The organism is Thalassiella azotivora, assembly GCF_054781695.1.
Window position 1 is genome coordinate 228384 of sequence record NZ_BAAGTX010000001.1, and the last position, 57671, is coordinate 286054.

59 protein-coding genes (2 of these 59 cut by a window edge) are annotated in these 57671 nt (G+C 75.2%); 29 read left to right on the forward strand and 30 right to left on the reverse strand.

What is annotated here, in order from left to right; genetic code table 11:
• On the reverse strand, positions 1-117 hold the 5' portion of the coding sequence (gene glgA / locus ACYVQV_RS01025) for a glycogen synthase (protein ID WP_461021392.1). 1104 nt of this gene lie to the left of the window's left edge; only the first 117 of its 1221 coding nucleotides appear in the window; it begins with the start codon at positions 115-117; its stop codon lies beyond the left edge, outside the window.
• A gap of 90 nt (positions 118-207) precedes the next feature.
• Here glgA and glgC point away from each other — a divergent pair, with 90 nt between their 5' ends.
• The 3 genes from glgC to serB all read left to right on the forward strand — a co-directional run bounded on the left by glgC (position 208) and on the right by serB (position 3618).
• On the forward strand, positions 208-1554 hold the full coding sequence (gene glgC / locus ACYVQV_RS01030) for a glucose-1-phosphate adenylyltransferase (protein WP_461021393.1): 1347 nt from the start codon (positions 208-210) through the stop codon (positions 1552-1554).
• A complete protein-coding gene (locus ACYVQV_RS01035) occupies positions 1551-2345 on the forward strand; it encodes an LLM class F420-dependent oxidoreductase (RefSeq protein WP_461021394.1) in 795 nt (264 codons plus the stop codon). The genes glgC and ACYVQV_RS01035 overlap by 4 nt, the downstream gene beginning before the upstream one ends.
• A gap of 82 nt (positions 2346-2427) precedes the next feature.
• Positions 2428-3618: a phosphoserine phosphatase SerB gene (gene serB / locus ACYVQV_RS01040; RefSeq protein WP_461021395.1), complete on the forward strand. Its 1191-nt coding sequence runs from the start codon at positions 2428-2430 to the stop codon at positions 3616-3618.
• Positions 3619-3648: 30 nt separating this feature from the next.
• Here the strand turns inward: serB and ACYVQV_RS01045 are convergent, their stop codons facing one another.
• The 3 genes from ACYVQV_RS01045 to fabG are packed head-to-tail and all read right to left on the reverse strand — an operon-like array spanning position 3649 to position 5618.
• Complete coding sequence (locus ACYVQV_RS01045; protein ID WP_461021396.1) at positions 3649-4143, reverse strand: SixA phosphatase family protein; 495 nt, start codon at positions 4141-4143, stop codon at positions 3649-3651.
• A 1-nt stretch (position 4144) separates the two neighbouring features.
• Entirely contained in the window at positions 4145-4906 is a 762-nt protein-coding gene (gene fabI / locus ACYVQV_RS01050) for an enoyl-ACP reductase FabI (RefSeq protein ID WP_461021397.1), read from the reverse strand.
• 1 nt (position 4907) lies between these two features.
• Positions 4908-5618 carry a 3-oxoacyl-ACP reductase FabG gene (fabG, locus tag ACYVQV_RS01055; protein ID WP_461021398.1) on the reverse strand — a complete coding sequence of 237 codons (711 nt, stop codon included), beginning with the start codon at positions 5616-5618 and terminating at the stop codon, positions 4908-4910.
• A 158-nt stretch (positions 5619-5776) separates the two neighbouring features.
• On the opposite strand from fabG, the gene ACYVQV_RS01060 reads away from it, so the two are divergent.
• From ACYVQV_RS01060 to ACYVQV_RS01090, 7 genes are all read left to right on the forward strand, one after another.
• The gene (locus ACYVQV_RS01060) at positions 5777-6748 is read left to right on the forward strand and encodes a quinone oxidoreductase family protein (protein WP_461021399.1); all 972 of its coding nucleotides are present in this window, start codon (positions 5777-5779) and stop codon (positions 6746-6748) included.
• Between the two features lie 118 nt (positions 6749-6866).
• Complete coding sequence (locus tag ACYVQV_RS01065; protein ID WP_461021400.1) at positions 6867-8387, forward strand: TldD/PmbA family protein; 1521 nt, start codon at positions 6867-6869, stop codon at positions 8385-8387.
• Positions 8384-9814 carry a metallopeptidase TldD-related protein gene (locus tag ACYVQV_RS01070; RefSeq protein WP_461021401.1) on the forward strand — a complete coding sequence of 477 codons (1431 nt, stop codon included), beginning with the start codon at positions 8384-8386 and terminating at the stop codon, positions 9812-9814. Before ACYVQV_RS01065 ends, ACYVQV_RS01070 begins: the two co-directional genes overlap by 4 nt.
• Before the next feature lie 76 nt (positions 9815-9890).
• Positions 9891-10277, forward strand: coding sequence for a DUF3099 domain-containing protein (locus tag ACYVQV_RS01075; protein WP_461021402.1), 387 nt, complete (start codon positions 9891-9893; stop codon positions 10275-10277).
• A gap of 223 nt (positions 10278-10500) precedes the next feature.
• The gene (locus ACYVQV_RS01080; protein ID WP_461021403.1) at positions 10501-10728 is read left to right on the forward strand and encodes a hypothetical protein; all 228 of its coding nucleotides are present in this window, start codon (positions 10501-10503) and stop codon (positions 10726-10728) included.
• 55 nt (positions 10729-10783) lie between these two features.
• Positions 10784-11698, forward strand: a complete 915-nt coding sequence (locus ACYVQV_RS01085; RefSeq protein WP_461021404.1) for an SURF1 family cytochrome oxidase biogenesis protein — start codon at positions 10784-10786, stop codon at positions 11696-11698.
• Between the two features lie 10 nt (positions 11699-11708).
• Positions 11709-12329: an L-threonylcarbamoyladenylate synthase gene (locus ACYVQV_RS01090; protein WP_461021405.1), complete on the forward strand. Its 621-nt coding sequence runs from the start codon at positions 11709-11711 to the stop codon at positions 12327-12329.
• Between the two features lie 33 nt (positions 12330-12362).
• Here ACYVQV_RS01090 and ACYVQV_RS01095 read toward each other — a convergent pair whose 3' ends face one another.
• From ACYVQV_RS01095 to ACYVQV_RS01110, 4 genes are all read right to left on the reverse strand, one after another.
• A complete protein-coding gene (locus tag ACYVQV_RS01095) occupies positions 12363-14291 on the reverse strand; it encodes an ABC transporter ATP-binding protein (RefSeq protein ID WP_461021406.1) in 1929 nt (642 codons plus the stop codon).
• A gap of 92 nt (positions 14292-14383) precedes the next feature.
• Positions 14384-15196, reverse strand: coding sequence for an enoyl-CoA hydratase/isomerase family protein (locus ACYVQV_RS01100; protein WP_461021502.1), 813 nt, complete (start codon positions 15194-15196; stop codon positions 14384-14386).
• A 23-nt stretch (positions 15197-15219) separates the two neighbouring features.
• Positions 15220-15432: a helix-turn-helix domain-containing protein gene (locus ACYVQV_RS01105; RefSeq protein WP_461021407.1), complete on the reverse strand. Its 213-nt coding sequence runs from the start codon at positions 15430-15432 to the stop codon at positions 15220-15222.
• A gap of 131 nt (positions 15433-15563) precedes the next feature.
• Positions 15564-17162, reverse strand: coding sequence for an ABC-F family ATP-binding cassette domain-containing protein (locus tag ACYVQV_RS01110; RefSeq protein ID WP_461021408.1), 1599 nt, complete (start codon positions 17160-17162; stop codon positions 15564-15566).
• 200 nt (positions 17163-17362) lie between these two features.
• Between ACYVQV_RS01110 and ypfJ the strand changes: the two genes are divergently transcribed.
• From ypfJ to ACYVQV_RS01140, 6 genes are all read left to right on the forward strand, one after another.
• The gene (ypfJ, locus tag ACYVQV_RS01115; RefSeq protein ID WP_461021409.1) at positions 17363-18253 is read left to right on the forward strand and encodes a KPN_02809 family neutral zinc metallopeptidase; all 891 of its coding nucleotides are present in this window, start codon (positions 17363-17365) and stop codon (positions 18251-18253) included.
• Positions 18254-18373: 120 nt separating this feature from the next.
• Positions 18374-19012 (forward strand): biotin transporter BioY, encoded by a 639-nt coding sequence (locus tag ACYVQV_RS01120; protein ID WP_461021410.1) that lies wholly within the window; start codon positions 18374-18376, stop codon positions 19010-19012.
• A gap of 14 nt (positions 19013-19026) precedes the next feature.
• Positions 19027-20202 carry an AMP-binding protein gene (locus ACYVQV_RS01125; RefSeq protein WP_461021411.1) on the forward strand — a complete coding sequence of 392 codons (1176 nt, stop codon included), beginning with the start codon at positions 19027-19029 and terminating at the stop codon, positions 20200-20202.
• A gap of 12 nt (positions 20203-20214) precedes the next feature.
• Positions 20215-21408, forward strand: a complete 1194-nt coding sequence (locus ACYVQV_RS01130; RefSeq protein WP_461021412.1) for a thiolase family protein — start codon at positions 20215-20217, stop codon at positions 21406-21408.
• Between the two features lie 68 nt (positions 21409-21476).
• Complete coding sequence (locus ACYVQV_RS01135; RefSeq protein WP_461021503.1) at positions 21477-22151, forward strand: energy-coupling factor ABC transporter ATP-binding protein; 675 nt, start codon at positions 21477-21479, stop codon at positions 22149-22151.
• A 43-nt stretch (positions 22152-22194) separates the two neighbouring features.
• Positions 22195-22794 (forward strand): CbiQ family ECF transporter T component, encoded by a 600-nt coding sequence (locus ACYVQV_RS01140; RefSeq protein ID WP_461021413.1) that lies wholly within the window; start codon positions 22195-22197, stop codon positions 22792-22794.
• Positions 22795-22831: 37 nt separating this feature from the next.
• Here the strand turns inward: ACYVQV_RS01140 and ACYVQV_RS01145 are convergent, their stop codons facing one another.
• From ACYVQV_RS01145 to ACYVQV_RS01190, 10 genes are all read right to left on the reverse strand, one after another.
• Positions 22832-23215 carry a DUF5655 domain-containing protein gene (locus tag ACYVQV_RS01145; protein WP_461021414.1) on the reverse strand — a complete coding sequence of 128 codons (384 nt, stop codon included), beginning with the start codon at positions 23213-23215 and terminating at the stop codon, positions 22832-22834.
• Positions 23216-23296: 81 nt separating this feature from the next.
• A complete protein-coding gene (locus ACYVQV_RS01150) occupies positions 23297-23983 on the reverse strand; it encodes an acVLRF1 family peptidyl-tRNA hydrolase (RefSeq protein WP_461021415.1) in 687 nt (228 codons plus the stop codon).
• A gap of 24 nt (positions 23984-24007) precedes the next feature.
• Positions 24008-24418, reverse strand: coding sequence for a metal-sulfur cluster assembly factor (locus tag ACYVQV_RS01155; protein WP_461021416.1), 411 nt, complete (start codon positions 24416-24418; stop codon positions 24008-24010).
• Positions 24415-24900 carry a Fe-S cluster assembly sulfur transfer protein SufU gene (sufU, locus tag ACYVQV_RS01160; protein WP_461021417.1) on the reverse strand — a complete coding sequence of 162 codons (486 nt, stop codon included), beginning with the start codon at positions 24898-24900 and terminating at the stop codon, positions 24415-24417. The genes ACYVQV_RS01155 and sufU overlap by 4 nt, the downstream gene beginning before the upstream one ends.
• Entirely contained in the window at positions 24897-26150 is a 1254-nt protein-coding gene (locus ACYVQV_RS01165; RefSeq protein WP_461021418.1) for a cysteine desulfurase, read from the reverse strand. The genes sufU and ACYVQV_RS01165 overlap by 4 nt, the downstream gene beginning before the upstream one ends.
• Before the next feature lie 29 nt (positions 26151-26179).
• Positions 26180-26956: a Fe-S cluster assembly ATPase SufC gene (gene sufC / locus ACYVQV_RS01170; RefSeq protein ID WP_461021419.1), complete on the reverse strand. Its 777-nt coding sequence runs from the start codon at positions 26954-26956 to the stop codon at positions 26180-26182.
• 1 nt (position 26957) lies between these two features.
• Positions 26958-27332 carry a non-heme iron oxygenase ferredoxin subunit gene (locus tag ACYVQV_RS01175; protein ID WP_461021420.1) on the reverse strand — a complete coding sequence of 125 codons (375 nt, stop codon included), beginning with the start codon at positions 27330-27332 and terminating at the stop codon, positions 26958-26960.
• Complete coding sequence (gene sufD, locus ACYVQV_RS01180) at positions 27329-28657, reverse strand: Fe-S cluster assembly protein SufD (protein WP_461021421.1); 1329 nt, start codon at positions 28655-28657, stop codon at positions 27329-27331. The genes ACYVQV_RS01175 and sufD overlap by 4 nt, the downstream gene beginning before the upstream one ends.
• A gap of 35 nt (positions 28658-28692) precedes the next feature.
• Positions 28693-30114: a Fe-S cluster assembly protein SufB gene (gene sufB / locus ACYVQV_RS01185; protein WP_461021422.1), complete on the reverse strand. Its 1422-nt coding sequence runs from the start codon at positions 30112-30114 to the stop codon at positions 28693-28695.
• Positions 30111-31058, reverse strand: a complete 948-nt coding sequence (locus tag ACYVQV_RS01190) for a helix-turn-helix transcriptional regulator (RefSeq protein ID WP_461021423.1) — start codon at positions 31056-31058, stop codon at positions 30111-30113. Before ACYVQV_RS01190 ends, sufB begins: the two co-directional genes overlap by 4 nt.
• Positions 31059-31193: 135 nt before the next feature.
• Here ACYVQV_RS01190 and ACYVQV_RS01195 point away from each other — a divergent pair, with 135 nt between their 5' ends.
• From ACYVQV_RS01195 to ACYVQV_RS01225, 7 genes are all read left to right on the forward strand, one after another.
• Entirely contained in the window at positions 31194-32132 is a 939-nt protein-coding gene (locus tag ACYVQV_RS01195; protein ID WP_461021424.1) for an ABC transporter ATP-binding protein, read from the forward strand.
• Positions 32129-32914 (forward strand): ABC transporter permease, encoded by a 786-nt coding sequence (locus tag ACYVQV_RS01200; protein WP_461021425.1) that lies wholly within the window; start codon positions 32129-32131, stop codon positions 32912-32914. The genes ACYVQV_RS01195 and ACYVQV_RS01200 overlap by 4 nt, the downstream gene beginning before the upstream one ends.
• Before the next feature lie 117 nt (positions 32915-33031).
• Complete coding sequence (locus tag ACYVQV_RS01205) at positions 33032-33844, forward strand: DUF4397 domain-containing protein (RefSeq protein WP_461021426.1); 813 nt, start codon at positions 33032-33034, stop codon at positions 33842-33844.
• Positions 33845-33891: 47 nt separating this feature from the next.
• Positions 33892-34605: a class F sortase gene (locus ACYVQV_RS01210; RefSeq protein ID WP_461021427.1), complete on the forward strand. Its 714-nt coding sequence runs from the start codon at positions 33892-33894 to the stop codon at positions 34603-34605.
• A gap of 101 nt (positions 34606-34706) precedes the next feature.
• The gene (locus ACYVQV_RS01215) at positions 34707-35318 is read left to right on the forward strand and encodes an RNA polymerase sigma factor (RefSeq protein ID WP_461021428.1); all 612 of its coding nucleotides are present in this window, start codon (positions 34707-34709) and stop codon (positions 35316-35318) included.
• On the forward strand, positions 35305-36162 hold the full coding sequence (locus ACYVQV_RS01220; RefSeq protein WP_461021429.1) for an anti-sigma factor: 858 nt from the start codon (positions 35305-35307) through the stop codon (positions 36160-36162). Before ACYVQV_RS01215 ends, ACYVQV_RS01220 begins: the two co-directional genes overlap by 14 nt.
• Positions 36163-36299: 137 nt before the next feature.
• Positions 36300-37211, forward strand: coding sequence for a COX15/CtaA family protein (locus ACYVQV_RS01225; protein ID WP_461021504.1), 912 nt, complete (start codon positions 36300-36302; stop codon positions 37209-37211).
• A 7-nt stretch (positions 37212-37218) separates the two neighbouring features.
• On the opposite strand, the gene ACYVQV_RS01230 is transcribed toward ACYVQV_RS01225, so the two are convergent.
• The gene (locus tag ACYVQV_RS01230; RefSeq protein ID WP_461021430.1) at positions 37219-38178 is read right to left on the reverse strand and encodes a heme o synthase; all 960 of its coding nucleotides are present in this window, start codon (positions 38176-38178) and stop codon (positions 37219-37221) included.
• Between the two features lie 284 nt (positions 38179-38462).
• Between ACYVQV_RS01230 and tkt the strand changes: the two genes are divergently transcribed.
• The 6 genes from tkt to pgl all read left to right on the forward strand — a co-directional run bounded on the left by tkt (position 38463) and on the right by pgl (position 46928).
• Positions 38463-40631 (forward strand): transketolase, encoded by a 2169-nt coding sequence (gene tkt, locus ACYVQV_RS01235; RefSeq protein ID WP_461021431.1) that lies wholly within the window; start codon positions 38463-38465, stop codon positions 40629-40631.
• Positions 40632-40713: 82 nt separating this feature from the next.
• Entirely contained in the window at positions 40714-41874 is a 1161-nt protein-coding gene (gene tal / locus ACYVQV_RS01240) for a transaldolase (RefSeq protein ID WP_461021432.1), read from the forward strand.
• Between the two features lie 53 nt (positions 41875-41927).
• A complete protein-coding gene (locus ACYVQV_RS01245; protein ID WP_461021505.1) occupies positions 41928-43538 on the forward strand; it encodes a glucose-6-phosphate isomerase in 1611 nt (536 codons plus the stop codon).
• The gene (gene zwf / locus ACYVQV_RS01250) at positions 43535-45076 is read left to right on the forward strand and encodes a glucose-6-phosphate dehydrogenase (RefSeq protein WP_461021433.1); all 1542 of its coding nucleotides are present in this window, start codon (positions 43535-43537) and stop codon (positions 45074-45076) included. Before ACYVQV_RS01245 ends, zwf begins: the two co-directional genes overlap by 4 nt.
• Positions 45073-46146: a glucose-6-phosphate dehydrogenase assembly protein OpcA gene (gene opcA, locus ACYVQV_RS01255; protein ID WP_461021434.1), complete on the forward strand. Its 1074-nt coding sequence runs from the start codon at positions 45073-45075 to the stop codon at positions 46144-46146. The genes zwf and opcA overlap by 4 nt, the downstream gene beginning before the upstream one ends.
• The gene (pgl, locus tag ACYVQV_RS01260; RefSeq protein WP_461021435.1) at positions 46143-46928 is read left to right on the forward strand and encodes a 6-phosphogluconolactonase; all 786 of its coding nucleotides are present in this window, start codon (positions 46143-46145) and stop codon (positions 46926-46928) included. Before opcA ends, pgl begins: the two co-directional genes overlap by 4 nt.
• Before the next feature lie 73 nt (positions 46929-47001).
• Here the strand turns inward: pgl and ACYVQV_RS01265 are convergent, their stop codons facing one another.
• From ACYVQV_RS01265 to uvrA, 11 genes are all read right to left on the reverse strand, one after another.
• Positions 47002-47352 carry an RNA polymerase-binding protein RbpA gene (locus ACYVQV_RS01265; protein ID WP_461021436.1) on the reverse strand — a complete coding sequence of 117 codons (351 nt, stop codon included), beginning with the start codon at positions 47350-47352 and terminating at the stop codon, positions 47002-47004.
• A 96-nt stretch (positions 47353-47448) separates the two neighbouring features.
• Entirely contained in the window at positions 47449-47700 is a 252-nt protein-coding gene (gene secG, locus ACYVQV_RS01270; RefSeq protein ID WP_461021437.1) for a preprotein translocase subunit SecG, read from the reverse strand.
• A 124-nt stretch (positions 47701-47824) separates the two neighbouring features.
• Entirely contained in the window at positions 47825-48628 is an 804-nt protein-coding gene (gene tpiA / locus ACYVQV_RS01275) for a triose-phosphate isomerase (protein ID WP_461021438.1), read from the reverse strand.
• A gap of 3 nt (positions 48629-48631) precedes the next feature.
• A complete protein-coding gene (locus ACYVQV_RS01280) occupies positions 48632-49822 on the reverse strand; it encodes a phosphoglycerate kinase (RefSeq protein WP_461021439.1) in 1191 nt (396 codons plus the stop codon).
• Between the two features lie 76 nt (positions 49823-49898).
• Positions 49899-50900, reverse strand: a complete 1002-nt coding sequence (gene gap / locus ACYVQV_RS01285) for a type I glyceraldehyde-3-phosphate dehydrogenase (RefSeq protein ID WP_461021440.1) — start codon at positions 50898-50900, stop codon at positions 49899-49901.
• A 199-nt stretch (positions 50901-51099) separates the two neighbouring features.
• Positions 51100-52080, reverse strand: a complete 981-nt coding sequence (gene whiA, locus ACYVQV_RS01290) for a DNA-binding protein WhiA (RefSeq protein ID WP_461021441.1) — start codon at positions 52078-52080, stop codon at positions 51100-51102.
• Positions 52081-52152: 72 nt separating this feature from the next.
• Positions 52153-53097 (reverse strand): gluconeogenesis factor YvcK family protein, encoded by a 945-nt coding sequence (locus ACYVQV_RS01295; RefSeq protein WP_461021442.1) that lies wholly within the window; start codon positions 53095-53097, stop codon positions 52153-52155.
• The gene (gene rapZ, locus ACYVQV_RS01300; RefSeq protein WP_461021443.1) at positions 53094-53993 is read right to left on the reverse strand and encodes an RNase adapter RapZ; all 900 of its coding nucleotides are present in this window, start codon (positions 53991-53993) and stop codon (positions 53094-53096) included. Before rapZ ends, ACYVQV_RS01295 begins: the two co-directional genes overlap by 4 nt.
• A 103-nt stretch (positions 53994-54096) precedes the next feature.
• Entirely contained in the window at positions 54097-56148 is a 2052-nt protein-coding gene (uvrC, locus tag ACYVQV_RS01305; protein WP_461021444.1) for an excinuclease ABC subunit UvrC, read from the reverse strand.
• 49 nt (positions 56149-56197) lie between these two features.
• On the reverse strand, positions 56198-56629 hold the full coding sequence (locus tag ACYVQV_RS01310) for a QcrA and Rieske domain-containing protein (protein ID WP_461021445.1): 432 nt from the start codon (positions 56627-56629) through the stop codon (positions 56198-56200).
• 67 nt (positions 56630-56696) lie between these two features.
• On the reverse strand, positions 56697-57671 hold the final stretch of the coding sequence (uvrA, locus tag ACYVQV_RS01315) for an excinuclease ABC subunit UvrA (protein ID WP_461021446.1). The gene runs 2001 nt beyond the window's last position; 975 of the gene's 2976 nt are visible here — the last part of the coding sequence; its start codon lies beyond the right edge, outside the window; its stop codon occupies positions 56697-56699.

Genomic DNA, 57671 nt, shown 5'->3' on the forward strand with positions numbered 1-57671 from the left:
GCAGCGCACGTGCACGTCGAGGCGGCGGCGCAGGACGGCGGCCAGCTCCGCGACGTGGACCCCCGCCCCGCCGTACACCTCGGGCGGGTACTCCCTGGTCAGCAGCTCCACGCGCACGGCACCACGCTAGGGCAACCCGCCGGTGACGTGCGCGTCCTGCGGGCCGCGTCCCGTGCGGGGTGCGGCCGGCGCCCCTACGCTGGCGCCATGGCGACCCCCAAGGTCCTGGCCATCGTCCTCGCCGGCGGCGAGGGCAAGCGGCTGATGCCGCTGACCGCGGACCGGGCCAAGCCCGCGGTCCCGTTCGGCGGGACGTACCGGCTCATCGACTACGCGCTGTCGAACCTGGTCAACTCCCGGTTCCTGAAGATCGTCGTCCTGACGCAGTACAAGTCCCACAGCCTGGACCGGCACGTGACGATGACGTGGCGGATGTCGACGATGCTCGGCAACTACGTCACCCCCGTGCCGGCGCAGCAGCGGGTGGGCAAGCGGTGGTACCTGGGCAGCGCCGACGCGATCTTCCAGTCGCTGAACCTCGTCTCGGACGAGCGGCCCGACGTCATCGTCGTCGTCGGCGCCGACCACGTGTACCGGATGGACTTCTCCCAGATGGTCGACCAGCACGTGGCCTCGGGCGCCCCGTGCACGGTCGCGGCGATCCGCCAGCCCATCGAGCTGTCCGACCAGTTCGGCGTGATCGACGTCGACCCGCAGCGCGCCCCGCGGATCCGGGCGTTCCTGGAGAAGCCGACGGACGCGCAGGGCCTGCCCGACGCGCCGGACCAGGTGCTGGCGTCGATGGGCAACTACGTCTTCGACGCGGACGCGCTGATCGAGGCGGTGACGACGGACGCGGCGGACGAGTCCTCGGCGCACGACATGGGCGGTGACATCGTCCCGTGGTTCGTCGCGCGCGACGGCGCGAACGTCTACGACTTCAAGGACAACGAGGTCCCCGGGTGCACCCCGCGGGACCGCGACTACTGGCGCGACGTGGGGACCCTGGACTCCTACTACGACGCCCAGATGGACCTGATCTCGGTGCACCCGGTGTTCAACCTCTACAACGACGCCTGGCCGATCCTGACCCACCTGCCCCCGCTGCCGCCGGCCAAGTTCGTCCACGGCTGGCACGGCCGGATCGGGCACGCGGTGAACTCCGTGGTCTCCCCTGGTGTCGTGGTGTCCGGTGCGACCGTGGAGAACTCGGTGCTGTCCCCCAACGTGCGGGTGCACTCGTGGTCGTCGGTCAGCGACAGCGTCCTGATGGACGGCGTCGACGTCGGCCGGCACGCGGTCGTGCGCCGCGCGATCGTCGACAAGAACGTCGTGATCCCCGAGGGCGCCCGGATCGGGATGGACCCCGAGGAGGACCGCGCCCGCGGGTTCGTGGTGACCGACTCGGGGATCACCGTGGTCGGCAAGGGGCAGAAGGTGCCCGTGCCCCCGAGGCCGCAGGCCTCCGGACGCCGGACCGCCGCCACCGACGCCCCGACGGCCGCCCCGACGGCGGCCGCGACACCGACCGCCACAGCGCCGGAGCAGTCGTGAGCGACCCTGGTGACCCCCGACCGGTGCGGGTGGGCCTGCAGGTGCAGCCCCAGCACGCCGAGTACGCCGAGATCCGCCGCGCGGTCGCCCGGGCCGAGGAGCTCGGCGTCGACCTCGTCCTCAACTGGGACCACTTCTTCCCGCTGAACGGCGAGCCCGACGGCCTGCACTTCGAGTGCTGGACGATGCTCGGGGCCTGGGCCGAGGCCACCAGCCGGGTCGAGATCGGCGCGCTCGTGACCTGCAACAGCTACCGCAACCCGGACCTGCTCGCGGACATGGCGCGCACCGTCGACCACGTCAGCGGCGGCCGTCTGGTCCTGGGCATCGGCGCCGGCTGGTTCGAGCGCGACTACGAGGAGTACGGCTACGACTTCGGCACCGCGGGGTCGCGGCTGAGCGACCTGCGCGACGCCCTGCCGCGGATCCGCGGCCGGTGGGAGCGGCTCAACCCGCCGCCCACCCGCCGGATCCCGGTGCTGGTCGGCGGCGGCGGCGAGCAGCGCACGCTGCGGTACACGGCCCGGCACGCGGACATCTGGCACGGGTTCGGCGGGCCGGACACCATCGCCCGCAAGCACGAGGTGCTGGACGGCTGGTGCCGTCAGGAGGGTCGCGACCCGCACGAGATCGAGCGGTCCTGCGGCGTCTCCGGTGACCCCGCAGCGGTCGGTGACCGGCTGCACGCCCTGGGCACCCGGCTGTTCACCGTCAGCGCCAGCGGGCCGCGCTACGACCTCGGTGAGCTCGAGGACTGGCTCGCCTGGCGCGACGAGCGCAACGCGTCCTGACCCACGGGCGGTCCGCCCCTCCCGCCCGTCCAGCGAGCGGACGGCGCCGAGGCGTGCGCGGGGCGCTCGTTAGCCTCCGGGCGTGAGCACCGACGCCGAACCCACCCTGCTGGTCACGGTCACGGGCCGGGACCGGCCCGGGGTGACGGCCCAGCTGTTCGACGCGCTGTCGGGCGCGGACGTGGAGGTCGTGGACGTCGAGCAGGTCGTCGTCCGCGAGCACCTCACCCTGGCGATCCTGGTCACCTCCGGACCGGACGAGGAGCGGCTCGTCAGGCAGGTGACGCGGGAGGCGGAGGCGCTCGACCTGCAGGTGGAGAGCCGGGCCGGTCGCGGGGACAACCGGCCGCGACCGCGCGGGCGGCTCGCCGTGACGGTGATGGGCCGGCCGCTGCGGCCGGTGGCGGTGGCCGCGATCACCCGGGCGGTCGCCGAGCACGGGGCGAACATCGACCGGGTCCGGCGGCTGTCCCGTCAGCCCGTCACCTCGCTGGAGCTCGACGTCTCCGGCGGGGACGCGCAGGCGCTGCGGCGGGCCCTCGTCGCCGAGGCCGGTCGCCGGGGGGTGGACGTCGCCGTCTCCCCCGCCGGCCTGGCCCGCCGGGGTCGCCGCCTGGTGGTGATGGACGTCGACTCGACCCTCATCACCTCGGAGGTGATCGAGCTGCTCGCCGAGCACGCCGGCCGCGGCGCCGAGGTCGCCGCCGTCACCGAGGCGGCGATGCGCGGCGAGCTCGACTTCGCCGAGAGCCTGCACCAGCGCGTAGCCGCCCTGGCCGGGCTGGACGTGCGGGTGCTGGACGACGTCCGCCACGCGGTGCGGCTGACCCCGGGCGCCCGGACGCTGTGCCGGACCCTGCGCCGCCTCGGCTTCACCCTCGGGCTGGTCTCCGGGGGGTTCGCCGAGATCGTCGAGCCGCTGGCCCGCGACGTCGACGCCCAGTACGTGCGGGCGAACCGGCTCGAGGTGGCCGACGGCCGGCTCACCGGCCGCGTGCTCGGGCCCGTGGTGGACCGCGCCGGCAAGGCCGCGGCCCTGCGCGAGCTGGCCGCCGCCGAGGGGCTGCCGCTGGCCCGCACCGTGGCCATCGGGGACGGTGCCAACGACGTCGACATGCTCGCCGCGGCCGGGCTCGGGGTCGCGTTCAACGCCAAGCCCGTCGTCCGCGAGCTCGCCGACGCCTCGGTCACCACGCCCTACCTCGACACGGTCCTGTACCTGCTCGGCATCAGCCGCGAGGAGGTCGAGGAGGCCGACGCCGCGGAGGCCTGAGACACGGGTCGCCCGACGCGCCGCGGCCGGTCAGTCGCCCGGGACGTGCAGCGTCTCCAGCGTCGCGTCGCCGCCGGCCAGGTCCGTCCACGCACCCACCTGCGGCCGGACGACGGCCACGGTCGCCGTGGGGAACGGCACGTGCCGACCCGTCAGCGCGGCCACGAGGGCCGACGTGGTCGGCTCGTGCCCGACGACGAGCACCGTCCCGGCGTCATCGGGGGTCCGGGTCACCACGTCGAGCACGCGGTGCGGTCCGGCGCCGTACAGCTCGGCCAGCGCCTGCACCGGTGGCGGGGCAGCCGCCGCGGACGCGTCCGCGGCCAGGCCCGCCAGCACCAGCTCGGTCGTCCGCCGGGTGCGACGGGAGTCCGAGCACAGCACGACGTCCGGCCGGTGCCCGGCCGACGCCAGCCACCGGCCGGCCGCCTCGGCGTCGCGGCGGCCCCGGGAGGTCAGGTCCCGGGCGTGGTCGTCCTCTCCCGGCGCGGCCTTGGCGTGCCGCATCAGCAGCAGGGTCAGCACCTCACGACCCCATCGCGTGGAAGCCCCCGTCGACGTGCACGATCTCCCCGCTGGTCGCGGGGAACCAGTCCGACAGCAGCGCCACGCACGCCCGCGCCGCGGGCTCGGCGTCCCGCACGTCCCACCCGAGCGGTGCGCGCTGCTGCCACATCTCCTCGAACTGCTCGAACTTCGGGATCGACTTCGCCGCCGTGGTCCGGATCGGACCCGCGGCGACGAGGTTGACCCGGATCCCCTGCGGGCCGAGGTCGCGGGCCAGGTACCTGGAGGTCGACTCGAACGCGGCCTTGGCCACACCCATCCAGTCGTAGAGCGGCCAGGCGTACCGGGCGTCGAACGTCAGCCCCACCACCGCGCCGCCCGCGGTCATCAGCGGCTGGGCCGCCGCCGCGAGCGCCTTGAGCGAGTAGGAGGACGTGTGCACCGCGGTGGCGACGTCGTCCCAGGGCGCGGTCATGAACTCGAACGCTCCGGGCGGGGCGAACCCGATCGAGTGCAGGACGCCGTCGAGCCCGTCGACGTGCTCGCGCACCCGGCCGGCGAGCGCCTCGAGGTCCTCGCCGCTGGTGACGTCGAGCTCGACCACGGGGGCGGGCTCGGGGAGCCGCTTGGCGATGGTCCGGGTGATGCGCAGGGCCCGGCCGAAGCCGGTCAGGACCACGGTGGCCCCCTCCTGCTGCGCGAGGCGCGCCACGTGGAAGGCGATCGAGGTGTCGGTCAGGACACCGGTGACCAGCAGCCGCTTGCCGTCGAGAAGACCCATCTCAGTGCCCCATCCCCAGGCCGCCGTCCACCGGCAGCACCGCTCCGCTGACGTACCCCGCACGCTCCGACGCCAGGAACAGCACGGCGTCGGCGACCTCGCCGACGACGCCGAAGCGACCCGACGGGATGGCCTCCTTGTAGGCGGCCTGCCGTTCCTCGGGCAGCTCCGCGGTCATGTCCGTCTCGATGAAGCCGGGCGCCACGACGTTCGCGGTGATCCCGCGCCCCCCGAGCTCGCGGGTCACCGAGCGTGCGATGCCCACCAGCCCGGCCTTGCTCGCCGCGTAGTTGACCTGCCCCGGCGAGCCGTAGAGGCCGACGACGCTCGAGATGAGCACGATCCGGCCCCGGCGCAGGCGGATCATGCCCTTGCTGGCCCGGCGGACGCAGCGGAACGCGCCGGTGAGGTTGGTGTCGACGACGGAGGTGAAGTCCTCGTCGCTCATCCGCAGCAGCAGCGTGTCCTTCGTGACGCCGGCGTTGGCGACGAGCACCTCGACCGGGCCGTGCGCCTGCTCGACCTCGGTGAACGCCGCGTCGACCGACGCGGTGTCGGTGACGTCGCACCGCACCGCCAGCGCGCCGTCCGGGGCGTCGCCGCTGCGGGAGGTGACGGCGACCCTGTCCCCCGCGGCGAGGAAGGCCTCGGCGATGGCGCGGCCGATGCCGCGGTTGCCTCCGGTGACCAGGACGCTGCGCGGTTCGCTCATGCGCGGGACGCTACCGCGTCGTGCCCTGCGTCAGGCGGCGCCGAGGTGACCCGCGGGTAGGACCCCGGGTCGCAGCCCGGCCCGGGGCCGGACCATGACGTGCGCCACACCGCTCGCCCATCCCCCGCCGGGTGGCCGAGCACCTAGCCTCGCTGCCCATGCGCGCCATCCAGATCACCGAGTTCGGCGGCCCCGAGGTCCTGCGGGTCGCCGACGTGCCCGAGCCCGTGCCCACCGGCCGGCAGGTCCTCGTCGACGTCGACGCGGCGGGCCTGAACTACGCCGACACCCACCAGAGCGAGAACTCCTACCTCGCACCGCAGCAGCTGCCGCTGGTCCCCGGGGCCGAGGTGGTCGGGCGCCGCCGCGACGACGGCCGGCGGGTGGTCGCGCTGCTGGCCGGTGGCGGCGGCTACGCCGAGGTGGCCGCGGCGCACCCCGCGGCGACCTTCGAGGTGCCCGACGAGGTCGACGACGCCGCCGCCCTGGCCCTGGTGCTGCAGGGCACCACCGCCTGGCACCTGCTGCGCACCTCGACCCACCTGGCACCCGGCGAGAGCGTCGTCGTGCACGCCGCCGCCGGTGGCGTGGGCACCCTCGCGGTGCAGCTGGCGAAGCAGTGGGGTGCGGGCCGCGTGATCGCGACCGCGTCCAGCGCGGACAAGCGCGACCTGGCCACCGGGCTCGGCGCGGACGTCGCCGTCGACGTCTCGGGGTGCCCGGACGCCGACGCGGTGCGCGACGTCCTGGTGGAGGCCAACGGCGGGCGCCCCGTCGACGTGGTCCTGGAGATGACCGGCGGTCACGTCTTCGACGGCTCGCTGGCCGCGCTGGCGCCGTTCGGCCGGGTGGCCGCGTACGGGATGGCGTCCCGGACCGCGCCGCGCGACGTGCCGGTCGGCGCGCTCATGGGCACCTCCAAGACGGTCGCCGGCTTCTGGCTGGTGCACGTGCTGTCGCGGCCCGGCGGCCTGGAGCCGGCGATGGAGGAGCTGCTGTCGCTGACCCGCACGGGAGCGCTGCGCCCGGTGCACGGCGGCACGTACGCGCTGGCCGACGCGGCCCGCGCGCACGAGGCGCTGCGCTCGCGGGGCACGACGGGCAAGCTCGTGCTGGACGTGCGCGCCTGACCGGCGTCCCGGGCGCCCGCCCGCGCGGGCAGAGGCCCGGGCAGAGGTCCGGGGCAGAGGTCCGGGCAGAGGCCGTGCTGTCAGCGTCGACCCGTGGGCCTCCACTAGGGTCGCGCTCGTGCGCACCGTCGATGAGGACTTCAGCGGCCTCCCCCTGGGCAGGTGGGCGGACGCCGCCCTGGACAGGGCGAGGGCGCTCGGCGCCGAGCACGCCGACCTGCGGGTCGAGCGGGTGCGCGACGCCGACGTCCGGCTCAAGGACGCCCGGCTGACCTCCAGCGGGGACGACACCGACTCGGGCCTGGCCGTCCGGGTGGTGGTCGACGGCACCTGGGGGTTCGCCTCCTCGGCGGTGACCACCGCGGAGGAGGCCGCCGCCGTCGCCGAGCGGGCGGTCGAGCTGGCCCGCGTGTCGCGGCCGCTGAGCACCGAGCGGGTGGAGCTGGCCGACGAGCCGGTGCACGCCGGCCGCCAGTGGGTCTCGGCCTACGACGTGGACCCGTTCGACGTCCCGGCCGCCGACCAGGCGGCGCTGCTCGAGGAGTGGTCGCGCGACCTGCTCGCCGCCGGGGTGAGCCACGTCGACGCGACGTTCCGCGCGGTCAAGGAGCAGAAGTTCTACGCCGACCTCACCGGCACCAGCACCACCCAGCAGCGGGTCCGGGTCCAGCCGGAGGTCGAGGTCGTCCTCGTCGGCGAGGACGGGATGGAGACCATGCGCACCCTCGCGCCGCCCGTCGGCCGCGGGTGGGAGTACCTCACCGGCTCGGCGTCGGACGGGGCGTGGGACTGGGCCGGCGAGCTGGCCCGCCTGCCCGACCTGGTCCGCGAGAAGCTCGCGGCGGCGTCCGTCGAGCCCGGCGACTACGACCTGGTGATCGACCCGAGCAACCTGTGGCTGACGATCCACGAGTCCGTCGGGCACGCCACCGAGCTCGACCGCGCCCTCGGCTACGAGGCCGCCTACGCCGGCACGTCGTTCGCGACGCTCGACCGGTTGGGCACGCTGCGGTACGGCAGCGACCTGATGAACGTCACCGGTGACCGCACCGTCGAGCACGGTCTGGCGACCGTGGGGTACGACGACGAGGGCGTGCAGGCGCAGCGGTGGGACCTGGTGCGCGACGGGGTGCTGGTCGGCTACCAGCTGGACCGGCGGATGGCGGCGATGCACGCCCTCGGCGACCCGCCGGGACGCTCCAACGGGTGCGCGTACGCCGACTCCCCCGGGCACGTGCCCGTGCAGCGGATGGCCAACGTCTCCCTGCAGCCTGCCGCCGACGGCCCCGACCTGGACGGCCTGCTTGCCGGGGTGGAGGACGGGATCTACGTCGTCGGGGACCGCTCCTGGTCCATCGACATGCAGCGCTACAACTTCCAGTTCACCGGCCAGCGGTTCTACCGGGTCCGTGGTGGCCGGCTCGCCGGGATGGTCAAGGACGTCGCCTACCAGGCCACCACCACGGACTTCTGGGGCGCGATGGTCGCGGTCGGCGGCCCCGGCACCTACGTCCTCGGCGGCGCGTTCAACTGCGGCAAGGCCCAGCCCGGGCAGGTGGCGGCCGTCAGCCACGGGTGCCCCGCCGCGGTCTTCCGCGGCATCCGCGTCCTCAACACCGCCTCGGAGGCCGGCCAGTGAGCACCTCGTCGAGCACGTCGTCAGCGACCGGTCCGACCCCCGCCCACGAGCTCGTGGAGCGGGCGCTCGACCTCGCCGCCCGGGCCCCGGGGCACGCCGGGACGTCCGTGGTCGTCACCCACGACTCGTCGGCGAACCTGCGCTGGGCCAACAGCACGCTGACGACGAACGGGACGACGACCGGCCAGTCCGTGACGGTCGCGACCGCCGTCCGCACCGCCCGCGGCACGAGCCTGGGCACCGTCTCCCGTCGCGGGGTGGGCCCCCAGGACCTGGCCGACCTCGTCGCCCAGGCGCAGGCCCTGGCCGAGCGGGCCCCGGCCGCCGAGGACGCCGCCGACCTCGTCGACGGCGGCCAGGACGACGGGTTCGACGGCGGCGCGGAGACGACGTCCGCCTCCGCCCTGACCGGGACGGCGCCGCGGCTCGGCGACGCGCTGGAGCGCTCCCGCGCCGAGGGCCGCGAGCTGTTCGGCTACGCCGAGCAGACCGTGCAGACGGTCTGGTTGGGCACCACCGCCGGCACCCGGCGGCGGCACGTGCAGCCGACCGCGACGGTCGAGCTCACCGGCAAGTCCCACCAGCGCAGCCGCTCGGCGTTCGCCTCCCGCGCCGGGCGCTTCCTGGACGACGTCGACGTCACGGCGCTCGACGCGACGATCACCCAGCGGCTCGGGTGGCAGTCCGTCCGCCGCGACCTGGACGCCGGCCGCTACGACGCCGTGCTGCCCGCGTCGGCCGTGGCCGACCTGCTGGTGTACCTGTACTGGAGCTCGGACGCGCGCTCCGCGCACGAGGGCCGCTCGGCGCTGAGCCGCCGCGGCGGTGGCACCCGGGTCGGGGACGTGCTGACCCACGTCCCCGTCAGCGTGCGCAGCGACCCGGGGCACCCCGGCCTGGAGTGCGAGCCGTTCGTGGTGACCACCCAGTCCAGCCCGTTCGCGTCCGTGTTCGACAACGGGGTCCCGGTCCCGGCGACGACGTGGGTGGACGCGGGCCGGCTCACGGCCCTGCCGACCACGCGGCACACCGCGGGGCTGACCGGCCTGCCGCTGACCCCTGCCGCGGACAACCTGCTCGTCACCTGCGAGGGGGCTGCCGGCGACGAGGCGGAGCTGGTGGCGGGCACCGGGCGCGGGCTGCTGCTGACGTCCCTGTTCTACATCCGCGAGGTGGACCCGACGACGCTGCTGCTCACCGGCCTGACCCGCGACGGCGTCTACCTGGTGGAGGGCGGCGAGGTGGTCGCGGCGGTGAACAACTTCCGCTTCAACGAGTCCCCGCTGGAGGTGCTGCGGCGCGTCGACGCGGTGGGCACCAGCGAGCCCACGCTCAGCCGCGAGTGGGGCGAGTTCTTCCCGCGCGTCATCGCGCCGCCGATGCGGGTGCGCGGGTTCAACTTCTCCAGCGTCAGCCAGGCGTCCTGACGGGGGGCCCGGCACGACGCCCTGACGGTCGGGGGCCCGCGGGGCGCCGCGCCACGGCCCGGCGTACCGTGAGGTGGTGAGGACCCCCCGCCTCCGGCCGCGCACGCGGCAGCAGCAGGACGTCTACCGGGTCACCGACGCGCGCAGGTCGCACACCGACGACCAGCACAGCCGCGTGGTCAGGTACCTGGTGTCGATGAGCGTCCGGATGGTCTGCATCGCCCTGGCCCTGGTCACGCCCGCGCCCTGGTACTGGCTGTGGGTGGCAGGTGCCGTCGTACTGCCCTACGTGGCGGTGATCGTGGCGAACGCCGGCGTCGAGCAGCGGCCACCTCCCCTCCCGACGGTCCTCGCCCCCGGCCCGGCGGCGCTCCCGCGAGGCGGTCACCCGCACCCCCAGGCCGGGCCGTCACCGGGCCCGTCACCGGATCGGAGGACGTCCTCCCCGGACGACGGACGTTGACATCGATCCGTGTCATACTCGTCGTGCACGGACCGCCTCCCCCGTCGGCCCGTGCGCCCGGACGCCGGGTGGCCTCCCCCCGTTGCCACCCGGCGTCCCCATGTCCGGCCGCCGTGTCGGGCCGCCGTGTGAGCCCCGGTGTGAACCCGCGTACCCGCGGTCGGGCGCGTCCGTGGGACGGACCCCGCTGTACCCGGGACGGCACCGGCCCCACACTGGCCGGATGAGCCCCGACCAGGTCGACCCCGCCCCCGACCTCGTCTGCAGCGCCCGCGGGTGCCGCGCCCGGGCCGTCTACGCGCTGCGGTGGAACAACCCCAGGCTGCACACCCCCGAGCGCCGCAAGACCTGGCTCGCCTGCGAGGAGCACCGCCCGTCCCTGGCCGAGCACCTCGACGTCCGGGGCTTCCTGCGGGAGACCACCGGGGTGGAGGAGCTGCACGGCAGCTGAGCGGCCGCCGCGGCCCGGCGGCCCGTGCCCGCCGCCCGGCGGATACCGTCGTGGCGTGTACCGGTTCCTGCTTTCCTGGCGCTGGCTGGGGGCCTTACTCCTCGCCCTGGCGGTCGCCGCGGGCTGCGTCGCGCTCGGCAGCTGGCAGTGGGACCGGCGCGAGCAGCGCCTGGAGCGCAACGCGCTGGTGACCGGCAACTACGACCGCGAGCCGGTGCCGCTGGACGCGGCGCTGTCGCCGGCCGGCGACCTGCCCGAGGGCACCGAGTGGACGCCGGTGGCGCTCACCGGCCGCTACCTCGCCGAGGACGGCGTGCTGCTGCGCAACCGCCCCCTGGACGGGCGGCCGGGCTACCACCAGCTCGTCCCGCTGCGCACGCGGGACGGAGCGGTCGTCCTGGTCGACCGCGGGTGGCTGCCCACCGGGCAGACGGGTGAACGGCCGGAGGCCGTCCCCGCACCGCCCACGGGCGAGGTCCGGCTCGTCGCCCGGATGCGACCCGCCGAACCCGACTCCGGCCGCGGGGCCCCGGCCGGTCAGGTGCAGAGCATCACCCCGTCCCTGGTCCAGCTCGCCGGTGCCGAGAGGCAGGACCTACTGACCTCGGCGTACGCGGTCCTCGGCAGCGAGGAACCGCGGCCCGGCGACGCACCGCGGCTGCTGCCGCGCCCGCAGGTCGAGGAGGGGCCGCACCTGTCCTACGCCCTGCAGTGGTTCGTCTTCGCGCTCGGTGCGCTCGGGGGCTTCGTCGTCGTGGTCCGCCGCTCGGCCCACGACGAGCAGGGACAGCCGGCCGGCCCGCCCGGTCGCGCCGGTCCGGCCGCCGCCGCAGCGCCGGCCGGCCCGGGCCGGGCGCGCCGTCGCCGGCCCAGCGACGAGGACGAGGAGGACGCGCTCGTCGACGCCCAGGTGCGCGAGCAGGACGCCTCCGCGTCGACCCGGCGCGCCGGGTCGACGCCCCGCTCGTAGGCTCACCCGCATGGCGCGGTTCGTGGAGGTGCACCCGGTCGACCCCCAGCCGCGCAGCATCGCCCAGCTGGTGGCGATGCTGCGCGACGGCGGGCTCATCGCCTACCCGACCGACTCGTGCTACGCCCTGGGCGCACGGATGAGCACACCGGACGGGGCGGAGCGGATCCGGCGGATCCGGCGCCTGGACGACAAGCACCACTTCACCCTGGTGTGCTCGGACTTCACCCAGCTCGGGTCGCTGGTGGACGTGGACAACGCCGCCTACCGGGCGATGCGGGCCTGCACCCCCGGCCCGTACACGTTCATCCTCCCGGCGACCCGCGAGGTGCCGCGCCGGCTCTCCCACCCCAGGAAGCGCACCGTCGGGGTCCGCATCCCCGACCACCCGGTGGCGCGGGCGCTCGTGGCCGAGCTGGGCGAGCCCCTGCTGTCCAGCACCCTGCTGCTGCCCGACCACGAGGACCCGATGACCGACGGGTGGGCGATCAAGGAGGAGCTCGACCACGTCGTCGACGCGGTGGTCGACGCCGGGGACTGCGGGCTCGTCCCCACCACCGTCGTGGACTGGTCCCAGGGCTACCCGGAGGTCGTCCGCGAGGGCGCCGGCGACGTCAGCCGCTTCACCTGACCCGCCGGCCCGCTCCGCCGCGCGCGGGCGCCGTCAGCCGACCGTGACCTCGCCGGTCAGGGCCGCGTCGTCCTGCGCGGCCTCGACGGGGTCGGCCTGGTCGGCGAACTGCGTGCGGTACAGCTCGGCGTAGAGCCCGCCCCGGGCGAGCAGCTCGGCGTGCCGACCCTGCTCGACGACCCGGCCGCCGTCGACGACGACGATCGAGTCGGCCTCGCGCACCGTCGACAGGCGGTGGGCGATGACGATCGACGTCCGCCCCTGCAGCGCCGTCTCGAGCGCACGCTGGACGGCGGCCTCGGACTCGGAGTCCAGGTGCGCCGTCGCCTCGTCGAGGACGACGACACCCGGTGCCTTGAGGAACAGGCGCGCCAGGGCCAGCCGCTGCTTCTCCCCGCCGGACAACCGGTGCCCGCGGTCCCCGACCACGGTGTCCAGCCCCTGCGGCAGCGTGGAGACCAGGTCCCAGATCCGGGCCGCGCGCATCGCCTCCTCGAGGTCGTCCTGCGTGGCGTCGGGACGGGCGTACAGCAGGTTCGCCCGCACCGTGTCGTGGAACAGGTGCGCCTCCTGGGTGACCACGCCCACGCGCGCGTGCAGCTCCGCGAGCGAGACGTCGCGGACGTCCTGGCCGCCGACGCGGACGACGCCGCGGGTCGCGTCGTACAGGCGCGCCACGAGCGCCGTGGTGGTCGTCTTGCCGGCGCCGCTGGGACCGACCAGCGCCACCATCTGCCCGGGCCGGACCGTCAGGTCCACGTCCCGCAGCACCCAGTCGCCGGTTCCGCGGTCGTCGGCCCCCACCTGCTCCAGCGACGCCAGGGACACCTCGTCCGCCGACGGGTAGCGGAACGACACGCCCTCCAGCCGGACCTCCAGCGGGCCGTCGGGCAGCGCCCGCGGCCGCGCGGGGTCCCGCACCAGCGGCGGCAGGTCCAGCACCTCGAAGACGCGCTCGAAGCTCACCAGCGCGGTCATCACGTCGACCCGCACGTTGGCCAGCCCGGTGATCGGGCCGTAGAGGCGGCCGAGCAGCGCCGCGAGGGCGAGCAGCGTGCCGACGGTCAGGCTGCCGTCGATCGCGAGCAGGCCGCCGACGCCGTACACGAGCGCCGTGGCCAGCGCGGCGACCGTCGTCAGGGCGGTGAAGAAGACGCGGTTGGCCATGGCGATCCGCACGCCGACGTCGCGGACCCGGCCGGCGCGCGAGGCGAACTGGGCGTCCTCGTCGTCGTGGCGGCCGTAGAGTTTGACCAGCAGGGCGCCGGCGACGTTGAAGCGCTCGGTCATCCGGTTGCCCATGTCCGCGTTGAGCTGCATGGACTCGCGGGTCAGGCCCTGCAGGTGGCGGCCCACGCGCCGGGCGGGCAGCCAGAACACGGGCAGCAGCACCAGCGCCGCGATCGTGATGAGCGGCGACAGGTACATCATCGCGATGGTCACGCCGACGAGGGTGACCACGTTCGACACGACGGAGGACAGGGTGGTGGTGAACGCCTGCTGGGCGCCGATGACGTCGTTGTTGAGCCGGGAGACGAGGGCGCCGGTCTGGGCGCGGGTGAAGAAGGCGACCGGCTGGCGCTGCACGTGGGAGAAGACCTGCGTGCGCAGGTCGAAGATGAGGCCCTCACCGATCCGGGAGGAGAACCACCGCTGCAGCAGGGTGAGGCCGGCGTCGACGAACGCCAGCAGGGCGACCAGCAGGGACAGCCCGACGACCACGCCGCGGTCCCCCGGGACGACGCCGTCGTCGACGATCCGCTTGAGCAGCAGCGGGGTGACGACGACCATGCCCGCGCTGGCGACGACGAGGGCCAGGAACAGGCCGATCTGGGTGCGGTAGGGCCGCGCGAACCGCAGGATGCGCCGCCCCGTGCCGGGGGCGAGCTGGTGCGCGGCGACGGAGGGGTCCCTGGTCTGCGACCGGTACGCGGCGCCGATGCCGGCGCGTCCACCACCCATGCCCTGCATGCGACCTCCCCGCGGCCGGCGACGTCGCCGGTGCCGCCGTGCTCAACGCCGACCGCGGGCGGCGGATTCCTCGACCGGCGTGCTCAGACGCGTGCCGGGGCGGACGCCCCGGCGGCGGCGGCCATCGCGCGCAGCCGGCCGGTCTGGGCGGCGCGCTCCGCCGCCCGCTGGTCGACGGCCGAGCGGCCCGCGCACCCGCGCAGCAGGGCCTTGGTGTCGGCGACCGCTCCCGGTGGCGCGGCCAGGACGGCGGCGACGAGCCCGTCGACCGCCTCGCCGAGCCGGTCGGCCGGCACCGCCGAGCCGGCCAGGCCGCGCTGCACGGCCTCCTGGGCGTCCACGGCACGCCCGGTCGCGCAGAGCTCGACCGCGACCGAGTAGCCGACGGCCTCGACGAGGGGGTGGGTGCCGGCCAGGTCGGGCACGAGCCCGAGCGACGTCTCGCGCATGGCGAGCTGGACGTCGTCCGCGACGACGCGCACGTCGCAGGCCAGGGCCAGCTGGAAGCCCGCACCGATCGCGTGCCCCTGGACGGCGGCCACCGTCAGCGCGTCGACCTCCCGCCACCACGTGAACGCCGCCTGGTAGCCGGCGATGACGCGGTCCACCTCCTCGGTGGGGCGGGCGGCCAGGGCCGCGAGCCCCTGCTCGCCGGGCACCTGCCCGGTCAGCATCGCCCGGTCCAGGCCCGCCGAGAACGAGGAGCCCAGGGCGCGCAGCACGACCACGTCGGGCCGGTGCTCGGCGACGGCGTCACCGACCTGCGCGAGGGCGCGCCACGTCGCCGGGACCTGGGCGTTGAGGCGCTCGGGACGGGCCAGGACGACGTCCCACCGGCGGCGCCCCACGTGCAGGCCGAGCCCGGCGGCCTCGCACAGCCCCGTCAGCTGCTCCATCCAGGCCGGCCCCTCGTCGTCGCTCACGCGGTGCTCTTCCTCCTCGTGGCGCCGCCCCGTCCGCGCATGGTCGCGCCGGAGTCCTTGATGATGCGGTGGACGAACCCGTAGGAGCGCCCGGTCTCCTCGGCCAGGTCGCGGATGCTGGCGCCGGCCTCGTAGCGTCGCACCAGGTCCGCGGTCAGGTCCGCCCGGGCGTCCCCCACGATCCGGCGGCCCTTCGGCAGCTGCGGCATGTCCCCTCCTCGCGCTGTGGCGTAGCGCCCACGAGGGCGCTCGTGGCGACACGGTACGCCCAAGGTCACCTTCCGGCGCGCCACGGGCCGGTCACGCGGCGCGCGTCCGCTGCGCCGTGGCCGCCAGGGCCTCACGCGAGGGAGACCAGGTCGGCGTAGTCCGGGCTCCACAGGTCCTCCACGCCGTCCGGCAGCAGCAGCACCCGCTCCGGGTCGAGGGCCTGCACGGCCCCCTCGTCGTGGGTCACCAGCACCACGGCGCCCGCGTACTGCCGCAGCGCGCCGAGCACCTCCTCGCGCGAGGCCGGGTCGAGGTTGTTCGTCGGCTCGTCGAGAAGGAGGACGTTCGCCGCCGAGACCACGAGCGCGGCCAGGGCGAGCCGGGTCTTCTCACCGCCCGAGAGCACCCCCGCGGGCTTGTCGACGTCGTCGCCGCTGAACAGGAACGAGCCCAGCACCTTGCGGACCTCGGTGTCCCCGAGGTCCGGGGCGGCGGAGCGCATGTTCTCCAGCACCGTCCGGTCGGTGTCGAGCGTCTCGTGCTCCTGGGCGTAGTAGCCCAGCCGCAGGCCGTGACCGGGCTCCACCGCGCCGGTGTCGGGGGCGTCGACGCCGGCGAGGATCCGCAGCAGGGTCGTCTTGCCCGCGCCGTTGAGGCCGAGCACGACCACGCGGCTGCCCCGGTCGATGGCCAGGTCGACGTCGGTGAAGATCTCCAGCGACCCGTACGAGCGGGACAGCCCGCTCGCCCGCAGCGGGGTGCGCCCGCACGAGGCGGGGTCGGGGAAGCGCAGCTTCGCGACCTTGTCGCCCTGACGGACCTCCTCCAGCCCGGACAGCAGCCGCTCGGCGCGACGGGCCATGTTCTGGGCGGCGACGGCCTTGGTGGCCTTGGCCCGCATCTTGTCGGCCTGCCGCATCAGCTCGCCGGCCTTCTTCTCGGCGTTGGCGCGCTCGCGGTGCCGACGTCGCTCGTCGGCCTCCCGCTGCTGCAGGTAGGCCTTCCAGCCGACGTTGTACACGTCGAGGCAGGCGCGGTTCGCGTCCAGGTAGAACACCTTGGTGACGACGGTCTCGATCAGGTCCACGTCGTGGCTGATGACGACCAGGCCGCCGGTGTGCGCCTTGAGGAAGTCGCGCAGCCAGGCGACGGAGTCGGCGTCCAGGTGGTTGGTCGGCTCGTCGAGCAGCAGCGTCTGGGCGCCCGAGAACAGGATGCGGGCGAGCTCGACGCGGCGCCGTTGCCCTCCGGACAGGGTCCGCAGCGGCTGGCCGAGCACCCGCTCGTCCAGGCCGAGGTTGCTGGCGATGCGGGCGGCCTCGGCCTCGGCGGCGTACCCGCCGCGCGCCTGCAGCTCCGACTCCAGCCGGGAGTAGCGAGCCATCGCGGCGTCGCGGGTGGCGTCGTCCGTGCTGGCCATCTCGCCCTCGGCGCGGCGCATGCGGGTGATGACGTCGTCCAGGCCCCGGGCCGACAGCACCCGGTCGAGGGCCAGCACGTCGAGGTCGCCGGTGCGCGGGTCCTGCGGCAGGTACCCGACGTCACCGCTGCGCTGCACCGACCCCGCCACCGGCTGCGCCTGCCCGGCCAGCACCTTGGTCAGGGTCGTCTTGCCGGCGCCGTTGCGCCCGACGAGCCCGACGCGGTCCCCCGGGCCGACCCGGAAGCTGACGTCCTGCATCAGGACGCGGGCACCGGCACGCAGCTCGATGCCGTGGGCGGTGATCACGCAGGACCTCTTCGTCGTGTCTCGGACGGACGGCTGGCCGGCCCACGGGGACGGCGGCCCCGCGGGTCGCCGTACCGGAGGCGGTCGGCGGACCAGCGGCCTAGTGTACGAGCCACGGTGCCGCCTCCCGCCGCGGTCGCCGGCTCGGGGCTGGTGCCGGGGCGGGTGGACGGGGACGGCGACGTCCCGGGAGGGCTCGCGTGAGCTTCAACGAGGGCGTCAGCATCGACACCAGCCACGCCTCGCGCGGTGGCGGCGGACGCGGTGGCGTGGCCATCGGCGGTGGGCTCGGCGGGATCGTCGTGCTCGTCCTGGCCCTCGTCCTGGGCGTCAACCCCGACGACCTCACCGGCGGCGGCACCGGGGCGCCACCGGCTGCCGGCGGGCAGGACCTCGCCGCGCAGTGCCGGACGGCGCAGGACGCCAACACCGACCCCGAGTGCCGGGTCGTCGCCACCGAGAACAGCCTGGACGCCTACTGGTCGCAGGCGCTGCCCGAGCAGCTCGGGGTGGCCTACCAGCGCCCCGCCACGGTCGTCTTCCGCGGCGGCACGTCCACGGCCTGCGGCAGCGCGACCAGCGCGGTCGGGCCGTTCTACTGCCCGGCCGACCAGGGCATGTACTTCGACGTGTCCTTCTTCGACGACCTGCGCGGGCGGTTCGGCGCCCAGGGCGGCCCGCTGGCCGAGATGTACGTCGTCGCGCACGAGTTCGGTCACCACGTGCAGAACGCGCTGGGGGTCCTCCAGAACGCCCAGCGCGACCCCCGCGGACCGGAGTCCGGGGCCGTGCGCACCGAGCTGATGGCCGACTGCTTCGCCGGGGTGTGGGCCCACCACGCCAGCCGCACCGTCGACGCCGACACCGGCACCACGTACCTGGCCGAGCTGACCGAGCAGGACGTGCGCTCCGCGCTGTCCGCGGCCGCCGCCGTCGGCGACGACCGGATCCAGGAGTCCGTGCAGGGGCAGGTCAACCCGGAGGCCTGGACCCACGGGTCCAGCGAGCAGCGGATGGGGTGGTTCACGACCGGCTACCGCACCGGGGACCCGAACCGGTGCGACACGTTCGCCGCGGCCGACCTGGGCTGACCGGCGCCGCGGTCGCAGCCCTCCGCCGGTCGTCAGCCGGTCGCCAGCCGGTCGTCAGCCGCCCGTCCGCCCGGCGGACGGTGCACGGGCGCCTCGCGCCCCCCGGCTAGCATCCCGGCCGTGCCCCTGCCTCGACCGTCCCTGTCCCGGCTGCGTGACCGCCTGCGGGGTCGCCGCCGGCTGCCGGCCCGCGACCTGGCCCTCGTGGCCTCCTTCGCCGCGCTCATCGCCGTCCTCGGGCTGCCCGGCAGCGTGCACGTCCTCGGCAACACCGTGCCGATCACCCTGCAGACGCTCGGCGTGATGCTCGCGGGCTCCGTCCTCGGGTGGCGCCGCGGGGCGCTGGCGGTGCTGACGCTGCTCGCGCTGGTGGCCCTCGGGATGCCGCTGCTGTCCGGGGGGCGCGGCGGGCTGGCGGTGTTCGCCGGGCCCAGCGCCGGGTACCTGGTCGGGTGGGTGGCCGGTGCCGCGGTCATCGGGTGGCTGGTGCAGCGGCGGCTGCCCGCCTACCCCCAGTGGTGGGGCGCGCTCGCCAACGCCGCCGGCGGGATCGGCGTGGTCTACGCCGTCGGCGTGCCCGTGCAGGCCGCGGTGACCGGCACCTCCGTGGCCGTCGCCGCGGTGTCGTCGCTGGCCTTCCTGCCCGGCGACGCCCTCAAGGTCGTGATCGCCACCGCCGTCGCCGCCGCCGTGCACCGCGGCTACCCGGGCGTGGGCCAGCCGTCCCGCCGGCCCGAGCCGGTGGGCGCGCGGCGCTGACCCGCGACGGCGCCGTGCGCCAGGGGCCCGGGCAGGTCACCCCGCGGGACGAACGGGACCTGCTGGCCGCCGTCCACGACGCCGAGGCCGGGGGGCCGCCGTGCGTCGTGCTCGACCCGCGGACCCCTCCCGGACGCCGGCGAGCGGTCGAGGCGGCGGCGCACCGCGCGGTGCGCGCGGGCCGTCTCGGTGCCGGCGACCTCGTCCTGCTCACCTCGGGGTCCACGGGTGCACCGCGCGGCGTCGTCCGGTCTGCAGCGTCGTGGCTCGCCAGCGATCCGCACCTGACCGCGCTGCTGGAGCTGACCGACCGGGACGTCGTCCACCTGCCCGGACCGCTGGCCTCCTCCCTGTACCTGCACGGGGCCCGGCACGCCGCACGGGTGGGCGCACGGGTGCTGCTGCGCGACGACGACGCGACCACGGCCACCGTCGTGCACACCGTCCCCGGTGGGCTCGCGGACGTGCTCGACCGGCACCGGGCCGGCGGCCTGCCCGCGCTGCGCTGCGTGGTCGTCGCCGGTGACCGCCTGCCCGGGGCTCTGGCCGAGGCCGTCGTCGCGGCCGGTCTGCGGCTCGTCCAGTACTACGGGGCGGCCGAGCTGTCGTTCGTCGCGTGCCGGGTGGGCGCTGGCAGGGCGCTGACGCCCTTCCCCCAGGTGTCCGTGGACGTGCGCGACGGGGTGCTGTGGGCCCGCTCGGCGTACCTGGCTCGCGGCTACCTCGACCCCACCGACCCGGGTCCGCTGCGCACCGACCCGGCCGGGTGGGCGAGCGTCGGCGACCTCGCCCGCACCGACCCGGACGGGCTCGTGGTGCTGGGCCGGGGTGACGCCGCCGTCACCACCGCCGGGCACACCGTGGTCGTCGAGGACGTCGAGTCAGCGCTGCGCCCCGTCGCCGGGGTCGACGACGTCGCCGTCGTCGGCGTCCCGCACCCCCGGCACGGCCACGTCCTCGTCGCGGTCGTCGCCGGGGCCGCGGACCCCGGCGCCCTGCGCGCGGCCGCCCGGACCCTGTCACCTCCCCAGCGGCCCGTGCGGTACGTGCCGGTCACGGCGCTGCCGCGGACCGGCTCGGGCAAGGTCGACCGCGCCGCGGCCCGCGACCTCGCGACCCGCCACCTCACCGCCGCCGGACACCTGGCCACCGGTCACCTCGGCACCGGTCACCGCGCACACCCCGACTAGCCTGGACCGGCGATGACCCCCTCCCCCCACCGCGGCGCGTCCCCCACCGGCGACCTCACCCCGGTGGTCGTGGCCGCCCGGCGCACCCCCTTCGGGACGGCGGGGCGCGGGCTGCGCGACGTGGACGTCACCGGCCTGCTCGCACCCGTGCTGCGCGCCGTGCTCGCCGACCTCGGTGGCGCCGCACCCCCGGTGTCCGACGTGGTCGTCGGCAACTGCCGCGGACCCGGGGGCAACGTGGCGCGGGTCGCCGCACTCGCCGCGGGGCTCGGCACCGAGGTGCCCGGCGTCACCGTCGACCGGCAGTGCGGCAGCGGCCAGGAGGCCGTCCACGTCGCCGCCGCGACCGTGGCGGCCACCGGCGCCGAGCTGGTGCTCGCCGGCGGCGCCGAGAGCCCCAGCACCGCGCCGTGGACGTTCCACCGCCCCGCGACCGCGACCGGCCCCCCGGTCCCCTACGAGCGCGCACCCTTCGCCCCCGCCGACGTCGGCGACCCGGACATGGGGCCGGCCGCCGACGCCGTCGCGCACCGGTGCGGGGTGTCCCGCCAGCGCCAGGACGCCTACGCGGCCCGCTCGCACGCGCGCGTGCTGCGCGCCCGCGACACGGGCGCCCTGGACGCCGAGCTGGTGGCCGTGGCGGGGCTCGAGCGCGACGAGCGCCCCCGGCGGGTGCGCGAGGAGGTGCTCGCCAGGATGCCGGCGGCCTTCGGCGCCGGCGGCACGGTCACGGCCGGCAACGCCTGCGGGGTCAGCGACGGCGCGGCCGTGGTGGCCGTCGTCCCCGAGCGGGTCCGACGCGCGCTCGGCGTGCCGGGCCTCGCCCTGCGTGGCTGGGTGGCCGCCGGCGTCGACCCGAACCTGCCGGGGCTCGGACCGGTCCCGGCGGTCCGCAGGCTGCTGGCGGCCACCGGCACCGGGCTGGCGGACGTCGGGGTGCTGGAGGTCACCGAGGCGTTCGCCGCGCAGGTCCTGGCCGCGACGGACGCGCTGGGCCTCGACGCCCTGGACGGCGACGCGGACCGCGTCTGCCCGGACGGTGGGGCGATCGCCCTCGGCCACCCGTGGGGCGCGTCGGGTGCCGCGCTGCTCGTCCGGTTGTTCACACGCCTGGTGCGCCAGGACGGTCCACGCCTGGGGGTGGCCACCTGCGCGGTCGGCGGGGGCCAGGGCCTCGCCCTGCTGGCCGAGCGGGTGGGGCCGTGAGCGGCCGCGACGTCGACCACGTCGCCCCCTCGGAGGCCGGTGACGGTGGCGGCGAGACCGACGCGCCGATGATCCGGCTGGAGGGGGTGTCCCACGCGTACGGGGACCGTCTCGTCCTGGACGGTGTCGACCTGCGCCTGACCGAGCGCCGGGTCGGGGTGGTCGGGGCGAACGGCTCGGGCAAGTCCACGCTGGCCCGGCTGCTGAACGGGCTCGTCCTGCCCACCGCGGGCACGGTCACCGTCGACGGACTCGACACCAGGCGGCACGGCGGCCAGGTGCGCCGCAAGGTCGGCTTCGTGTTCTCCGACCCCGACGCCCAGATCGTCATGCCCACCGTCGCCGAGGACGTCGCGTTCTCGCTGCGCAGGCTGCGGCTGGACCCCGAGGAGAGCGCCGCCCGGGTGGCCGAGGTGCTCGCGCGGCACGGGCTGTCCGACCACGCCGACCACCCGGCGCACCTGCTCTCCAGCGGGCAGAAGCAGCTGCTCGCCCTCGCGGCGGTCCTCGTCACCGAGCCCGACGTCCTGGTCTGCGACGAGCCGACGACGCTGCTGGACCTGCGCAACAGCCGGCAGGTCGCGGCGACCCTCGACGCCCTGCCGCAGCGCGTCGTCCTCGTCACCCACCACCTCGACCTGCTCGAGACGTGGGAGAGGGTCCTCGTCGTGCACGAGGGCCGGGTCGTCGCCGACGGCCCGGCGGCGCAGGCGCTGGCCCGCTACCGGGAGCTGATGGCGTGAGTCCCCCGACACCGTCCGGCCGACGCCCCGTCAGGGGGGCGTGGTGCTGACCGGCCTGTACGTCCCGGGTCGCTCGCCGCTGCACCGTGCCGCGGCCGGGGCGAAGCTGACGGCGCTGGTGGTGTTCTCGACCCTGCTCGTGGCGTTCCGCTCCCCCGCGGGCGTGCTCGTCGCCACCGCGGTCGTGGTGACCGCGACCGTCGTGGCGCGGTTACCCGCCCGGACGCTGGTCGCGCAGGTGTGGCCGCTGCGGTGGGTGGTGCTGCTGCTCGTCCCGTTCCAGCTGTGGACGGCGGGGTGGCGCACGGCGGTCGCCGTGGTGGGGACCCTCGTGGTCGCGGTGGCCGCGGCGAGCGTCGTCACCCTGACCACGCGGGTCAGCGAGATGATGGGCGCGCTCACCCGCGCGCTGCGGCCGCTGCGGCCGCTGGGGGTGGATCCCGAGCGGGTGGCGTTGGTCCTGTCCCTGACCGTGCGGGCGATCCCCGTGGTCGCGGGGGCCTTCGCCGAAGCGCGGGAGGCGCGCCGCGCGCGCGGGCTGGACCGCAGCACGCGGGCGCTGGTCACACCGGTGGTCGTGCGGACGGTCCGGCACGCGGACCGCGTCGGGGAGGCGCTCGCCGCCCGGGGTCTGGACGACTGAGCCCGACGCCGGCGGCCGGCCGGCGGGTACGACCGCCTCACGGGCGGGTCCGGACGGCGGACTCCCACGCCCGGACGAGCCAGCCCCGGACCTCGGCGTCCACGTCATCGACGTGCCGGAGCTCGAGGTGGTGCATCCAGTGCCGTGGCGAGGGGCGCACGACCTGCTTGAACCGGGGCGAGTCGACCTCCTCGGGCAGCGCGAGGCTCAGCACCAGCTCCGCGGACGGCGACCGCAGGTACTGCCCCGGGCGCCACAGGTAGGCGAAGCCGCGCTCGCGGTAGAAGGCCACCTGGCTGCGGCCCACCCGCTCCTCGCACGAGGTGCGTCCCGCCAGCGCCGCGCGGACGGCGCCCAGCACCTCCAGCCCGAGGGGGCTGGGGGCGAGGAGCTCCTCGGCCGTCCGCGGCGGGTCACCCACGGGTCACCACCTCCGCTCGGTCACGCCCTCCTGCCTTGTCCTGCCTGTCCTGCTCATCCGGCCTGGCACTGCAGGTCGCCGTCAGCCGGTCGGCGCGTCGGTGACCCGGACCCGGACCCGGCGGGCGCGGTCGGCGACGTCCTGCAGCACCACCAGGCGGGGGTCGCGCACGTCCAGCAGCGGACCGCGGGGCAGCTCGGCGACGGAGCGCAGGCGAGGGTCGGCGAGCACGTCGTCCACCAGCCCGCGGTCCCCGCCGGGGACGAGCACCTGGGGCCGGTGGTCTGCCCCCTCCACCCGGCCCAGGACGCGGGCGACCGCCTCGGCGGCGGCGCCACCGAGCGCCGCGGCCTGGCCGCTGCGGCGCCGGGCGAACCGCTGCTGGGACCACCCGCCGGCCGCGGTGCGTCCCTGCACGTAGCGGGTGCCGACGGCGTGGTCGAGGAGCCGACCGTCGCGCGCCAGGCCTGCGCCGTACCCGCCGCGGCGCACGAGCAGCAGCAGCGCGGTCCGCGGGCGGGCGGCGTGCTCCGCCAGGCGTACCACGGCGGCAGCCGGCGTCCCTGCGGAAGGTGCGCCGTCGTGCGGTTCGGTGGGCAGGTCCGCTGGCGGCCAGGGCACCTCGAGGTCGGCGGTGGCCCCGTCGGCGCCGACGAGCCGCAGCACCTCGCGGCCCACCTCGACGGTGCTGCCGCCGTGCCCGGCGGCGAAGCGCTCCGCCCACCCGGGCAGGCGCTCCGGCGAGACCTCGACGAACCGGTGCGCCACCGTCAGCCGCCCCTCAGCCGTCCGTCACACGTTGAAGCCGAGGGCCCGCAGCATCTCCCGACCGTCCGGGGTGATCTTGTCGGGGCCCCACGGCGGCATCCACACCCAGTTGATCCGGTGACCGGTCACGACGGGGTCCAGAGCCTGCGCCGTCTGGTCCTCGATGACGTCGGTCAGCGGGCAGGCCGCCGAGGTCAGCGTCATGTCGATGACCGCGTGGTTGTTCTGGTCGACGGTCACGCCGTACACCAGGCCGAGGTCGACGACGTTGATGCCGAGCTCGGGGTCGACGACGTCCCGCATCGCCTCCTCGACGTCCGCCGCGGTCGCCGGGGTGGGCGTGCTGGAGGCGCCGGAGGGCGCCACGGCCTGCCCCTCCCCATTGGGCGGTCCGGAGGTCGGCTCGGTGGCCTGGTGGGTGGTCTGGTCGGTCATGACCTCTCCTTCGTCGTCTCCACGGCCTGCGACAACGCGTCGCGGACCGCGGCCCATCCCAGCAGCGCGCACTTGACGCGCGCCGGGAACCTCGCGACACCGGCGAAGGCGACCGCGTCCCCGAGGACCTCGGGGTCGGGCTCGCCGCCGTCGCGGGTCTGCAGCATCTGCCGCACCTGGTCGTAGCGCTCCATGGCCTGCCGCACCGTCCCGCCGGTCACCGCGTCGGCCATCACGGACGCGCCGGCCACGCTGATGGAGCAGCCCAGCGCGTCGTAGGAGACGTCCTGCACGACCGCGTCGTCGACGTCCCCACCGGGCGCGTCGCCGTCCCCGCCGACGCGGACCCGCAGCCGGATCTCGTCCCCGCAGGTGGGGTTGACGTGGTGCACCTCGACGTCGAACGGCTCGCGCAGCCCCGCACCGTGCGGGCGCTTGGAGTGCTCGAGGATGAGCTCCTGGTACAGCGCCTGCATGCTCACGCCGCACCTCCGAAGAACGAGCGGACCTTGTCCAGGCCGACGACGAGGGCGTCGACCTCAGCGGTCGTGGTGTACAGGTACGGCGACATCCGGGTGCTCGCCTGCACCCCGAACCGCTGGTGCACGGGCTTGGCGCAGTGGTGCCCCGCCCGCACCGCGACGCCGTAGGAGTCCAGGAGCTGGGCGACGTCGTGCGGGTGCACGCCGTCGAGGGTGAAGGAGATCGCCCCGCCGCGGTCGACCGCCTCCGTGGGGCCCATCACGCGCAGCCCGGGCACGCCGGCCAGCTGGTCCAGGGCGTAGGCCGTCAGCTGCTGCTCGTGCGCGGCGACGGCGTCCATGCCCAGACCCTCGAGGTAGCGCACCGCGGCGCCGAGGCCGACGGCCTCGGCGATCGGCGGGGTGCCGGCCTCGAACCGGTGCGGTGGCGCGGCCCAGGTGGAGCCCTCCATCGTGACCGTCTCGATCATCTCGCCGCCGCCCAGGAAGGGCGGTAGCTGCGCGAGCAGGTCGTACCGGCCCCACAGCACGCCGATGCCGGTGGGGCCCACCATCTTGTGCCCGGTGAAGGCCACGAGGTCGGCGCCCAGCGCGGTCAGGTCCACCGGGAGCTGGGGCACCGCCTGCGAGGCGTCGACGACCACGAGCGCCCCCACCTCGTGCGCGCGGCGGACGACGTCGGCGACGGGGTTGACCGTGCCGAGCGCGTTGGACACCCAGGTCAGCGCCACCACCTTGGTGCGCTCGGTGAGCAGCTCGTCGACGGACGACAGGTCCAGCCGACCGTCGTCGGTGACGTCGAACCAGCGCAGCCGGGCGCCGACGCGGCCGCACAGCATCTGCCACGGGACGAGGTTGGAGTGGTGCTCCATCCGCGTGACGACGACCTCGTCGCCCGGTCCGACGGCGTGCTCCCCGGCCTCGCCGAGGACCCGCGCCACGAGGTTGAGCGCCTCGGAGGCGTTCTTGGTGAACACGACCTCCTCGGGGCGGGCGGCCCCGACGAACCGCGCGACGTCGACGCGGGCGTCCTCGAACGCCTGGGTCGCCTCGCCCCCGAGCGTGTGGACGGCGCGGGCCACGTTGGCGTTGTGCTGCAGCAGGTGCGACGCCATCGCGTCGACGACCTGCCGGGGCTTCTGGCTCGTGTTGGCCGAGTCCAGGTAGACCAGCGGCTGGTCGCCGTCGAGCCGGCGCGCCAGGATCGGGAAGTCCTGGCGCACCCGCTCGACGTCGTAGGCCTGCGTCACCGTGCCTCCCGCCGTGCCCGTCCCGGTGGTCAGGACGCCGGCGCCGCGGCGCCCGCGGTCACGAAGCGGTCGTAACCGTTCTCCTCGAGCTCGTCGGCGAGCTCGGGCCCGCCCTCGGCGGCGATCCGGCCGTCGACGAACACGTGCACGAAGTCGGGCTTGATGTACCGCAGGATCCGCGTGTAGTGCGTGATGAGCAGCATGCCCACCTCACCGCCCTCGCGGACCCGGTTGACGCCCTCGGACACGACCTTGAGCGCGTCGACGTCCAGCCCGGAGTCGGTCTCGTCCAGGATCGCGATCCGCGGCTTGAGCAGCTCCATCTGGAGGATCTCGTGGCGCTTCTTCTCGCCGCCGGAGAAGCCCTCGTTGACGTTGCGCTCGGCGAAGGCCGGGTCCATCTTCAGGCCGGCCATGGCGCCGCGGACGTCCTTGAGCCAGGTGCGCAGGTTCGGGGCCTCGCCGTCGACCGCGGTCTTGGCCGTCCGCAGGAAGTTCGACACCGTGACGCCGGGGACCTCGACGGGGTACTGCATCGCCAGGAACAGGCCGGCGCGCGCCCGCTCGTCGACGCTCATCTCCAGGACGTCCTCGCCGTCCAGGGTGACCGTGCCGGAGTCGATCGTGTACTTCGGGTGCCCGGCCACCGAGTAGGCCAGGGTGGACTTGCCGGAGCCGTTCGGCCCCATGATGGCGTGCGTCTCGCCGGACCGGACGGTCAGCGTCACGCCGCGCAGGATCTGCTTGCGCTCACCCTCGCCCGCGTCCACGCTGACGTGCAGGTCCTTGATCTCCAGGGTCGACATCTCAGCTCTCCTTGCTGGCGTCCGCGGTGACGCGGTCCGCCGGGTCCGTGGTGTTCAGGCGGGTGGTCACGTCGACGAGCACGTCGTCGCCGTCCACCCTGATCTCGTAGACGTCGATGGGCGCCGTGGCGGGCAGCCCGGTCGGCTCGCCGGTGCGCAGGTCGAAGCGCGAGCCGTGCAGCCAGCACTCGATCGCGCAGTCCTCGACCTCGCCCTCGGACAGCAGCACGTACTGGTGGGAGCACACGTTGCTCACCGCGTGCAGCTGCCCGTCGACGTCCCGGACGACGGCCACCGGCTCGCCGTCGACCTCGAGGCCGAGGACGCCGGTGTCGTCCGGGACGTCCGAGACCGAGCAGACGCGCTGCAGGCTCACGCGCCCACCTCGGCGGGGGCGTTCATCGACAGCGCGAGCTCGGCCTCGATGGCCTCCATCAGGCGCTCCTGGACGCTGGGGACGCCGATCTGCTGCACGATGTCGGCGAAGAAGCCGCGCACGACCAGGCGCCGCGCCTCGTCCTCGCGGATGCCGCGCGCCTGCAGGTAGAACAGCTGCTCGTCGTCGAAACGGCCGGTGGCGCTGGCGTGGCCGGCCCCGACGATCTCCCCGGTCTCGATCTCCAGGTTCGGGACCGAGTCGGCGCGGGCGCCGTCGGTGAGCACCAGGTTGCGGTTCAGCTCGTAGGTGTCGGTGCCCTCGGCGGCGGCGCGGATGAGCACGTCACCGACCCACACGGTGTGCGCGGTGTCGCCCTGCAGCGCGCCCTTGTAGACGACGTTGCTGCGGCAGCTCGGCGCGGAGTGGTCGGCGAACGAGCGGTGCTCGAGGTGCTGACCGGCGTCGGCGAAGTACACCCCGAGCAGCGTGGCGTCCCCACCCGGCCCGGCGTAGCGCACGTTGGTGGACAGCCGCACCACCGCGCCACCGAGGGTGACCACGACGTGCTTGTAGGTGGCGTCGCGGCCGACCAGGGCGTCGTGCTGGCCGAGGTGGACGGCGTCGTCCTCCCACTGCTGGAGGCTGACCACGGTGAGGTTCGCGCCGTCGCCGACGCGCACCTCCACGTTGCCGCCGTGCTCCGCGGTGCCGACGTGGTCGAGCACCACGATGGCCTTCGAGAACGGCTCGGCCTCGACGACGACGTGGCCGTTGACCCGGCCGCCGTTGCCCCGCACCCGCACCAGGACCGGCTCGGACAGCTCGGTCTCGCGCGGGACGCTCACCCGCAGCGCGGCCGCGGTGCCGGCGTACGCGACGGCGGCCGCCCGGTCCCCGGGCACGAACGCCTCGGAGCGGGTCGAGCCGTCGAGGGCGACCTCGCCGTGCGTGACGCCCTCGGGCGCGACGACCTCGACGGACACCGCGCCGGGGTCGCTGGGCCCCTCGGTCAGCAGGGCGCCGAGGCGGTCGACGGGGGTGAAGCGCCACTCCTCCTCGCGGCCCGTGGGCAGCGGGAAGTCCGCGACGTCGTAGGACGTGCGGCGCTCGGCGCGGGACTGCTCCGGCACGCCGGCGCCGTGGGAGTGGGCGCCCAGGCCGTGCTGGGCCGCGCGGGTCTCCCCGCCCGGCCCGGGGGTGTCCGAGGAGTCGAGGGTCACCGCGGCGGGAGCCTGCGCGGCGTGGTCGACCGCGTGCTCCTGGCGAAGCTCGTCGGTGCTGATGGCGGGTTCCTCCGTACCGGTCGGGGTGGTGTCGGTCATGGTGCGCGTGGTGGTCGCGGGCGCGGTGGCGCCCGTCAGCCGACCGCGCCCTCCATCTGCAGCTCGATCAGCCGGTTCAGCTCGAGGGCGTACTCCATCGGCAGCTCGCGGGCGATCGGCTCGACGAAGCCGCGGACGATCATCGCCATCGCCTCGTCCTCGCTCATGCCGCGCGACATCAGGTAGAAGAGCTGGTCCTCGCTGACCTTGGAGACGGTCGCCTCGTGGCCCATGGCGACGTCGTCCTCGCGGACGTCGACGTAGGGGTAGGTGTCCGAGCGGCTGACCGTGTCGACGAGCAGCGCGTCGCAGCGCACCGTCGAGGCGGAGTGGTGGGCGCCCTCGAGCACCTGCACCAGGCCGCGGTACGACGTCCGGCCACCACCGCGCGCCACCGACTTCGACACGATCGAGGACGACGTGTGCGGGGCCGCGTGGACCATCTTCGCGCCGGCGTCCTGGTGCTGGCCCTCACCCGCGAAGGCGATGGACAGCGTCTCGCCCTTGGCGTGCTCGCCGAGCAGGAAGATGGCCGGGTACTTCATCGTCACCTTCGAGCCGATGTTGCCGTCGACCCACTCCATGGTGGCGCCCTCGGCGGCGGTGGCCCGCTTGGTGACGAGGTTGTACACGTTGTTCGACCAGTTCTGGATGGTCGTGTACCGCACCCGGGCGTTCTTCTTCACGACGATCTCGACGACCGCGGAGTGCAGCGAGTCCGACTTGTAGATCGGCGCCGTGCAGCCCTCGACGTAGTGCACGTACGAGCCCTCGTCGGCGATGATCAGCGTCCGCTCGAACTGGCCCATGTTCTCGGTGTTGATCCGGAAGTAGGCCTGCAGCGGGATGTCGACGTGCACGCCCGGCGGCACGTAGATGAAGGAGCCACCCGACCAGACGGCGGTGTTGAGCGCCGCGAACTTGTTGTCACCCGGCGGGATGACGGAGCCGAAGTACTCCTTGAAGAGCTCCTCGTGCTCGCGCAGGCCCGTGTCGGTGTCGACGAAGATGACGCCCTTCTCCTCCAGGTCCTCGCGGATCTGGTGGTAGACGACCTCCGACTCGTACTGCGCGGCGACGCCGGCGACGAGGCGCTGCTTCTCCGCCTCCGGGATGCCGAGCTTGTCGTAGGTGTTCTTGATGTCCTCGGGCAGCTCCTCCCAGGACGTCGCCTGCTTCTCGGTCGACTTCACGAAGTACTTGATGTTGTCGAAGTCGATGCCGGTCAGGTCGCTGCCCCAGGCGGGCATCGGCTTCTTGCCGAACAGCCTCAGGGCCTTCATGCGGGTGCGCAGCATCCACTCGGGCTCGTCCTTGCGCGCCGAGATGTCCCGCACGACGTCCTCGGACAGGCCGCGCCGGGCCGTCGCGCCGGCGTCGTCCCGGTCGGCCCAGCCGTACTCGTACGTGCCCAGGCCCTTGAGCTCGGGGTTCAGGGCTTCGATGTCGGTGCTCATGCTCTCGGTCCTCCCGGACGTCGGGGCGTGCCGTGCGTGCGTTCGTGCGTCTCTGGTCTGTCGTGGGGACGGTCGGGCGGGGTCGTCGCGGTCGGCTCGGACGCCGCAGCCCGGCACGGTGCCGCTCGCTCCCGCGGCCACCTGCCGGGTGCAGCGGCGGGCGGGCCCGGCCTGTTCCCGGCGCGAACCGTACCGGCGGGCGCGGAGGCCGCTCGAGGGGAGCCCTGGGCGGCGGCCGGGGCGCTGGTCGCGGGCGTCGCCGGGACGTGCGTCGTGCACACGTGCTCGCCGTTGGCCAGCGTCGCGAGCCGCCTGACGTCCACCCCCAGCAGGCGGGAGAACGCCGCGGCCTCGGCCTCGCACAGCTCGGGGAACTCCGCGGCGACGTGCTGGACCGGGCAGTGCCCCTGGCACAGCTGGACCGCCTGGCGGGGCCCGCGGGGGCCCACGGGTCGCGTCGACGCCGCGTACCCGTCGGCGGACAGCGCGCGCGCCAGCTCCTCCGCGCGCCGCGCCGCGTCGTCGCCGGCGGCCCGAACGGGCGCGGCGTACCGCTCCTCGAGGTCGGCGACGCGCTCCGCGGCGAACTCCCGCACGGCGTCGCGTCCGTGCCGCTGCGCGAGGTACCGCAGCGCGGACACGGCCAGGTCGTCGTAGGCGCTGGTGAGCGACGCGTGCCCCGCGTCGGTGAGCACGAAGGCCTTCGCGGGCCGGCCCCGGCGGCGCGGACCGGCGGCCGGCGTGCGGGCCTCGATGAGGCCGTCGGCCAGCATCGCGTCGAGGTGACGGCGGACGGCGGCGGCGGTCAGCCCGAGGGACGCGGCGAGCGCCGTGGCCGTGACGGGACCGTCCTCGCCGACGGCGCGCGCGACGCGGGCGCGGGTGCTGGTCTCCGCGTCCGTGCTCGTCGCGCGCCGTGGGGCGAGCGCCGTCCCGATATCCACAACGCTATTGTGACGTAATTGGCTGGACGGGTCGAATCCGCGACCACCCGCGCGGCTGTGGCGCTGGTCACCGCGGTCGCCTGGGAGGGCGGACCGCGGTCGGGGACGCGCCCGCCGGTCCCTAGAATCGCCCGCGTGCACCCCCCAGCCCCGGCGCCCGCCGGCACCACGGCGCTGCGGGTCCGCGGGCTGGTGAAGCGGTACGGCGGCCGCACCGCCGTGGACGGGCTGGACCTCGACGCCCCGGCCGGTGAGGTGACGGCGCTGCTGGGGCCCAACGGCGCCGGCAAGACGACCACCGTGGAGTGCTGCGTCGGTCTGCGGCGCCCGGACGCGGGGTCGGTGCAGGTGCTGGGCGGTGCACGGGGACCGGTCGAGCAGCGGGCGGCCGTCGGCGTCATGCTGCAGGACGGTGGGCTCCCGACGCAGGCCCGCCCCGTCGAGCTGCTGCAGCACCTGGCCCGCCTGCACCGCGACCCCCTGGACGTCGCGGCGCTGGCGGGGCGCCTGGGTCTGACGGCGTTCGCCCGCACGTCGGTGCGCCGGCTCTCCGGTGGCCAGCGCCAGCGCGTCGCCCTGGCGGCCGCCCTGGTGGGCCGGCCCCGGCTGGTCTTCCTCGACGAGCCCAGCGCCGGCCTGGACCCGCAGTCGCGTCACGTCGTGCACGACGTCGTCCGGGACCTGTGCGCGGACGGCGTGGCCGTCGTCCTGACCACCCACGACATGGACGAGGCGGCGCGGCTGGCCAGCACCGTCGTCATCGTCGACGCCGGACGGGTCGTGGCGGCGGGCAGCCCGGCGGAGCTCACCGGCGCCGCGGGCGGCGCGACGCTGCGGTTCGACACCGCACCGCACCTCGACCTGGCCGCGCTGCGTCGCGCGCTGCCCACCGGGGTGCAGGTCGACGAGACGCGCGCCGGGCACTACGTGGTGACCGGTGACGTCGACCCGCAGGCGGTGGCGACCGTCACCTCGTGGTGCGCCGCGCACGGGCTGATGCCCGCGCAGCTGTCGGTCGGCAGGACGAGCCTGGAGGACGTGTTCCTCGACCTCACCGGCAGGGCGCTGCGGTGAACGACCTCGCGGGCCGGCCCGACGCGAGCACTCCGCGGCCCGCGCCGGCGCACCGGCGGGTGCTGGCCCAGGTCCTGTGGGAGACCCGGCTGCTGCTGCGCAACGGCGAGCAGCTCCTGCTCACCCTCGTCCTGCCGGCGATCGCCCTGGTCGGCCTGTCGCGCACCGGTGTCGTGCAGCTCGACGTGCCCGCGGGTTCGCGGGCCGTCGACGTCGTCGCACCCGGGGTGCTGGCGCTGGCGGTGATGTCGACCGCGTTCACCAGCACCGCGATCGCGACCGGGTTCGACCGCCGGCACGGGGTGCTCAGGCTCCTGGGCACCACGCCTCTGGGCCGCTCGGGGCTGCTCCTCGGCCGAGCGGGATCCGTCCTGCTCGTCGAGGTGGTGCAGGTCGCGGTCCTGGGGGCCGTCGCCCTGGCCCTGGGGTGGTCACCGGCCGCTGCGGGGTGGTGGACCGCCGTCCCGCTGCTGGTGCTGGGGACGGCCGCCTTCACCGCCCTGGGCCTGCTGCTCGCCGGGACGCTGCGCGCCGAGGCCGTCCTGGCCGTGGCGAACCTCGTGTGGGTGCTGCTCGCCCTCGGCGGCGGGGTGCTGCTGCCGGTGGACCAGCTGCCCGCGGCGCTCGAGCCGGTGGCGGTGGCGCTGCCGTCCGGGGCCCTGGCCGAGGGGCTGCGGACCGCACTGGTCGACGGTGCGGCTGACGTCGTCGCCCTGGGGGTGCTCGCCGCCTGGACCGCGGTCTCCTCGGCGGCGGCGGTGCGCTGGTTCCGCTGGGACTGACCGGGGTGCAGCCCGCGGGATCTGTCGGCCCGGGCTGCATCCGGGGACGGGGGGTGCCCGGAAGTAGGGGGTGAGGACCCGCGGATGGCGGGTCACCCCACCGAGGGAGAACCAGAGATGCGCACCCTTCCCGCCGCGGCCGCGGTCGCGGCCCTGCCCCTGGCCTTCGCAGCCGCCCCCGCCCAGGCGGCGGCGTCCACGGCGACCGTGTCGGTGCTGCACGGCGTCCCCGGCCTCACGGTGGACGTGTACGCCAACGGCGAGGAGCTGCTCCCCGACTTCGCCCCGGGCACCCTGACCGACCCGGTCCAGCTGCCGGCCGGCGACTACGACCTGCAGGTCTTCGCCGACGGGTCCGACCCGGCGAGCGACACCCCGGCGATCGAGGCGAACGACGTCACCGTCCCGGCCGGCGCGAACATCACCGTCGTCGCCCACCTGGACGCCGGCGGGACCCCCCGGCTGACCCCGTTCGTCAACGACACCTCCGCGGTCGGCGCCGGGCAGGCGCGGCTCACCGTCCGGCACACCGCCGCCGCCCCCGCGGTGGACGTGCGCGCCGGCGGTCAGGTCGTGGTCAACGGCCTGGAGAACCCGAACGAGCAGAGCCTCGAGGTCCCCGCGGGCACCGTGAGCGCGGACGTGGTCCTGGCGGGCACCGACACCGTCGCGATCGGCCCGGCCGACGTGGACCTGGCCGAGGGCACGCACACGATCGTCTACGCGTGGGGCTCGGCGTCCGACGAGAACCTGGCGCTCGCGGTGCAGTCCATCGACGGCCTGCACTCCTCCCCGAGCGGCGTGCCGTCCGGCGAGGCCGGCCTGGCCGACGACGGCAACGGCGCCTGGATGCTGGTGCTCGGTGCGGGCGCCCTCGGCGGTGCCGCGCTGCTGTCCCGCCGCCTGGTCACCGCCCGGAACGACGGCTGACCCGGCAGATCCACCCCGCAGACCGACGAACGAGGAGGGCCGACGACGTGGCGACCCCGAACCGGCGCAACGCCCTCGCGGGTGTCTCGGCCCTCCTCGTCGTCGCGGTCGTCGCGATCGTGGGCTGGTCGGTCGCGCGCGACGACCGGGCGGGTCGACCGGTGACCTCTCCTCCCTCGTCACCGGCGACCACGGCCGCCCCCGCCCCGTCCCCGCGCCCCTCGGGGACCCGGGGCGGGGGCGGACCGCTCGCCGATCTGTCGATCGGCACCCGCGACGCCTCGGTGCAGGCCGGCGGCGGCGCGGTCGACGCCCCGGTGACCGTCCGCATCCCGAGCCTGGGGGTGACCGCGCCCGTCGACCCGGTCGGCGTCCAGGACGACGGGTCGATGACGATCCCCACGGACGGCGACCGGCTCGGCTGGTACCGCTACGGCCCCACGCCGGGCGGCCCGCAGGGCTCCGCGGTCGTGGCGGGGCACGTCGACACCCGCGCGGGGGGACCCGGTGCGCTGTTCCGGCTCCGCGACCTGGAGCCCGGCGACGAGGTGGTAGTGACCACCGGCTCCGGCCGGGAGGTCACCTACCGGGTGAGTGGCCGGGAGGTCTTCCAGAAGACCGCCCTGCCGACCGACGACCTCTTCCGCCGCGACGGGGCGCCCGTCCTGACGATCATCACCTGCGGCGGGCCGTTCCAGCCGGAGCTGCGCAGCTACCGCGACAACGTGGTCGTGGTAGCGGACCCGGTCGCGGGCGGGTGAGCCAGGTGCTGCTGCCGGCGGCCGCCGCCGTCGCACCGCCGAGCGGACCGCCGGCTCGCCCGGTGTCCCGCGGACCGTCGCCACGCTCTACGGTGGGCCACGTGCCCGGACCCGACCTCGTCAGCGTGTCCCAGGACAGCGCGGACGACGCGGACGTCGGTCGCCGCTTCCGCGACGGCGACGAGACCGCGCTCGCCACGGCCTACGAGCGCTGGGGGTCCCTCGTGCACGGCCTGGCCGTGCGGGCCGTCGGTCCGGTGGAGGCCGAGGACGTCACCCAGCAGGTGTTCATCGCCGCGTGGCGCTCCCGGGAGCGCTTCCGGCCGGACAGCGGGGTGCTCGCGGGCTGGCTCGTGGGCATCACGCGGCACAAGGTCGCCGACGCCCTGGCGCGGCGGCCGCGCACCCACGAGGTCCCCACGGACCCCACCGTGGTCCTGACCAGCAGCGCCGGGACACCGGACCGGCCGGCGTCCACCCCACCGGCGGAGGACGACGTGGCCGCCCGGCTGCTCCTCGACCAGGAGCTCGCGGCCGTCGGCCAGCCGCAGCGCCGGATCGTCGAGCTGGCGTTCTACGAGGACCTGACCCACCAGCAGATCGCCCAGCGGCTCGACCTGCCGCTGGGGACCGTGAAGAGCCACATCAGACGCACGCTGGCGCGACTGCGCGTCAGCCTGGAGAGCATGGAGGTGGACCGTGCCGCACTGTGACCCCGAGGCGCTGGCCCTCCTCGCGCTCGGCGAGGACGTCGACGTCGACCGCGAGCACCTGCGTGGCTGCGCGCAGTGCTCCGAGGAGCTCTCGTCCCTGCGGACCGTCGTGGGCGTCGGTCGCCGCGGACCGGCTCCCCTCGCCCCCGTCACCCCTCCTCCGTCCGTCTGGGCGGGCATCGCCGCGGCCACCGGCGTCAGCGCCTCCCCCCGTGCCGACGACGGGGGCGGCGCCGACGCAGGCGCCCCCGACGGCACGGCCGGCACCGGCAGCTCACAGGACACCGGCAGCTCGGGCGACACCGGCGGCTCGGGCGACGCGGCCGTCGTGACGCTGGCCCCGCGCCAGCGCGAGGCACCCCGCGAGGACGCCCCGACGACGAGGACGCGGTCCGGTCGCTGGCCCTCCTGGGCGCTGGCCGCGGCGGCCGCGGTCGGCGCCGTCGCCGGCGCCGGCGGGCTGTCCCTGGTCACCGGCTCCCAGGAGGGCGACCCGGTACCCGACGCTCCGGCCACCGTCGCCGCCGCCGACCTCGAGGCGCTCCAGACCTCCGCCGGCCCGGGCGCCGCCGAGGTCGTCGACGACGCCGGCGAGCGCTACCTCGTCGTGCGGGCCGACGCCCTGCCCACCGGGGCGGACGGCTTCTACGAGGTCTGGCTGCTCGCGCCCGACGTGTCGGGGATGGTGCAGCTGGGGGTGCTGCGCGGCGACAGCGGGCGCTTCCCGCTGCCCGACGACCTCGACCTGGACGCCTTCCCCGTCGTCGACGTGTCGTTCGAGCCGCTGGACGGCGACCCCACCCACTCCGGGGACAGCCTGCTGCGCGGCACCCTCGGCACCTGACGGCCGGCGCCGACGCCTACGCTGCTGACGTGAGCACCTCCGACCTGAGCACGACCGCGCCTCCGGCGCGCAACCCGGCCGGGGCCGGCACCGACGGGGGCCCGGGGCCGCGTCCCGCCGGCCGGTGGACCCACCGGCTGCTCGTCGCCAACGTCGTCGCGCAGATCGGCATCGTCGTCACCGGCGGCCTGGTCCGGCTGACGGGCTCGGGCCTGGGCTGCCCGACGTGGCCCGAGTGCGTCCCCGGCTCCTACACCCCCGTGGTCGAGCAGGCCGAGGGCCTCCACAAGTGGATCGAGTTCGGCAACCGCACCCTCACCGGCGTGGTGGGGTTGACGGCGCTGCTGGCCCTGGTCGCCGTCTGGCGGCTGCGCCGCCCCCGGCTGCGCCTGCTGGCGGCGGCCCCGCTGCTGCTGGTGGCCGCGCAGGCGGTGATCGGCGGGATCACCGTCCTGACCAGCCTGCACCCGGTCACGGTCGCCACCCACTTCCTGGTCTCGATGCTGCTCGTCGCCGTCTCGGTGCTGCTCGTGCTGCGCGTGCGCGAGGGCGACGGCCCGGCGCTGCCGGTCGTCCCCGCCGCCGTGCGCCGCCTCGCGTGGGCGCTCGCCGCCGTGGCGGCCGTCGTCCTGGTGCTGGGGACGGTCGTGACCGGGTCGGGCCCCCACTCCGGGGACGCCGACGAACCGGCCCGGTTCGCCCTGGACCCGCGCACGGTGAGTTGGCTGCACGCCGACGCGGTGCTGCTGTTCGTCGGCCTGCTGGTCGGCCTCCTCGTGGCGCTGCCGCTCGTCGGAGCGCCGGCCGTCGCCCGTCGCCGGGCCCGCTGGGTCCTCGTCGTGACGCTGCTGCAGGGGCTCGTCGGCTACGTCCAGTACGCCACCGGCCTGCCCGAGGCCCTCGTCCTCGCGCACATGCTCGGCGCCGCGCTGCTGACCGTGGCCGTCACGGGGTTGCTGGTCGCGCTGCGCGAGAGGCCGCACCGTTCCGCGCCGACGACCGTGCTCGAACCCGACGTCGCGACCTCGGGGCCGAGGCCGGCCCGGTAGCCGCCCGCTAGAACCGGACGAACGGGTCCACGGCGATGGCGACGAACAGCAGCGTCAGGTACGTGATGGACAGGTGGAACACGCGCATGGCCCGCACGTCCGGCTCCTGCCGACGGGCCCGACGGTCCAGCAGGTGCACCTCGACCAGGAACCAGCCGCCGAGCAGCACAGCGGCCGCGGCGTAGACCGGCCCGGTCGGGTGCACGGGCACCAGGGCCAGCGAGCACGCCACCATCGCCCACGAGTAGGCGACGATCTGCTTCGCCACCCGGGCGGGCCGCTCCACCGCACCGAGCATCGGCACGCCGACCGCCGAGTAGTCGTCGGCGTATCGCATGGACAGCGGCCAGTAGTGCGGCGGGGTCCACAGGAAGATGACGCCGAACAGCACCAGCGCCGACCACGACAGCGACCCCGTCACCGCCGACCAGCCGATGAGCACCGGCATGCACCCGGCGGCCCCGCCCCACACGATGTTCTGCGGTGTCCGGCGCTTGAGCCCCAGCGTGTACACGAAGACGTAGAACAGGATCGCGGCCAGGGCCAGCACCGAGGACAGGACGTTCACGACCAGCGCGAGCCAGGCCGTCGCGGCCACGCCGAGGAGCACCCCGAAGACGAGCGCCTCGCGCGGGGTCACCTCCCCGGTCACCAGCGGGCGCCGCTTCGTGCGGTGCATGACCACGTCGATGTCGCGGTCGATGTAGCAGTTGAGCGTGTTGGCGCTCGCGGCCGCCATCGTCCCGCCCAGCAGCGTGGCGAGCACGAGCCACGGCGAGGGCCAGCCCCCCTCGGCCAGCACCATCGTCGGCACGGTGGTGACGAGCAGGAGCTCGATGACCCGCGGCTTGGTGAGCGCGACGAACGCCGCGACCCGCGAGCGCCGCCGCGGGGCCCCTCCGGCGGTCCCGGCGCCCGCGGGCCCCGACTGCGTGGTCGGGGTCGCCGTACCGTCCAGGGGGCTCACAGGTCTCTCACGCGTTCCTTCGTCGGGGGGACCGGCGTCGACGGACCGGTCCTCCCGGCACCGGCTGACGGCGGCGCAGACGGCACCCATGCTACGCGGCGGCCGTCCGGCCGGGCCCCGCGCCCCGGGCAGCGCCCCGCCCCGCCGCCGCGCTGCCGCACCGCAGACGCACCGCTAGGCTCGACGGGAACGGCGAACGGGCACCGCCCGTCGCCCACGACGACGACCGGCCGCCCCCGCCTCGCGCCGCGACGTGCGGGCCTGCGGCCACGGAGAGGGGTTCGGTGGACGCCGACGACACGACCTGGACGCAGACCGACCGACGGGCCGTCGACACGGTCCGGGTACTGGCCGCCGACGCCGTCCAGAAGGTCGGCAACGGTCACCCGGGCACGGCGATGAGCCTGGCGCCGGCCGCCTACCTGCTCTTCCAGCGCTTCCTGCGCCACGACCCCAGCGACCCGCACTGGATCGGGCGGGACCGGTTCGTCCTGTCCTGCGGGCACACGAGCCTGACCCTGTACATCCAGCTCTACCTGTCCGGCTACGACCTGTCGCTCGACGACCTCAAGTCGCTGCGGACGTGGGACTCCAGGACGCCCGGCCACCCGGAGTACCGGCACACCGACGGGGTCGAGATCACCACCGGGCCGCTCGGCCAGGGTCTGGCCAACGCCGTGGGCATGGCGATGGCCGCCCGCCGCGAGCGCGGTCTGCTGGACCCGGACGCCCCGGCCGGCCAGAGCCCGTTCGACCACACCATCTGGGTGATGGCCTCCGACGGCGACATCGAGGAGGGCATCACCTCCGAGGCGAGCTCCCTCGCCGGCCACCAGAAGCTGGGCAACCTCGTCGTGCTCTACGACGACAACGACATCTCGATCGAGGACGACACCGCGATCGCCCTGAGCGAGGACGTCGTCGCCCGGTACGAGGCGTACGGGTGGCACACGCAGCGGGTCGACTGGACCACCAGCGGCGGCGGGTACGACGAGGACGTCGACGCGCTGGCCGCGGCGCTGGAGGCGGCGCGCGCCGAGACCTCGCGCCCGTCGTTCATCGCGCTGCGGACGGTGATCGGGTGGCCCGCTCCGACCAAGAAGAACACCGGCAAGATCCACGGCTCGGCGCTCGGCGAGGAGGAGGTCGCCAACCTCAAGCGCGAGCTGGGCTTCGACCCCGACCGGACCTTCGAGGTGCCCGAGGACGCGCTGGCCCGGGCGCGGGAGGTCGTCGACCGCGGTCGCGAGCTGCGCTCGCGGTGGGACGAGGCCTTCTCCGCGTGGGAGGAGGCGAACCCGGAGCGGGCCCAGCTGCTGGCGCGGATGCGCGAGCGCCGGCTGCCGGAGGGCTGGACCGACGCGCTGCCGGTGTTCGAGCCGGGCAAGGACCTGGCGACGCGCGCGGCGTCCGGCAAGGTCCTCGGTGCCCTGGCGCCGGTGCTGCCCGAGCTGTGGGGCGGCTCCGCGGACCTGGCGGAGAGCAACAACACCACGATGGCCGGTGAGCCGTCCTTCGTCCCGGAGGAGCACGCCACCAAGGCCTTCCCCGGCAACCCCTACGGGCGGACCCTGCACTTCGGGATCCGCGAGCACGCCATGGGCGCGATCCTCAACGGCATCGCCGCGCACGGCGGCACGCGCCCGTACGGCGGCACGTTCCTGGTGTTCAGCGACTACATGCGCCCCGCCGTGCGGCTGGCCGCGCTGATGAAGCTGCCGTCGGTGTTCGTGTGGACGCACGACTCGATCGGCCTCGGCGAGGACGGCCCGACCCACCAGCCGGTGGAGCACCTGGCGGCGCTGCGCGCGATCCCGGGGCTGGACGTCGTCCGGCCGGCCGACGCCAACGAGACGGCGTGGGCGTGGCGCACCGTGCTGGAGCACACCGACCGGCCCGCCGGGATCTGCCTCACCCGCCAGGGCGTGCCGACCTTCGAGCGCGGGGACGGGCCGGCGAGCGGCGCGACGCTCGCCGCGGCGGACGGCGTGGCCCGTGGCGCGTACGTGCTGGCGGAGGCCGAGGGCGGCGAGCCCGACGTCATCCTGCTGGGTACCGGCTCGGAGGTGCAGATCACGCTGGCCGCGCGGGAGGCCCTCGCCGCCGAGGGGGTGCGCGCGCGGGTCGTCTCGGTGCCGTGCCGCGAGTGGTTCGACGAGCAGGACGACGCCTACCGCGAGAGCGTGCTGCCGCGCTCGGTGCGCGCCCGGGTGTCCGTCGAGGCGGCCGTGGCCATGGGGTGGCGCGACCTGGTCGGCGACGCGGGGCGGACCGTGTCGCTGGAGCACTACGGGGCGTCCGCGGACTACCAGACGCTGTACCGCGAGTTCGGCATCACGCCGCAGGCCGTGGTGGCGGCGGCGCACGAGTCGGTGCGCGCCGCGCGCGGCGGCGACACCCCCGGCGGCGCCGGGTCGGCGCCGCACGAGGGCGGAACCGGCGACCGTCCCTGAGCGGACCCGGTGACCGGGTGCGCCCGGTCACCGGACCGCTGCCGACCGACCACGTACGCACGTCCACCCGAAGGAGCACACCGTGAGCGACAGCCGCACCGCCCCGACGCCCGGACCGAGCAGCAGCCCCCTGGCCGACCTGAGCGCCGCGGGGGTCTCCATCTGGCTCGACGACCTCTCCCGCGAGCTGATCGAGACCGGCGAGCTCGACACGCTGGTGCGCGACCACCACGTCGTCGGCGTCACGACCAACCCGACGATCTTCGCCAGCGCGCTGGCGAAGGGCGAGCGGTACACCGACCAGGTCCGGGACCTCGCCCGGCGCGGGGTGGACGTCGACACCGCCGTGTTCGAGCTGACCACCGAGGACGTGCGCCGGGGCTGCGACGCCCTGCGGGCGGTGTACGACGCCACCGACGGCGTCGACGGGCGGGTCTCGCTCGAGGTGGACCCGCGGCTGGCGCACGACACGCAGGCGACCGTCGACGCCGCCCGCCGGCTCTGGGCGGCGGTCGACCGGCCGAACCTGTTCATCAAGATCCCCGCGACCGTCGAGGGCCTGCCCGCGATCAGCACGGTCCTGTCGGAGGGGATCAGCGTCAACGTGACCCTGATCTTCAGCCTGGACCGGTACCGCGCCGTCATGCAGGCGTTCCTCACCGGCCTGGAGCAGGCCCGCGAGGCGGGCCGGGACCTGGCCCCGATCGAGTCCGTCGCCTCGTTCTTCGTCTCGCGGGTGGACAGCGAGGTCGACGGCCGGCTCGAGCAGATCGGCACCCCCGAGGCCCTCGAGCTGCGCGGCAAGGCGGGGCTGGCCAACGCCCGCCTGGCGTACCACGCCTACCAGGAGGTCTTCGCGACCCCGCGCTGGACGGTGCTGCGCGACGCCGGGGCGCACCCGCAGCGGCCGCTGTGGGCCTCCACGGGGGTCAAGAACCCCGACTACCCCGACACCATGTACGTGACCGGGCTCGTCGCCCCGGGCGTGGTCAACACGATGCCGCACGCGACGCTGGAGAAGACCGCCGACCACGGCGAGGTCACTGGCGACACGGTCAGCGGCACCGAGGCGGAGGCCGAGGCGGTCCTGGACCAGCTCGAGCGGCTGGGCGTGCCCTACCAGGAGGTCACCGACCAGCTCGAGCGCGAGGGCGTGCAGAAGTTCGAGGCGTCCTGGGAGGAGCTGGGAGCCACCGTGGCATCCGAGCTGGAGCGCCTGGCACCCGCCGAGGAGGACCGGTGACCGGTACCCCGGGGCAGCACGACGCCCCCGCCGCCGGGCCGGCCACCGACGGCGTGCCCGTGGTCGGCTGCGGCCAGGTCGCTGCGGACGCGGTCGCCCGGCACCTGCCCGACCTGCTGGCCGACCACGTCGCCCGCCGGTTGGCCGGCCGGGACGCGGAGCTGTGGGGACGGCAGGCCGTCGAGGAGGCGTCCCGCCGCCTCGGCTGGGTCGACCTGCCGCGCACCTCGCGACCGCTGGTCGCGGCCGTGGAGGGCCTGCGCGACGAGCTGCGCGCCGAGGGCGTCGACCGCGTCGTCCTGTGCGGGATGGGCGGGTCCTCCCTCGCGCCGGAGGTGCTGACCGGCACCGCGGGTGTGCCGCTGCTGGTCCTCGACGGCACCGACCCCGACCAGGTGGCCAGGGCGCTCGACGGCGACCTGGAGCGGACCGTCGTGGTGGTCTCCAGCAAGTCCGGCTCGACGGTCGAGACCGACAGCCAACGCCGCGCGCTCGAGGAGGCCCTCCGCGCGGCCGGGATCGACCCGGCGCGCCGTCTCGTGGTGGTGACCGACCCCGGTTCACCGTTGCACGAGGACGCCACGGCGGCCGGTGCCCGCCGGGTGTTCACCGCCGACCCCGAGGTCGGCGGCCGGTACTCGGCGATGTCGGCGTTCGGGCTGGTGCCGGCCGGTCTGGCCGGCGTGGACCTCGGTCGCCTGCTCGACGAGGCGGAGGCCACGGCGGACGCGGTGGCGACCGACGACGAGGACAACCCCGCGCTCGTGCTGGCCGCGGCGCTGGCCGGCACCGACCCGCTGCGCGACAAGGTCGTGCTGCTCGAGGACGGGTCCGGCCTGGAGGGCTTCGGCGACTGGGCCGAGCAGCTCGTCGCCGAGTCCACGGGCAAGGAGGGCACCGGGCTGCTGCCCGTCGTGGTCGCCGGGCCGGACGCGCCGGAGGTCGTCGACCCGCCGGCCGACGCCCTCGTGGTCCGGCTGGTGCCCGGTGGCCGCGCCGCCGAGCCCCGCGCCGAGGAGGTCGTCGTCGCCGGCCCCCTGGGCGGGCAGATGCAGCTGTGGGAGACCGCGACCGCCGTGGCCGGCCGGCTGCTCGGCATCAACCCGTTCGACCAGCCCGACGTGGAGAGCGCCAAGGCCGCGGCCCGTGGCCTGCTGGACGCGCCGCCCGCCGTCGACGACCCGGCCCTCGTCGACGGCCCCGTGGAGGTGCGCGGCACGGACGGCCTGCTCGACGGTGTCGACGACCTCGGGGGGGCGGTGACCGCGCTGCTGTCCCGGCTCGACGCCGACCGCGGGTACCTGGCCGTCATGGCCTACCTGGACCGTGAGGGGGACGCGGCGCTCGCCGGCGTGCGGGACCCGCTCGCCCAGCGGACCGGCCGGCCGGTCACGTTCGGCTGGGGCCCGCGGTTCCTGCACTCCACCGGCCAGTACCACAAGGGAGGCCCGGCGACGGGGGTCTACCTGCAGGTCACGGCCGCGGCGGAGCGGGACGTCGACGTCCCCGGGCGCCCCTACACCTTCGGCCGCCTCGTCGCCGCCCAGGCCGCCGGGGACGCGCAGGTCCTCGCCGACCACGGTCGGCCCGTGCTGCGCCTGCACCTGACGGACCGGGTCTCCGGCGTCGAGCGGCTGCTGTCCCTCCTCGGGCGCCGCCGGTGAGCCCCGCCCGGGTGGCGGCGGGACGCAACCCGCTGCGCGACCCGCGCGACCGCAGGCTCTCCCGCATCGCCGGCCCGTGCGGGCTGGTGCTGTTCGGGGTGACGGGTGACCTGGCCCGCAAGAAGCTCGTGCCCGCCGTGTACGACCTCGCCAACCGCGGCCTGCTGCCCCCCGGCTTCTCCCTCGTCGGCTTCGCCCGGCGCGACTGGGAGGAGGAGGACTTCGGCAAGATCGTCTACGAGGCGGTCAAGGCGAACGCCCGCACCCCGTTCCGGGAGTCGGTCTGGCAGCAGCTCGCCGAGGGCCTTCGGTTCGTGCCCGGGGAGTTCACCGACGACGAGGCGTTCGACACGCTGGCGCGGACCGTGCGCGAGCTCGACGAGCAGCGCGGCGCGGGGGGCAACACCGCGTTCTACCTGTCGGTGCCGCCGCGGTTCTTCCCCGTCGTCTGCGAGCAGCTGGCCCGCTCAGGCCTGTCGTCGGCCGAGCCGGGTCAGTGGCGTCGGGTCGTGATCGAGAAGCCGTTCGGGCACGACCTGGGCAGCGCCCAGGAGCTCAACCGGGTCGTCGAGCGGGTCTTCCCGCAGGACGCGGTCTTCCGCATCGACCACTACCTCGGCAAGGAGACGGTCCAGAACCTGCTGGCGCTCCGCTTCGCCAACCAGCTGTTCGAGCCGATCTGGAACGCCAACTACGTCGACCACGTGCAGATCACGATGGCCGAGGACATCGGCATCGGCGGGCGCGCCGGTTACTACGACGGCATCGGCGCGGCCCGCGACGTCATCCAGAACCACCTGCTGCAGCTGCTCGCCCTCACGGCGATGGAGGAGCCGGTCTCCTTCGACGCCCGCGACCTGCGGGCGGAGAAGGAGAAGGTGCTGTCCGCGGTCCGGCTGCCGAGGGACCTGTCCCGGGCGACCGCCCGCGGTCAGTACGCCGCCGGCTGGCAGGGCGGCCAGCGGGTCGCCGGCTACCTCGAGGAGGACGGCATCCCGGCCGACTCGACCACCGAGACCTTCGCCGCGGTCCGCCTGGACATCGACACCCGCCGCTGGGCCGGCGTGCCGTTCTACCTGCGCACCGGCAAGCGGCTGGGCCGGCGGGTGACCGAGATCGCGGTGGTCTTCAAGCGCGCACCGCACCTGCCGTTCGAGTCGACGTCGACCTCGGAGCTCGGTCAGAACGCGCTGGTCATCCGGGTGCAACCCGACGAGGGGGTGACGCTGCGCTTCGGGTCGAAGGTGCCCGGCACCGCGATGGAGGTGCGGGACGTCACGATGGACTTCGGCTACGGGCACTCGTTCACCGAGTCCAGCCCGGAGGCCTACGAGCGCCTCATCCTCGACGTCCTCCTCGGCGAGCCGCCCCTGTTCCCGCGGCACGAGGAGGTCGAGCTGTCCTGGCGGATCCTCGACCCGGTCATCGACTTCTGGGCCTCCCGCGGGGCGCCCGAACCGTACGCGGCGGGCAGCTGGGGGCCGCCGTCCGCGCACGAGATGCTCGCCCGCGACGGCCGGCACTGGAGGCGCCCGTGATCCTCGACCTGCCCTCGACGACCACCGCAGCGATCAACCGGCGGCTCGTCGACCTGCGCGACCAGGGCGGTGCCGTGGCCCTCGGCCGCGTCCTCACGCTCGTCATCGTCACCGACGACGCCGAGGCCGAGGACGCGATCGAGGCGGCGAACGACGCCAGCCGCGAGCACCCCTGCCGGGTCATCGTGGTGGCCCACGGGCCGCGCCGCGGGTCCGCCCGGCTCGACGCGCAGATCCGCGTGGGCGGTGACGCCGGCGCCAGCGAGGTCGTGGTGCTGCGGCTGTACGGCGAGCTCGTGCGCCACGACGACTCCGTGGTGGTCCCCCTGCTGCTGCCGGACGCCCCGGTCGTGGCCTGGTGGCCGGGCCGCGGCCCCAAGGCCCCGGCGGAGCACCCCATCGGCGCGATGGCCCAGCGACGCATCACCGACTCCGCCGCCGCGACGCGACCCCGGACGGCCCTGACCGCCCTGGCCCGCAGCTACCAGGACGGCGACACCGACCTGGCCTGGTCACGGCTCACGCTGTGGCGGGGGCTGCTCGCGGCGGCCCTCGACCAGCCGCCGTTCGAGACGGTCACGCGCGCGGTGGTGACCGGCGCCTCGGACAGCCCGTCGACGGAGCTGCTCGCCGCGTGGCTCGCCCTGAACCTGCGCTGCCCGGTGACGAGGGCGCGCTCCCGCGCCGGGTCGGGGATCAGCGGGGTGCGGTTGGAGCGCTCGAGCGGCGCCGTGGAGCTGGTCCGGCCGGACGGCAACGTCGCCCTGCTCACCCAGCCCGGGCAGCCGGACCGGCGGATCGCCCTGCCGCGTCGGGCCCGACCCGAGTGCCTGGCCGAGGAGCTGCGGCGCCTGGACCCCGACGAGGTGTACGCCGAGGTCCTCACCAAGGGCCTGGCCCGCCTCTCCGGGGACCGGGCCGTCCCGGCGTCGCGTGCCGCGACCGAGGGCGCGACCACACCGCAGGAGGCGGCCGACAGGGCCCGGCGCGTCGGCCGCGCGGCGGCGCGCCGGTCCCGGGCCATGAAGCGCGCCGAACCCGAGGGCGAGCACCAGGAGGCCAGCACGTGAGCACCCCGACGTCCGTCGTCGTCCACGCCGACACCGAGCTGCTCTGCCAGGCGGTGGCCGCCCGGCTCGTCACCCAGCTCGTCGACGCGCAGGCGTCCCGGGGCCGCGCCCACGTCGTGCTCACCGGCGGGACCGTCGGGACCCGGACCCTCGCGGCCCTGGCCTCCTCCCCCGCCCGCGACGCGGTCGACTGGCGGTCCGTCGACGTCTGGTGGGGCGACGAGCGGTTCCTGCCCTCGGGGCACCCGGAACGCAACGAGACCCAGGCGCGCGAGGCCCTGCTCGACCACGTGCCCGTCCCGCCCGAGCGGGTGCACGTGATGCCCGCCTCCGACGGTCCGGACGGCGCGGACCTCGACGCCGCCGCCGCGCGGTACGCCGCCGAGCTCGCCGCCGCGGCGCAGTTCGCCGACCACGCCCCGCTCCCCCGCTTCGACGTGCTGCTGCTCGGTGTCGGCGAGGACGCGCACGTCGCCTCGCTGTTCCCCGAGCAGCCGGCGCTCTACGAGACCGAGCGCACCGTCGTCGGGGTGCGGGGGGCGCCGAAGCCGCCCCCGTCGCGGATCAGCCTGACGATGCCCGCGATCCGCCACGCGGGCGAGGTGTGGCTCGTGGCCGCCGGTGAGGGCAAGGCCGCCGCCGTCCACCTCGCCCTCACGCAGGCCGGGGAGGTGCAGGTCCCCGCCGCGGGTGCCACCGGGACGCGGGCGACCCGGTGGCTCCTGGACCGCGCGGCGGCGAGCAGGCTGCCCGCCAGCATCGCCCGGATCGCCTCACCCTGAGCCGCGGGCCGTCGAGCGGGTGGACCGACGAGCCGTCGCCGTCGGTCAGCGGTCAGCGGTCAGCGGTCAGCGGTCAGCGGATGATCCGCTTGGCGCGCAGGGACTCCAGCGCCTCGGTGAGGATCGCCTGGCCGTCGGCGTCGCTGCGGCGCTCCTTCACGTAGGCCAGGTGCGTCTTGTACGGCTCGTTGCGCGGCGGAGCGGGAGGGTTCTCCTGGTCCTGCCCGGCGGGGAACCCGCAGCGCGGGCAGTCCCAGGTCTCGGGCACCTGCAGGCCCGGCTCCTCGGCGAAGCTCGGCCGGGTCTCGTGGCCGTTGGCGCACCAGTAGGAGATCCGGAACCGCGGGGCGGCGTCGCCCCGCTCGGCCTCCCCCATCGGTCCGGCGCCCACCCTGCTGCCGCGGATCGCGTTACCACCTGCCACCGGACTACTCCCCTGCTCGACGTGCCTGCTGCTGCGGATGGGCGACCGACCGCTGACGCTCCACCCGGGGCGGACGCGAGAGCCGGTGCGTGACGCTCACTCCGACGGGATGAACCGCTCGATGACCCCGAGGAGCACGATGACCGCCACCCAGACCAGGGACACCGCGATGGTGATCCGGTTGAGGTTGCGCTCCGCGACCCCGGAGCTCGAGGCGCCGCTGCTCATGCCGCCCCCGAACATGTCCGACAGGCCGCCGCCCTTGCCCTTGTGGAGCAGGATGAGCAGCGTCAGGAACAGGCTCGAGAGCGCGAGCAGCACCTGCAGCGTGATGCGCAGTGGGGTCACGGGATCCTCTTCGTGCGGCCCGGTGCGAACCGGGGTGTGGGTCGTGGGTGCGAGCAGGCGCGGCAGGCGCCCGACGCGCACCCGGGGCTGGTCGGTCGGCCCCAGGGTACGCGACGGGCGAGGGTCACAGGCCCACCTGGTGGTCCTGGTAGCGGCAGATCGCGGCGAAGTCCGCCGGGTCGAGGCTCGCCCCGCCGACCAGGGCGCCGTCGACGTCCGGCTGGGCCATCGTCGCGGCCACGTTGCCGGGCTTGACGGACCCGCCGTACAGGACGCGCACGGCCTCGGCCGTGCCCTCGTCGAACAGCTCCCCCACCCGGCGACGGACCGCCGCGCAGACCTCCTGGGCGTCCTCGGGCGTGGCCACCTCGCCCGTCCCGATCGCCCACACGGGCTCGTAGGCGACGACCAGACCCGCCACCTGCTCGGCGCCCAGGCCGTCCAGGGCGCCGTCCAGCTGGGCCAGGGTGTGCTCGACGTGCCGGCCCTCCTTGCGCACGTCGAGGCCCTCACCCACGCACACGATCGGCACGAGCTGGTGCTCCAGCGCCTTGCGGGTCTTGGCGTTGACGAGCGCGTCGTCCTCGTGGTGGTACTGCCGGCGCTCGCTGTGGCCGACGACGACGTAGGTGCACCCCAGCCGCGCGAGCATCCGGGCGGCGACCTCGCCGGTGTAGGCGCCCTCGTCGTGGGCCGAGACGTCCTGGGCGCCGTAGCGCAGGTCCAGCCGGTCGCCGTCGACGAGGGTCTGCACCGAGCGCAGGTCGGTGAACGGCGGCAGGACGGCCACCTCGACGGCGGCCGGGTCGTGCTTGGCGTCCTTGAGCGTCCACGCCAGCTTCTGGACGATCGTGATGGCCTGCTGGTGGTCGGCGTTCATCTTCCAGTTGCCGGCCATCAGCGGCGTGCGGGTGGGTGCCTTGGCCATGGTTCAGTCCTCCAGGACGGTCAGACCGGGCAGCGCCTTGCCCTCGAGGTACTCGAGGCTGGCACCGCCGCCGGTGGAGATGTGGCCGAACGACGACTCGTCGAAGCCGAGCGTGCGCACCGCTGCCGCGGAGTCGCCGCCCCCGACGACCGTGAAGGCGTCGCTGTCCACGAGGGCCTGCGCGACGGCGCGCGTGCCGTGGCTGTACGGCTCCATCTCGAACACGCCCATCGGACCGTTCCAGAAGACGGTGCGGGCGTCGGCCAGCTGCTCGGCGAAGGCCTGCGCGGACCGCGGGCCGATGTCCAGCCCCATCCGGTCCGCGGGGATGGAGTCGACGGCGACGACGTCGTGCTCGGCGTCCGCGGCGAAGGCCGTGGCCGCCACCACGTCGGTGGGCAGCACGATGCTCACCCCCCGCTCCTCTGCCGTGCGCAGGTACCCGCGGACCGTGTCGAGCTGGTCCTCCTCGAGCAGGCTGCTGCCGACCTCGTGGCCCTGCGCCTTGAGGAAGGTGAAGACCATGCCGCCGCCGACCAGGATCCGGTCGGCGACACCGAGCAGCGCGTCGATGACACCGAGCTTGTCGGAGACCTTCGAGCCACCCAGGACCACGGCGTACGGCCGCTGCGGCTCGGCGGTCAGCCGGTGCAGCACCTCGACCTCGGCCTGCACCAGGCCCCCGGCGGCGTGCGGCAGGCGCTGGGCGACGTCGTAGACCGACGCGTGCCTGCGGTGCACCGCGCCGAAGCCGTCGGACACGAAGGCGTCGGCGAGGGCGGCGAGCTCGTCGGCGAAGGCGCCGCGCTCGGCGTCGTCCTTGCTCGTCTCCCCGACGTTGAACCGCACGTTCTCCAGCAACGCCACGTCCCCGTCGGCCAGCCCCTCGACGACGCGGCGGGCGTCGGCGCCGACGGTGTCGGCGGCGAACGCGACGGGGCGGCCGAGCAGCTCGCCGAGCCGCTCGGCGACCGGCGCCAGGGTGTAGCGCTCGTCGGGGCTGCCCTTGGGCCGGCCCAGGTGGGCGGTCACGACGACGCGCGCGCCGGCGTCCACCAGGTGCTGCACGGTGGGCAGCGACGCGCGGATCCGTCCGTCGTCGGTGATCCGGTTGCCGTCCAGGGGGACGTTGAGGTCGCTGCGGACGAGCACGCGGCGCCCACGCAGGTCGCCGAGGTCCTCGATGGTCTTCACGGTGCGGTCTCCTTGCGGGTCGGGACGCGCCGCGCGCCGGGGAGGTCCCTGCGGACCGCCCCGGCGCACGCGTCGGTCAGAGGTCGGCGCCGACGAGCCCGACGAGGTCGACGAGGCGGTTGGAGTAGCCCCACTCGTTGTCGTACCAGCCGACGACCTTGACCTGCTCGCCCATCACCTTCGTCAGGCCGGCGTCGAAGATGCAGGACGCCGGGTCGGTGACGATGTCCGCCGACACGATCGGGTCCTCGGTGTAGCGCAGGTAGCCCTTGAGCGGGCCCTCCGCCGCAGCCTTCACCGCCGCGTTGACCTCCTCGACGCTGGTCTCGCGGCCCACGTTGACGGTCAGGTCGGTGGCCGAGCCGGTGGGGATCGGGACGCGCAGCGCGTAGCCGTCGAGCTTGCCCTTGAGGTCGGGCATGACCAGCCCGATCGCCTTCGCCGCACCGGTGGAGGTGGGGACGATGTTGACCGCGGCGGCGCGGGCGCGCCGCAGGTCCTTGTGCGGGCCGTCCTGCAGGTTCTGGTCCTGCGTGTAGGCGTGGATCGTCGTCATCAGACCCTTGACGATGCCGAACTCGTCGTGGATGGCCTTCGCCATCGGCGCCAGGCAGTTCGTCGTGCAGGACGCGTTGGAGATGATCGTGTGCGCCGACGGGTCGTAGTCGTCGTGGTTCACGCCCATCACGACCGTGACGTCCTCGTTCTTGGCCGGCGCCGAGATGATGACCTTCTTCGCCCCGCCGTCGACGTGGGCCCTGGCCTTCGTGGCGTCGGTGAAGATGCCGGTCGACTCGATGACGACGTCGGCGCCGAGGTCGCCCCACGGCAGCGCGGACGGGTCGCGCTCGGCGAGCGCCTTGAAGGTCTTGCCGCCGACGGAGATCTCGTCCTCGGTGTACGTGACGTCACCGAGGCGGCCCAGGATCGAGTCGTACTTCAGCAGGTGCGCCAGCGTCTTGTTGTCCGTGAGGTCGTTCACGCCGACGACCTCGATGTCGGCGCCGGAGGCCAGGGCGGCGCGGAGGAAGTTGCGGCCGATGCGGCCGAAGCCGTTGATGCCCACGCGGATGGTCAAGAAGTCTCCTCACAACGGGCCGGCGTCGCGCCGGCGGGACGTCTGCTCGGGGGCCGAGGACCTGCTGCCCCCGCACCGGGCACGACCCTACTCGTTACCGGGGGGTCGCTCTCGCGGGGCGAAGGTCCCGACCACGGAGCGGACACCCGGGTCCGGCGGGACCCGCCGCGGAGGCAGGCCCGGCGTCAGGCGTCAGGCGTCAGGCGTCCAGCATGTCCGGCGTGAGGTTGGCGTCCGTGCCGGGGACGCCGAGCTCGGCAGCGCGCCGGTCGGCCATCGCCAGCAGCCGGCGGATCCGGCCGGCGACCGCGTCCTTCGTCATCGGCGGGTCGGCGAGCTGGCCGAGCTCCTCCAGTGACGCCTGCTTGTGCTCCAGGCGTAGCCGCCCGGCCGTCCGCAGGTGCTCGGGCACGTCCTCCCCGAGGATCTCCAGGGCCCGCTCCACGCGCGCCCCCGCCGCGACCGCCGCCCGCGCGGACCGGCGCAGGTTCGCGTCGTCGAAGTTCGCCAGCCGGTTGGCCGTCGCGCGGACCTCGCGGCGCATCCGCCGCTCCTCCCAGACCAGGACGGCGTCGTGGGCACCCAGCCGCGTCAGCATCGCGCCGATCGCGTCGCCGTCGCGGATCACGACGCGGTCCACGCCGCGGACCTCGCGCGCCTTCGCCTGGATGCCCAGCCGCCGGGCCGCGCCGACGAGCGCCAGGGCCGCCTCGGGGCCCGGGCAGGTGACCTCCAGGGCCGAGGACCGGCCCGGTTCGGTCAGCGAGCCGTGGGCGAGGAAGGCGCCGCGCCACGCCGACTCCGCGTCGCACGTGGCGCCCGAGACCACCTGCGGCGGCAGCCCCCGCACGGGCCGACCGCGCTGGTCCAGCAGACCGGTCTGCCGGGCGAGCGACTCCCCCTCGCGCACCACCCGGACGACGTACCGCGTGCCGCGCCGCAGGCCGCCGGCGGAGATCACCAGGACGTCGCTGGTGTGCCCGTACACGTCGGCGACGTCCTTGCGCAGCCTGCGCGCCGCCGCCCCCGTGTCGAGCTCCGCCTCGATGACGATCCGGCCCGAGATGATGTGCAGCCCCCCGGCGAACCGCAGCATCGAGGAGACCTCGGCCTTGCGGCAGCAGGACTTCGTCACCTGCAGGCGGCTGAGCTCGTCCTTCACCTGTGCCGTCAGCGCCATGGGCTCATCCTGCCACCGCCGCCGGCGGGTCCGTGCGGCAGCGGTGCGTCGGCACCCGGCGGGACGCGGACGTCACGTGTCCCCGAGGGCCCGGTCGAGCACGTCCTGCAGGGCCGCCGCGAGCCGCAGCGGGTCGTGCTGGGCCGGTGCCGTGACCGACGACACCTGCCGCAGGAGCACCTGGCCACCGACCTCCTGCGCCGCGTCGACGAGGTCGTCCACGTCGTCGACGGCCCGCGGGTCGGCCAGGACGACGTCGACCCGCAGGTCCGGGGCGTGCCGGGCGACGGCGCGCACGTGCTCGGCGGCACTCAGCCCGCGGGTCTCCCCCGTCTGCGAGGACAGGTTCATGGTCAGGCAGGTGCGCGCCGACCCCTCCACCAGCGCCTCGCGCAGACCCGGGACCAGCAGGTGCGGCATCACCGACGTGAACCAGGACCCCGGTCCGAGCACGACCCACTCGGCCTGGCGCACCGCCGTCACCGCCTCCGGGCAGGCCACCGCGTGCTCCGGGAGCAGGCGCACACCGGTGACCCGCCCGGGTGTGGTCGCGACGTGGGCCTGGCCGCGCACCACGACCGGACCGGGGCCGAGGCCCTCGACGTCCGCCTCGATGTCCATCGGGACCGTCGACATCGGCAGCACCCGGCCGCGGCAGCCGAGCAGCCGGCCGACGAGGTCCAGGCCCTGCACGGGGTCCCCGAGCAGCTCCCACAGCGCGGCGATGAGCAGGTTGCCGACCGCGTGCTGGTCGAGGGGCCCGTCGCTGCGGAACCGGTGCTGCATGACGTCCCGCCACGTGCTGCCCCACTCGCCGTCCTCGCAGAGCGCCGACAGGGCCATCCGCAGGTCCCCGGGCGGCAGGACACCCAGCTCCCGGCGCAGCCGCCCGCTGGACCCGCCGTCGTCGGCGACGGTCACGACCGCCGTCAACCGGTCGGTGAGGTGGCGCAGGGCCGACAGGGAGGCGGCCAGGCCGTGCCCGCCGCCGAGGGCGACGACGCGACGCCCCCTCACTCGCGCCCCAGGTCCCGGTGGACGGTCCCGGCGTTGACACCCTGCGCGCGCAGTCGCTGGGCGACCTCCTCGGACAGGGCGACGGAGCGGTGCTTGCCGCCGGTGCACCCGACGGCGATCGTCACGTAGGCGCGGTTCTCCCGCAGGTACCCGGCCATCACCGGTTCCAGGGCGGCGACGTACCGCTCGACGAACTCCCCCGCCCCGGCCTGACCGAGCACGTACTCGCTGACCTGGGGCTCGCGACCGGTCAGCCCGCGCAGCTCCGGCACCCAGTACGGGTTGGGCAGGAACCGGACGTCGACGACGTGGTCGGCGTCCACCGGGATGCCGTACTTGAAGCCGAACGACATCACCGTGACGCGCAGGCGGCTCGGCGCGTCGTCGGCGAAGGTCTGCAGCACCTTGGCGGACAGCTGGTGGACGTTGAGGTGGGTGGTGTCGATGACCAGGTCCGCGGTCCCGCGCAGGTCGCCGACGAGCTCGCGCTCGCGCGCGATGCCGTCGAGGATGCGCCCCTCGCCCTGCAGCGGGTGGGGCCGGCGCACGGACTCGAACCGGCGGACCAGGGCCTCGTCGCTGGCGTCCAGGAAGAGCACCCGCAGCAGCACGCCGCTGTCGCGCAGCCCGGCCAGGGAGTCCCGCACGTCGGTGAAGAAGCTGCGGCCCCGGACGTCCACGACGACGGCGACCCGGGGTAGGGAGGAGCCGACCTTGGCTGCGAGCACGGCGAGCGGTCCCAGCATCTGCGGCGGGAGGTTGTCGACCACGAACCAGCCCAGGTCCTCCAGCATGTTGGCGGCGGTCGTGCGACCGGCGCCGGACATGCCGGTGACGATGAGCAGCTCCGGCTTGGGTGCCGTCGCGGTACCCGCGTCGGCGGGTTCGGTGGTCATGGGTGCTTCCTCCCGGTGGGTGGGACGGGCCGACGGGCCGCCGCACGGCCCGTCGGCCTCATCCTCGCAGTCCGGCCGGGCGCCAGCGCGCGGGCCGTCGCCCTCAGCCGTCGACCAGCTCACCGGTCGCGGTGTTGACCGCGGGCGCCGCGGCCCGCTCCGGGTGCGCCAGGTGCTCGTGCACGACCGCGGCGGTGACCCGCCCGATGCCCGGCACCTCGGCGATGTCGTCGACGGTGGCCGCGCGCAGGTTCCGCAGCGACCCGAAGTGACGCAGCAGCGCCTTGCGGCGGGTCGGCCCCAGCCCGGGGACCTCGTCCAGGGCGCTGCGGGTCATCGCCTTGGACCGCCGCTGCCGGTGGTAGGAGACGGCGAAGCGGTGGGCCTCGTCCCGCACCCGCTGCAGCAGGTAGAGGCCCTGGCTCGTCCTCGGCAGGATCGTCGGGTGGTCCTCGCCGGGCAGCCACACCTCCTCGAGCCGCTTGGCCAGGCCGCACAGGGCGACGTCCTCGATGCCGAGGCCGGCCAGGGCGGCCGCGGCAGCAGCCACCTGCGGCTGACCACCGTCGACGACCACCAGCTGCGGCGGGTAGGCGAAGCGGCGCGGCCGGCCGGTCTCGGGGTCGACCGGGCCACCCGTGGCGGGCGGTGGCGGGGCTCCCCCGCCCACCGGGTCGGCGACGCCTGCGACGTCACGGTCACCGTCGTCGGACTCACGCTCGGGGCCGACCCCGAGGTCGAGCTCGCCGGACTGCTCGCGCTCGTCGAGGTAGCGGCGGAAGCGCCGGGTGATGACCTCGCGGACCGCGGCCACGTCGTCCTGGCCGTCGGTCCCCCGCACCGCGAACCGCCGGTACTCGCCCTTGCGCGGCAGGCCGTCCTCGAACACCACCATCGAGGCCACGACCTCGGTGCCCTGGAGGTTGGAGACGTCGTAGCACTCGATCCGCAGCGGCGCCTCGGGCAGCTCCAGGGCCTCCTGCAGCTCCTGCAGCGCCTGGCTCCGCGTCGTCAGGTCACCGGCCCGCCGGGTCTTGTGCAGCGACAGCGCCTGGGTGGCGTTGCGCTCGACCGTCTGCATGAGCGCGCGCTTGTCCCCGCGCTGCGGCACCCGCACGTCGACGCGCGCGCCGCGCAGGCCGGTGAGCCACGCGGCGACGTCCTGCACCTGGGCCGGGTCGGTGGGCACGAGGACCTCGCGGGGCACGGACGCGGGGTCGGCGTCGCCGTACACCTGCTGCAGCAGGTGCTCCACCAGCTCGGCCCGGGTCAGCGGCTCGACCTTCTCGACCACCCAGCCGCGCTGCCCGCGCACCCGCCCGCCGCGGACGTGGAACACCTGCACCGCCGCCTCCAGCTCGTCCTCCGCCAGGGCGAAGACGTCCGCGTCGGTGGCGTCGGGAAGGACGACGGCGCTCTTCTCCATCGCCCTCGTCAGCGCCGCGACGTCGTCCCGTAGCCGCGCGGCGCGCTCGAACTCCAGCTGCGCGGACGCCTCCCGCATCTCCCGCTCGAGCCGCCGCACGAACCGCTGGGTGTCACCGGCCATGAAGGCCGCGAAGTCCTCGGCCAGCTCCCGGTGCTCCTGCGGGCTCACCCGGCCCACGCACGGCGCGGAGCACTTGTCGATGTACCCCAGCAGGCAGGGCCGCCCGACCTGCTGGGCGCGCTTGAACACCCCGGCGGAGCACGTGCGGACCGGGAAGACCCGCAGCAGCAGGTCGACCGTCTCGCGGATCGCCCACGCGTGGGCGTACGGCCCGAAGTACCGGGTGCCCTTGCGCTTGGCGCCGCGCATCACCTGGACCCGGGGGAACTCCTCGCCCATCGTGACCGCCAGGTACGGGTAGGACTTGTCGTCTCGGTAGCGGACGTTGAACCGCGGGTCGAACTCCTTGATCCACGCGTACTCGAGCTGGAGCGCCTCGACCTCCGTCCCCACCACCGTCCACTCGACGGAGGCGGCGGTGGTGACCATCTGCTGGGTCCGCTGGTGCAGCCCGGCCAGGTCCTGGAAGTAGGAGGCCAGCCGCGACCGCAGGCTCTTGGCCTTGCCGACGTAGACGACCCGGCCGTGCGCGTCGCGGAACCGGTAGACGCCCGGCTGGTCGGGGACCTCACCGGGACGCGGGCGGTAGGTCGAGGGGTCGGCCACGGACCCAGGGTAGGCAGCGCGTCCGACGGCCCAGGACGGGCGCCCCGCCTCAGCCGACGCGCAGCACGTCACCGTCCTGCGCGACCGGCAGCGACCGCAGCGGGGAGGTCGCCGGCCCCGCCAGCACCGCACCGTCGGAGCCGTCGAAGCGGCTCCCGTGGTTCGGGCAGACGAGGTCGGTGCCCTCGCGCACCGTGACCGTGGTGCCCTGGTGGGTGCATGCGGCGCTGAAGGCCACGAACTCGCCCTCGGTGGGCTGGGCGACGACGACGGGCACCCCGGAGACGGAGACGACGACCGCCTGCCCGACCGGGACGTCGGCCGCGGCCAGGGTGCCGGTCGCGGCGCCGTCCGCCGACTCGTCCCCGTCCCCGGCGCCGCCCCCGCACGCGACGAGGACGCCGGGCAGCAGGACCGCACCGGCCAGGGCCTGCAGCAGGCCGCGTCGGGAGGGGCACAGGTCGTCGAGGCGATCGCTCACGCCGACATGATCGCACCCGGACACGCCGCCGCTACGCGGTCCCGGCAGCGGCCACCCCGGCGCCGGTTCAGCTGCGGCGTGCCGCGGCCGCCGGACTCCCCCGCCGCGGCGCGGCAGAGCCCGTCGACGGGCCACGGCGAGCGGCGGACGGCGAGCGCTTGCGGCCGCCCACGGCGGCCGGGGCGCCAGCCGCCACGGGGACCACCTGACGCAGGAACCGGCCGGTGTGGCTGGTCTCGTGCGCGGCCACCTCCTCGGGGGTGCCGGTCGCCACCACCTGGCCACCGCCCGACCCACCCTCGGGACCCATGTCGATGATCCAGTCGGCGCTCTTGATCACGTCGAGGTTGTGCTCGATGACGATCACCGTGTTGCCCTTGTCGACCAGGCCCTGCAGCACCCCGAGCAGCTTGCGGATGTCCTCGAAGTGCAGGCCGGTGGTCGGCTCGTCCAGCACGTACACCGTGCGCCCGCTGGAGCGCTTCTGGAGCTCGGCTGCGAGCTTGACCCGCTGCGCCTCGCCACCGGACAGGGTGGGAGCGGGCTGGCCCAGCCGCACGTAGCCCAGCCCGACCTCGACCAGGGTGCGCAGGTACCTGGCGATGGCGGGGACGGCCTCGAAGAACTCCGCGGCCTCCTCGATCGGCATGTCGAGCACGTCGGCGACGGTCTTGCCCTTGAAGTGCACCTCGAGCGTCTCGCGGTTGTACCGCGCGCCGTGGCACACCTCGCACGGCACGTAGACGTCCGGCAGGAAGTTCATCTCGATCTTGATGGTGCCGTCGCCCTGGCAGTTCTCGCAGCGACCGCCCTTGACGTTGAACGAGAAGCGGCCCGGCTGGTAGCCGCGGACCTTGGCCTCCGTCGTGGTCGCGAACAGCTTGCGGACGTGGTCCCAGACGCCGGTGTACGTGGCCGGGTTGGACCGTGGCGTGCGGCCGATGGGGCTCTGGTCGACGTGCACCACCTTGTCGAGGTGGTCGAGCCCGGTGACCCGCTTGTGCCGGCCGGGGACCTGCCGGGCGCCGTTGAGCTGGTTGGC

Bases quoted from the DNA above. Each gene is read 5' to 3' on its own strand.
- ACYVQV_RS01080 (WP_461021403.1), top strand. From the start codon at position 10,501: ATGAGCCCCGACCAGGTCGACCCCGCCCCCGACCTCGTCTGCAGCGCC.
- whiA (WP_461021441.1), bottom strand. From the start codon at position 52,080: ATGGCGCTGACGGCACAGGTGAAGGACGAGCTCAGCCGCCTGCAGGTG.
- sufC (WP_461021419.1), bottom strand. From the start codon at position 26,956: ATGTCGACCCTGGAGATCAAGGACCTGCACGTCAGCGTGGACGCGGGC.
- sufD (WP_461021421.1), bottom strand. From the start codon at position 28,657: ATGACCGACACCACCCCGACCGGTACGGAGGAACCCGCCATCAGCACC.
- ACYVQV_RS01090 (WP_461021405.1), top strand. From the start codon at position 11,709: ATGGCGCGGTTCGTGGAGGTGCACCCGGTCGACCCCCAGCCGCGCAGC.
- ACYVQV_RS01130 (WP_461021412.1), top strand. From the start codon at position 20,215: ATGACCCCCTCCCCCCACCGCGGCGCGTCCCCCACCGGCGACCTCACC.
- fabI (WP_461021397.1), bottom strand. From the start codon at position 4,906: ATGGGTCTTCTCGACGGCAAGCGGCTGCTGGTCACCGGTGTCCTGACC.
- ACYVQV_RS01205 (WP_461021426.1), top strand. From the start codon at position 33,032: ATGCGCACCCTTCCCGCCGCGGCCGCGGTCGCGGCCCTGCCCCTGGCC.
- ACYVQV_RS01100 (WP_461021502.1), bottom strand. From the start codon at position 15,196: ATGGAGCAGCTGACGGGGCTGTGCGAGGCCGCCGGGCTCGGCCTGCAC.
- fabG (WP_461021398.1), bottom strand. From the start codon at position 5,618: ATGAGCGAACCGCGCAGCGTCCTGGTCACCGGAGGCAACCGCGGCATC.
- ACYVQV_RS01135 (WP_461021503.1), top strand. From the start codon at position 21,477: ATGATCCGGCTGGAGGGGGTGTCCCACGCGTACGGGGACCGTCTCGTC.
- ACYVQV_RS01155 (WP_461021416.1), bottom strand. From the start codon at position 24,418: ATGACCGACCAGACCACCCACCAGGCCACCGAGCCGACCTCCGGACCG.
- ACYVQV_RS01095 (WP_461021406.1), bottom strand. From the start codon at position 14,291: ATGGGTGGTGGACGCGCCGGCATCGGCGCCGCGTACCGGTCGCAGACC.
- sufB (WP_461021422.1), bottom strand. From the start codon at position 30,114: ATGAGCACCGACATCGAAGCCCTGAACCCCGAGCTCAAGGGCCTGGGC.
- tpiA (WP_461021438.1), bottom strand. From the start codon at position 48,628: ATGGCCAAGGCACCCACCCGCACGCCGCTGATGGCCGGCAACTGGAAG.
- ACYVQV_RS01060 (WP_461021399.1), top strand. From the start codon at position 5,777: ATGCGCGCCATCCAGATCACCGAGTTCGGCGGCCCCGAGGTCCTGCGG.
- rapZ (WP_461021443.1), bottom strand. From the start codon at position 53,993: ATGACCACCGAACCCGCCGACGCGGGTACCGCGACGGCACCCAAGCCG.
- ACYVQV_RS01105 (WP_461021407.1), bottom strand. From the start codon at position 15,432: ATGCCGCAGCTGCCGAAGGGCCGCCGGATCGTGGGGGACGCCCGGGCG.
- glgC (WP_461021393.1), top strand. From the start codon at position 208: ATGGCGACCCCCAAGGTCCTGGCCATCGTCCTCGCCGGCGGCGAGGGC.